A 57671-nucleotide genomic window follows, 5' to 3' on the forward strand; every position below is an offset into this window, starting at 1 on the left:
TAGGACCACAAGGCCCAGCGGGTTCAGTGCAAGGTATGGCATTTGTGAAATTCAAATGTGCAGCAAACAGTTCCCCCCTAATTCAGGGTAACAATCTACTTTGCTTAAACACCATTTCCCAACAGTCTCCACTTGCTAATACAGCGATACAACAGTCGGCATTAGTGCAAGATGGCATAGAATTGTTGAAGGTTGGAATTTACGAAATTACTACGACAGCAGCCATTATTGCAGGATTAGGAGGTACTGCATATATGGATATTCTAGCTGATAACATACCTGTCTCCAGAGTTCAGGCGTATTATAGTAACCAAGTATGGAAATCGCTTCATCAATCGACATATATATACGTAACAACGCCAGGCACTATAGTAACATCGATGATTACTATGAATGCCAGCACTGGTACTGTGTGGCATTTGTCTGAAAACACTTCTCTACAAGTCATGTATCTTGGTGCAGGAAACTAAGCTTTTTTTAGACAATATTTTTTTGCACTAGCGTGCATTATTTAGATTGCAAGTTCAGAAAATAAGAGCCGCATCAAAAAAGCGGCTCTTATTTTTTTAGTTCACAAAGGTAAACATATAGAAATCAACTAAAATCACGTCATTTGATTGCTGTCCGGATTAGTCAGAATAGGAAGCCAAACAGGACTTGAACTAGATAAATGTGAACGTCTAAAGCTGGCCCTGGCAAATGGGGCTACCCGGAAGCCATCACTTAAAACGGTGCTGGAATTTCAAACTCCATGCGTTCTCGGCTAGTCGGATGATTAAAGCAGAGGCGTTGAGCATGCAGCATTAAGCGCTCCGCATCTTCACCATAAAGGGCATCTCCAATGATAGCGGCATTCAGGCCATTTCTGTGTGAGGCGTGCATGCGCAGTTGATGGGTGCGGCCGGTGTGAGGATAAAACCAGATACGTGTTGATTCGCCTTCGTAGCCAATCACCTGCCAATGCGTTTGCGCAGTTTTGCCATATTCGTAACAGACCACCTGACGTGGACGATCATCAAAATCAACACGCAGGGGCAGATCAATATCACCCTCTTGCATATCCGGTGGCAAACGCCTGTTTAACAGAGCTTCATAACGCTTTTCCACACTGCGCTGGATAAATTGTTTCTGTAGTTGCTTATTCACACGCAAATTTTTCGCTACCAGCAGCAGGCCGGACGTAGCCATATCCAGCCTGTGCACCAGCTTTAACTCAGGACACTCCGGATAACGTTCCATCAGCCGTGTATAAACAGAGTCCTTCACATATTTACCCGGTGAGGACATCAATCCGGCCGGTTTATTGAGCACCAGCAGATCATCATCTTCAAACACAACCAGTGGCTCATCGGCACCAACCGTTGTAACGGCCAGACCAAAATCGGGCTCTGCTTCTACCTCTAAACCACGCAACATAAATGGTAAAATCGGATGACACTTCCCGCGACAAGCCGGATAAAACTGACCATGATGACGGATGCCACTGGCAGGTGATGCCCCCCACCAGAATTCAGCCAGCGCCAGCGGGTAGAGACCATGCAGATGGGCATATTGAATCAGTTTGGGCCCTGCACAATCACCTGCCCCTGCCGGCGGCATGCCTTCAAACAAGTCGGTCATAGGGTGCTTTTCACCAAGATGATTGGTCAGTACATAGGTTTCAAATACACGGCGATGCAGGATGCGTGATTTTTCTGTGCGGGTCTCTTTAATGCTTGTGATCTCAGTCTCAATCCCTGCCAACTGATCCTGCAACACTTGCAGTTGTTCACTCCAGATCAACATGGCATTGGTGGCTTCGCGTTTATGGTGCTGACTGGCCAGCGCCAGTGCTGCTATCGTTGGCTGCCGCTCAGCATCACTAAGATCCTGCCGTTGCTGTAATATCTGGCGCTGTTGTTTGCGCGCATCTTTTGCTGCTTTGTGTTTTTGTTTCAGTGCGTTCAATTCCTGATCGCGTGCAAGCATCAGTGCTGCAATCTGTTGTTTCAGACTTGCGCGCTGCTGCGATGTTTCAAGCTCTTGTAACTGTGCGGTGAGATCGGCTAACTGCTCATTACCCTCGGACAAGAATGCATCATGACCGGCCTGATCATACACCTGCGGCACAAAGCCCGGCATGATCCACTCACCATTCATCATGGCTGAAAAGCCACTCAAAAAACCCACACCACCGCCCTGATCGCGAACCACCAACACACCGAACATTTTGCCGCCATTGGCAGAGAAAAAGTCACGTGGCAGATCCGTTTGAGCAGCCAAACGTTCCTGCAGCATCAAACTGGCTTTTTCAGCCAATGGATGTGGTGCATTGGAAAATGGGCTGGGCATGATGGAGGGTATTTCATCTGCCGCCGGAGTTTCCGGGAAATAGGTTAGCAGATCATCTGAAATAGCCGCATTCATGAGGTGGCCATCACCACCTGAGTCTTATCATCGGATACAATCATTGAATCCTCATCGACACGTTGTTCGCTATCTGAAGGATCATTGACCGTACGATCATCTGAACGGTCTTTGGCCAACAGCATATAGACAGCAGGCACCACAAACAGGGTAAATATGGTACCGATAGACAGACCTGTAAAAATTACCAGGCCCATTGAATAACGCCCGGCAGCTCCTGCCCCACTGGCTATCACCAGCGGAATCACACCAAGTACCATCGCAGCTGTAGTCATCAAAATTGGACGCAGTCGCACACTGGACGCCTCAATAATCGCATCGAGTTTCGATCTGCCTGCCAATTGTAATTCATTGGCAAATTGCACCATCAAAATGCCATGTTTACTGATCAAGCCCATCAAGGTGACCAGCCCCACCTGGGTATAAATATTGATAGTGGCCAGCCCCAGATTGATGAACAGCAGTGCACCTAATAGTGCCAGCGGTACAGAGACTAAAATCACCAGCGGATCACGGAAGCTGTTGAATTGAATCGACAGTGCCAGAAAGACAATCACAATCGCAAACAGCATGGTATAAACAAAACCACCGGATTCCTGCATATACTGGCGTGACGGACCTGCATAATCGGCGCTATATCCACTCGGTGCTTCCTGATTGAGTGTATTGAGCATGAAATCGAGCACCTGCTGCTGCGATACACCCGGCGCATAAACACCCTGAATGGTGGCAGAATTGAGCTGCTGGAAGCGGTTGATCGATTCCGGTACCACTTCATACGTTATCGAAGCAACCGTAGATGCCTGAATCATCTTACCTGTTGGGGTACGAATATAATAATCGAGTACCTGCTCAGCATTCAAACGGTGCTCCTGCGCCACCTGCGGCATCACGCGATACGAACGCCCACCAATAGAGAAATAGTTCACATAACCGCCACCGAGAGCCGAGCCTAAAGCCGCACCTACATCCTGCTGACTTAAACCAAGATCAGTGACCATATCCCGATCCACCACCAGTGTGGACTGCGGTTTATCAATTTTCAGATCTGAATCGATGAAAAAGAACATACCGCTGGCCTTTGCCTTAGCCACCACGCGGGCAACAATCTCATTCAGGTTTTCAAATGATTCAGTGGTTTTAATAACAAACTGAAGTGGCAGACCACCTGAACCCGGCAGGGCAGGAAACTGGAAGGCGGCAACATGGGCACCTGCAATGGTATTCCACTTCTGCTGCAACTCCATCTGTAGCTGCGCAGCACTCTTGGTGCGCTCTTCCCACGGCTTAAAGATCACCCCGCCAATGCCCTGATTGATCGTTGGCATGCCGGTAAGCTGAAACATCTGATCATATTCAGGTAACTCTGCCGCCATCTTATATGCTTGATCGGCATACACGCCCATCTGTTGTGATGTGGCGTTGGGAGCGCCAGCCATATGCGCCATGACAATGCCCTGATCTTCCTGCGGTGCGAGCTCAGCTTTGGATGTGGCAAACAAATAAACCACACCAACAAGCAGCAACAAACCCATCACCACCATCACAGGCCAGGTTTCCAACGTGCCTGTTAAACGACGCTGATAAGCACCATGCAGGCGTGAAAACTGTCGATCAATAAACAAGACCAAACTGCCCTGTTGCTGAGATGGCTTGAACATCTTGGATGTCATCATTGGAGAGAGAGTCAATGCCACAATAGCCGAAATCGTTACAGCCCCCGCTAAAGTAAAGGCGAACTCACTAAACAGCGCACCGGTAAGCCCTCCCTGGAAACCAATCGGTACATACGCTGCGATCAATACCACGGTCATGGCAATAATCGGGCCACCAAGCTCGCGTGCAGCCAGAATTGCTGCTTCAAATGGAGATTTTCCTTCGTGATGCATATGGCGATCAACATTTTCCACCACAATAATTGCATCATCCACCACCAACCCAATGGCCAGCACCAGCGACAGCAGCGTCAGCAAATTAATCGTATAACCGAGTGACTCCATAATAAAAAAGGCACCGATCAATGACAAAGGAATCGCTATTAGCGGCACAACCACTGCACGCCAGTTACCAAGGAATATAAATACCACAAACGCAACAATAAGCAGGGCTTCGACCAGTGTTTTAATGACCTCATCAATCGAACTTTCGATAAACTTGGTTCCGTCATAGACCACCTTGCCGGTCAGGCCATTGGGCATTTGTGCAACAATGGCCGGGAATGCATTGCGCACACGCTCAACCACCTCCAACACATTGGCATCAGGGGCTACCTTCACTCCGATAAATACCGATTTTTCGCCATCGAAGGCGGTAGTCAGATTATAATCTTCAGCACCCAGCACCACGTTGGCAATATCTTCCAGCCGTACAATCGCACCGTTCTGCTCGCGGATCGCCAGCTGTTTAAATTCATCCACCGAGTGCAGGCTGGTTGCAGCATTCAACTCCACACTGACCATCTGTCCTTTACTGCTACCGAGTGCCGCCAGATAGTTGTTACGGGCAAGGGCTGCATGCACATCGGAAGCAGAGAGCCCATAAGCAGCCATGCGGGCAGGATCAAGCCATGCACGCAGCGCAAACTGGCGCGCACCAATAATTTCGGCGCGCTGCACACCTTCAATACCATCAAGCTGAGGTTTGACCACGCGCAGCAAATAATCGGTGACATTATTGGCCGGTAGCACTTTACTAAAAAAGCCCATATACATCGAATCAATCGTTTCACCGACCTGTACGGTAATCACCGGCTGTTGGGCTTCGGCTGGCAACTGATTGAGCACCGCATTCACCTTAGCACTGATATCGGTCAGGGCCCGATTGGAGTCATGATTCAGGCGCAATGTCGCTGTGATGGTTGAGGCTCCACTGACACTGACTGATGACAAATAATCAATGCCCTCTGTCTGCGCAATGGCCGTTTCCAGCGGTTGCGTGATAAAGCCGGAAATGGTTTCAGCATCAGCACCAAAATAGACCGTACTCACCGTCACCACTGCATTTTGTGTTTCAGGGTACTGGCGAATCGGCATATTCATGATCGCCTGAAACCCTAATACCAGCAGCAACAGGCTAATCGTTGTGGCCAGTACAGGCCGGCGTATAAATATATCGGTATAACGCATTATTAATGTTCCTGCGGTTTCGGAGCAGCGTTATTGGCCGGTTGCACACTGTTATTAATGATCAGCGGTGTACCGTTTTTCAATTTCAACTGACCACTGGTTACAACGCGATCACCTTCCTTCAATCCTTCAAGAACAGCCACCTGATCACCACGCTTTTCACCGGTTTTCACAAACACCTGTTGCGCCACAAGTGTCTCTTTTCCATCTGCACCCTTTTCAGATTTCGCAACAAATAACGTAGAGCCATAGGCATTAAAACTGATAGCTGTCTGAGGCAGTGTTAATAGCTGCAGCGCTGCTCCACTTTCAACCTTCACATGTGCAAACATACCGGGCAATAGAACCCCATCCGCATTATCGATCACACCTTCCAGCAACACATTGCGTGTACTGTTGTCCACTACGGCATTGATGGTATTGATGCGGCCTTTGAAAACCCCAACACTGTTTGTAGCTGTTGCGTTAAGCGCTCCGGATTGTTGTTGAACAGAGATAGAAATCTCCTGATCACGCTTGATCATACCGACAAACTTCTGCGGCAGATTAAAATCGACATATAGCTTGAGATTATTTTGCAGCGACACGATCTGTTGCGCCACATTAAGGAATTGACCGGGATTGATCTGACTCACACCAAGGCGGCCATCAAAAGGGGCGCGGATACGTTTCTTATCGATGATTGCCTGCTGTTGAGCGACCTGTGCCTGCCTGTTACTCAACTCAGCCTGTGAAATATCAAGCTGCGCTTTGCTGATCGCATGAATCTTATACTGCTGTTTATCCCGTTTGAACGTGATATCGGCGAGCTTACGACTTGCCCGCAAAGCCTGTAGCTGTGCTGTCTCTTCGGATACATTGAGCTCAATCAACAGATCACCCTGCTTAACCCAGTCACCCGATTTGAAATGCACCTTTTTCACCACGCCGGATGTTTCAGCACTGATATCCACACCTTGGATCGCACGCAGTGTACCGACGGCAGCAATTTGGGGTTGCCACGATTGGTTGGAAACCTGCATCGCTGTCACCGTGGCAGGGGGTTGGGTATTGGACGCTAAAAACTTGGCCATCATACTGGCAACAAACATTTGGTACCCGATAATGGCCGCAAACAGCACACCAACCATCAGCAACATGATGATCATGCGTTTCGTCATTCGTTTTGTCGTAGGTTTTTTCATTGCTGTTTCTCCACATTCACATTCTGATCTATAACGATTTGATACAAATCATCCTGTTCTAAATCGGTCTTTTCTAAATCTGGCTGTTCTAAATTGCTCTGATCTATCATATTCCGGTGTGCAGCCACATCACCATCCCACCAGCCACCACCGAGCGCATACATCAGTGCAGCGGTATCGGAATAGAGCATCGCTCTCGATTGAATCAAATTGATACGCGCCTGTTGATACTGCTTCTGTGCATTCAGCAGATCCAAATAGCTTACGGCGCCATGTTGATGCTGCAAAAGCACCAGCTCCAGACGTTCAGATGCCAATCCTTCCGCCCGCTTTTCCAATACCAGCCCCTGACCATCCATATCCAGTGCCATCAGTGCATCCGCAACATTCTGAAACGCAGTCAGAACACTTTGTCGATATTGTGCGGCAGCCTGCTCATAGAGGGCAATTGCAGCCCTTTTTTTGGCACGCAGTGCCCCGCCTCTGAACAACGGTTGCAGCACTCCCGCGCCTAAGCCCCACACAGCTGTGCCGGCATTGAACAAATCCGATATTTTAACGGCTTCTGTACCATAAGAACCGCTGAGCGTGAGGTTGGGATAAAGATTGGCTGTCGCCACTCCGATCTGGGCACTGGCCTGATGCAACAGTGCTTCAGATGCGCGTACATCCGGACGCTGACGTGTTAATGTAGATGGCAGTGTAAGCGGAATTTCCCGTGGCATGACCAGTTCACTCAAATTAAACGCTGGCAGCGCTTCCCCGCCCGGTGTGCGGCCGACTAACATGGAAAGCTGATGTTTGGCCTGAGCCTGCTGTTTTTGCAAAAGCGGCAGCTGTGTACGTGTCTGAGCCAGTGTGACACGTTGGCTTAACAACTCTACCTTGGCGACCACACCAATTTCATACTGTTTCTCGGTCACATTCAATTGTTCAGTTTCAGATGCGATAATCTCTTTAAGCGCTTCTACCTGCTCTCTCAACGAGGCTTCATTGATAGCAGCGGTGACTATATTGGAGACCAGCGTAATTTGGGCGGCATGCAACTGAAATGCATCATAATCCACTTGCGCCTGACTATATTCCAACGTACGCCGTTCACCACCAAACAGATCAAGACTATAACTTACATCCACCGATGCAGTATGTACGGTATACAGACTGCCAAAGGCTGTGCTACCAAAGGCAGCACCAGAAATTTTCTTTCGTGTACTATTCGCACTGGCATCAACAGATGGAAACAGAATTGACCCGCTCTGTGCACTGTATGTTTCCTGCGTTGCTTTCAACTTGGCTTTGGCAGCTATCAGGGTAGGACTATCCTTCAGTCCCAACGCAACCAATTGCTGCAAGGCTGGTGATTCAAACAGCTGCCACCATTGCGCAGGGATGTTCTCTCTCGTCACCAGCTTGCTTTGCTCCGCATCTGAAGAAGTTACATCGGAGCCCTTGTTGTAATAATGATCCACCTTGGGTGAAGCAGGCCGCTGAAAATCAGGCCCCACCACACAGGCTGTCAAAACCAGCGCCAACAACGACACAAGCAGTGCGTTTATGTTTCGGTACAAAACTCTCATATATGTTGCTCCGTCTGATGGTCTTTGAACCAGATTGTCTGATTCATCACCTTATGCGCATCTGCTTTGCAGCGCTCGAACAGTGCTTCAGGGTCTGTTTCGTGCCACCCATAACCTTTGAGAAAATTACTATAATTGGTGGTGAAATGGGTATATTTCCCTTCGCTGCTCTCAGGACACAGCGTGCTGGCATATCCGGACTGGGCAGTGCTCGATAGCCCCACACACAGCCCCCACATACCGTGAGTTAGATGATGCGCCAGTCGCTCAGTCTCATCCTTATCAAGCGCGGCATGACCGTCCAAACTCTCTTCAATCGCATCCAGTGCAATATCCAAAAACATATTGGCCAGTTCCACATGCAATTGATTCAACCTATCTGCGCGTGTCTCTGTAGCCCGGCGCCAAACCGATGGCATCATGGAAAGATTATCAATCTCGATCAAATCAGGGTGCTGCATCGACATATGCCAACTGCATTGCACCATGGTAATAATTTTCTCTATAGCAGGAATCGTTTGTTTCTGAATAGCTAACAGCAGATCTTTATGCTCGAGTACCAGGGTATGGGCGCAAGCAAGCAGCAGATCTTCTTTTGTCTCAAAGTGAGAATAAATAGTGCCCATTGAATACTGGGTTCCCTTGGCAATATCTGACATACGCACATCAAGAAACCCACGCTGCGATAGCAGCTCAATGGTATTCTTGATGATCTCTTGCTCTCGAAGTTCACGTTTCTCTCGACGCTGCATATCCACCCCGCTATAAAAACGAATAATATTCGAATATTAATCGAATACATCTGCATGAAGCAACCATTATCTTTTTGAACGTTTAATTTCTCACCGCAAAGGACGCAAAGTTCACCCCAGGGTGCCTTCTCTTGCGCAAACGCAATTCACCTTGGCGCAAAGAAGGTCAAAAACATTGTATTGCAGGACTCAATAAGCATGTCATGGAGCAGAAAGAACAATCATTCAAACATGAGAAATCATCAAACCAATGAGAGAGCACCAAAATAACATTTTGTTGTTTGTTTTTACTTTGCGTAACTCTGCGTCCTTTGCGGTGAATGCTTTTATGCATTTTAATGCGATAACCCTAGCCTTATCAGGAGGGTTCATTGCATTACGAATCTGTTTAATCCATGGTTGAACCTCACCAATATTCCACGCACGGAGCCGGCTTTTTTGAATACGTTAAAACGCTTCATTTATCTCATGCATAGCACCTGGTTGCTCCAAAAAATCCGTCGCAGTAAACACGCTGCAACGCGCCAGATCGCACAGCAGCGATTAACCCAACTCCTTGGCAGCAAACGTGGTATCGGCATGAAAATTGGTCAGGCGATGGCTGGCATGGATGACCAGAGCCATTTCACCGAACTCACACAGAGTGTTCAAGCATGGCCTCTCAAGGATATCCTCCCGGTGCTTGAGCATGCATGGCAGCAGCCTGTGAACAATATACTGGAATCAATTGAAGAGAGTGTGGCAGCCGCCTCGCTGGGGCAGGTGCATAAGGGCACACGCAACACAGATAGCGGCACGCCTGAGCATCTTGCGATCAAGGTACAATACCCTGATATTCGACAGGCTATTGAGAGTGAACTGAGTTTAGCTGCCCTTCTGCCCAAAGCAGGCCCGGTCAAACGCTGGGACTTTGACCTGAACAGCTACCAACAGACATTACAGAACACCTTGAATGATGAACTGGATTACAGCCATGAAATGAAACAACAACAGCGCTTTCAGCAACATATCCATGTACCAGGACTTAAAGTCGCAGAGGTCTGTCCCGAACTATCCTCCGCACAAGTGCTTACCCAGCAATGGATGCATGGGCAACGCCTCTCTGAAGCCTGCAACTGGCCTGATCAAGCGCGCCTGAAAGCTGGTAAAACCTTAATGCAAACCTTGTGGAAGAGCCTGTTTGAAATTGGCTTGGTACATGGCGACCCGCACCCGGGCAATCTGCTGTTTCAATATGATGAAGATCAACCGCAAGTATGCCTGCTCGATTTCGGATGCATGTTAAATATCCCCTTCACACGCCGCATGTCGTTATTAAATCTCATTTTAGGCCTGCGCGGCAAAACCACCCTTAATAGTTTCGATGCATTTGTTGGATTGGGTTTTGATGCTCAAAAACTGGAGCCTATCAAAGCCGAACTGGATGATCTGGCCAGGATTCTGTTTCGCCCCTTCTTACAGCCTGAACCTTTTGACACTGCCCAGTGGCAGCTATCAAAACAGGTTAATGATCTGCTCGGCGATCAACGCTGGCAATTTCGCTCGGCCAGTCCTGCTGATCTCTTTTTAGTACTGCGCACCTTTCAAGGCCTGGTACACCAACTGGAGAGCCTGAAGGTTCAACTCTCCTGGCCCGATATGCTCGATGCATCTGTAGGCGGGCAATATATTGAAACCGCCCTGCTCTGGAAATTCCCTAAAGCTGCGCACGAACCCGCCCCAACATACAAAGGCAGCGCCAAGAGCTTGCATGTTCACATCACACGTGCTGGAAAATCACCCATGAAAATTGAACTGACTGCAGCCAGCGCACTGGATCTGCACAACCTGATTCCGGAACATCTGTTACCGCAAATCATGGCCGCCAACATTGATATTTTTACCATAGAACAAGACCTGCACGAATCAGGTCTTGAGCCTCAAACACTTCTGGACATCACCCTTGAAGATAAACATTACCACCTTTAGTTGGAGTAATAGATCAGCTTCAAAAGTTTCTTACAGCCCCCCTAAAAAAGAGGATCTAAGCCCTTACAACACCAGTTATTTTGACATTACTCCTGAGTAATTAATACCTAAATCTGGTTCGAGCAGCCCCTTCCCCACAGCGTCATCGCATTGTCACAAACCTGTCTCCTTACTGTCATATCCCACCAATAGAATGCATAACGTAAGTCACTCAAAGGAGCGTTCATCATGGATAAGAATCAATTAGGGTTTTTGGTATTTATACTGCTTGCCTCAGCAGGCCTTTCATCCTGTGGTAATGGTGGAAATACGATTGTACCAGCGGTCACCGCTGCTACAGCGACAGTCACACCACAATTCAAAGTCTTCCAACCCCAAGATGTTGTTTTATTTTCTGGCGGAACAAAAAAAGTGCCGCTGGATATAGCATTCGGAAGTGCTGCATTTCATTTACAAACAGACCCTGCCAATATTGTGTATACCATGTCAGATCGTGGCCCAAACATTAAATGTAAAGATTCATTTAAGGTTTTTGGGGCAGCCGTCGGTTTTTGTCCTACTGGCAACAAAATATTCCCCGTCCCATCTTTTTCACCATCTATTTTTAAATGGCAAATAGATCATACTGGTGTGACATTGCTAGAAACAATCAAAATGAAAGATGCAGCAGGGAAGCCAATCACTGGCGTATCTAATCCTTCAAGCGTATTGCTACCTACAGAAGCCAATTATGACAAAAATGCTGTGGCATTTGCAGGAGATCCTAATGGTTTGGATCCAGAAGCATTTGTAAAAATGCAAGATGGGACGTTCTGGGTAGGCGAAGAATACGGCCCAAGCATATTACATCTATCAGCAACAGGTCGTGTGATCGAACGCCTTGTTCCTTCCGGTGTAGAAGTGCAATTGGCTGCAGCTACTTACCCAGTTGTTGGTTCCCTGCCTGCGATTTTAAGTAAACGAAAACTAAATCGTGGCATTGAAGACATTGCGATTTCACCTAACGAACAATTTCTATATTTTTTGATGCAAAGTCCATTGGCAAATCCAGCAGTTGCTGACTATAAAACATCACGCAATGCTCGTTTGTTCAAGTTTGATTTGGTAACGAAAACTGTAGTAGGTGAGTATGTCTATCAACTTGATTTACCAGCCACATTTAGTGCCGATGCAACAACGGTGCAGAGTAACGTGAAGTTGAGCGAAATGGTTGCAACAGGGTTGGATCAATTGATTGTGCTGGAACGCGTGAGTAATACGACCAAACTATATCGCATCAACCTAGCAGGCGCGACAAACATATTTGGAACCAATTGGGATGTAATTGGCACGCTTCCATCTTTAGAGCAATCGAATTTAATCACAGCTGGCATAGCCTCTATCTCTAAAACATTGGCTATGGATTCTTCGGTTGATTATCCCGGTCTTTTACCTCCCAAAGTTGAAGGCATTGGCTTGCTAAACAACAATGAACTCGTGTTGATTAATGATAATGATTTCGGAATTTTTGCTAGCCCTACTCAAATCACCATTATTCCACCACTGCCTTAATTCTTTTAGCCTGCTTGACGAAATCCTCGCCGAAAGGCGAGGATTTTTGTCTTTATTCAAAATAAAGGCTCAAACCAAAGAGGGCCAGGTCTATTATTGATGCATAAAAACACTCTTAATAACTTGATGTGACATGATCACCTCGTCAGTCTGCCCGCCATGTCTGCACTCTCATTTGAAATACTCGCAAAAGATAAAACCGGTTACGCCCGTCGCGGCCGCGTTACACTCCCCCACGGTACCGTAGAAACGCCTGTGTTTATGCCTGTCGGCACTCAGGCCACGGTTAAGAGCCTTACACCGGCTGATCTGACTGACGACATCGAAGCCAGCATTATTCTCGGTAACACATATCACCTCATGCTACGCCCGGGTGCAGATCTGGTGGAGAAAATGGGTGGCCTGCATAAGTTTATGGCCTGGGATCGTCCAATCTTAACGGACTCCGGTGGATTTCAAGTCTGGTCCTTAGGTGAACTGCGTAAGATTGAAGAGCACGGCGTGCGTTTTCGTTCTCATATTGATGGACGCGAAGTGTTCCTTGGCCCGAAAGAGAGCATGGAGATTCAGCGCCAACTGGGCAGTGATATTGTCATGGCCTTTGATGAATGCACGCCCTACCCCGCCACCTATGAAGAAGCCAATGACTCCATGCAGATGTCGATGCGCTGGGCTGGTGAATGCAGAGAAGCGCTGCCTGTAAACGACACTCAAGCGCTGTTCGGCATTGTACAGGGGGGTATGTATCCCGAATTACGACTGGAAAGTTTGAAAGCCGTAGCTGACATCGATTTTGAGGGCATTGCCATTGGTGGGCTCTCCGTTGGCGAACCCAAAGAAGAGATGATGGCCATGCTCGATGCCCTGGCTCCACATCTGCCTGAAGATAAACCGCACTATGTGATGGGGGTGGGCACACCTGCTGATTTGATCGAAGGTATTGATCGCGGCATTGATATGTTTGATTGCGTGATGCCAAGCCGCAACGCCCGCAACGGCACACTGTTTACCGATGATGGCAAAATCAACATCAAAAACCTCAAACATTTTGATGATAAACGCCCCATTATGGACGATTGCAGCTGCTATACCTGCAAAAACTTCTCCCGTGCCTATTTGCGTCATCTGTTCATGGCCAAAGAGATTTTAAGCTCAAGATTGAATACACTGCACAATCTTCACTACTATTGTGACCTTATGAAGCGCGCCAGAACTGCCCTTGAGCAAGGAAATTGGCCCGAATTTAAAAAACAGTTTTTACAACGCTACCATAGCAATGCATAATCGCCGCCTCTCAAAATTCAGGAGTTCCATTCATATGACATCCCCATCCATCTCTCTATCCCCAATCACTACCGTGATCGCATCAGCAGTTGCTGCCATGGCTATCATTAATCCGGCTTTCGCTGAAGCAGCGGCTGGTGGCAGTGGCGGTTTCGCCTCATTGATTCCATTGGTTCTGATCATGGTCATCTTCTATTTCCTGCTTATCCGCCCACAGCAGAAAAAATTGAAAGAGCATCGCAACCTTGTTGATGAACTGAAAAAGGGTGACAACATTCTTACCGGTGGCGGTTTGTACGGTAAAGTCATCGATGTGAAAGAAGATATCCTTAAAGTTGAAATTGCTGATGGCGTACGCATCAATGTAAAACGCGACACCATTGCTGGCCTGACTGATATCGGACCGGCTAAAGAAAAAGCAAGCAAAGGTAAACCTGCAAAAAAAGCCAAACCTGTAAAAGCTACCCCTGCAGCAGTAACTGAAGAAAAAGTTGCTGAAAGCAGCGACGCTGATTCAACTGACTCTAAAGACAAAGCATAAGGATTAGACCCATGCATAGCTTTCCTCGCTGGAAAATCTGGCTTATTTTAGCCGTATTGGTGGTCTCCACAATGGGAGCACTACCTAATGTAACATCAGTACCATCCTGGTGGCCTTCCTCATTGAGTCATCCCATGAGCCTTGGCCTGGATCTCAAGGGCGGTATTCATTTGGTACTTGACGTTGATGTCGATAAAGCCGTTAACCACAGTGTGGAAGAAGATGTTGATGCAGCCAGACAAGCCTTGCGTAAAGAGAAAATTCGCTATCGCAAATTATCTGCTGAGGGCATGAACCTTAACATTGAAATAAAAAACAGTGATGACCTTGCCAGCGCTGAAAAAATATTAGCTGATACATTCGACAGCTACGCAATGTCTTCAGCTGTAGATAACACCTTCACATTGACGCTGAAAGCGTCTGTGGCAGATGAAACACGCAAGTTTGCTGTTGAGCAGTCCATTGAAGTTATTCGTGGCCGTATTGATGCGCTTGGTACAACAGAGCCGGTGATTATCAAACAGGGCACGCATCGCATCCTGGTACAGATACCCGGTTATGAAGATTCAGCCCATGCCAAGCAGTTGATTGGCCGTACGGCTCAGCTGCAATTTAAACTGGTAGATGAAAAAGGTGATCTTGATAAAGCCATGAGTGGCAGCATTCCACCGGGTGATATCATCATGTATGGCCCTGAACAGACGGTTAATGGCAACACATCCCGCCAACCATACTTGCTGAAGAAACGCACCGAATTATCCGGTGATGAAATCTCCGATGCGCGTGTTTCTATTGACTCACGTTACAATGAATATGCCGTAACACTGAAATTCAACAGCAAAGGTTCACGTAAATTTGACAAACTGACTGCAGCACATGTCGGTGAACGCTTCGCTATTATTCTTGAAGGTGTGGTCAATTCGGCTCCGGTCATTCGTGAACGTATTGCCGGTGGTTCAGCTCAAATTACGGGCAGTTTCTCTCCAGCAGAAGCACATGATCTTGCCATCATTCTACGTGCCGGTGCCCTCCCCGCTCCTGTTAAGGTAGTGGAAGAACGCTCCATTGGTCCCAGCCTCGGACAAGACTCCATCGACCAGGGTATGAACTCCATCATCGTTGGCTGTATTCTGGTACTGATCTTCATGGCCGTGTATTACCGCATGTTCGGCGTTGTCGCCAATGTCGCACTGATCTTCAATATGCTGTTGATTCTGTCTATCATGAGCATTATCGGTGGTACATTAACGCTGCCGGGCATTGCCGGTATCGTACTGACCATTGGTATGGCTGTGGATGCAAACGTACTTATCTTTGAACGCATCCGTGAAGAGCTACGACTGGGTAAAACCCCATTGGCAGCTATTGATGGTGGTTATGACAAAGCATTTTCCACCATTGTGGATGCCAACATCACTACCCTGATTGCTGCTATCGTACTGTTCCAGTTCGGCTCAGGGCCGGTCAAAGGTTTCGCGATCACGCTTTCTGTCGGTATTCTGGCTTCCATGTTCACCGCGATCACTGTTACCCGTGCCATCGTTGCAGTTTCAACTGCCAAACGTGGCCGCATTGAAAAACTGAGCATTTAAGGCTTACAGGTAGATACTATGCAACTGATACGTTCCGACATTCATTATGATTTCATTGGCAAACGCAAATTCGCCCTACTGGTCTCCGGCATCATGATTCTTATTTCACTTGGTGCTCTGGCGGCAAAAGGGCTTAACTTCGGTATCGACTTTACCGGCGGTACGCTGGTTGAAGTCAAATTCACACCGGCACCAAGCATTGCCGATGTGCGTAGCGCCATTTCGCCTAAAGGCTATGGCAATGCAATGATTCAGGAATTCGGGACTCCCGAAGAGATACTGATCCGCGTTCAAAATAAAGAATCTGAAGAGTCATCCACGATTAGTAACGCGATTCTTGACGGTTTGAGTGAAAAGTTCGGTGCTGATGCCATTGAAATGCGTCGTGTTGAATTTGTGGGCCCCCAGGTGGGTGAAGAGCTTACCCGCGCGGGTATTATGGCTGTGCTGGTCGCCATGTTGGCTATCCTTGTCTATGTTACTTTCCGCTTCGAATTCCGCTTTGCGATCGGTGCCGATGCTGCTCTTTTACACGATATCACCATCGTTGTCGGGCTATTTGCATTGACCGGAAAAGAGTTCTCATTGCCTGTTATTGCAGCACTATTGACGGTTATTGGTTATTCATTAAATGATACAATCGTGGTCTTTGACCGCATTCGCGAAAACTTTGAAGCCAACAGAAAACGGAAAAAACCTGAAGAAGAAACCGCCGTAGTAAACAACTCCATCAACCAAACACTGGCACGCACCCTAATGACCTCTCTGACCACGCTTTTGGTGGTACTGGCACTATTTATTCTTGGTGGTGAAGTCATTCACGATTTCGCCTTTGCCCTGATTGCCGGTATTGTGGTCGGAACGTACTCTTCGATTTATGTTGCCAGCCCGGTAATGATTTCACTTGCGGGACGCTTCAAGAGCGATGAGGATGAAGTCAAAGCCATGGAAGCACGGCCGTAACTATCTCTTTTTACAAGGCTAAACATCCATGAAGGGAGATATCAGCGCCCAATTGCCAACCGGCACACTGCTGTTCAGTGCCTATGATGATGCCTATCTCAAGCTGAATGAGCAGATTCATCACAGTGGATTGATCATTCACGCTAACGTGATCACAGCTCCATGGAGCCCTACATGCCTGTCTGATGTCAGACTACAGGATCTGGCACCGATCATCGCCTCTCCCCCCGAAGTTATCTTGCTCGGTACAGGCCGAATGACAGCCTTTCCGAATCATGAAATATTGGATTATATGGCAGAACACCATATTGGATTTGAATGCATGGACACACGTGCTGCTGCTCGCACCTACAATATTCTCGTGGGTGAGGGGCGCACTGTATCAGCAGCGATGTTATTACCCGGAGCAAAACAATGAGCGCAACATTTGAGCTGTCTATCGAAACCCACTTCTCTGCTGCTCACAGCCTGCGCGATTACCCGGGTGATTGTGCCCGCCTGCATGGCCACAACTGGCATGTGAAGCTGTATGTGGTCTGTGAAGAGCTAGATGAGCTAGGCCTTGGCATTGACTACAAAATTATGAAAACCGAGTTGAAGGCCGCTTTAGAGCCTTGGGATCACTATAATCTGAACGATGTAGCACCATTTGATGCCATTAACCCATCGAGCGAAAATGTTGCCCGTGAATTGTATCATACCATGAGTAGTAAACTGGATGATGATCGCATTCATGTTTCCCGCATAGATATTTCAGAAACCTGCACTGCCAAAGTCACCTATAGACCCTAATTAGCGCTGCTGCGCAGCTCAAGCGCTTGAATCACAACACTCATTCAATTTAATCAAACAGATATTTATCGAAAACATTCATCTTAACTGAACGCTCCATAAAAATGGTCGGGACGAGAGGATTTGAACCTCCGACCACCACACCCCCAGTGTGGTGCGCTACCAGGCTGCGCTACGCCCCGATTATTTCAACAAAGGTAAGACCCGGAATTCAGGTCAATAGAGAATGAACTTCTTTTAGCTCTTGCTTCAACTGCTTCAGAATCGCCTGACTATCTTTTGTTTCCACAATGTCTTCAAGGTCACCATTAAGCAAACGCTTCTTGGCTCCGCGTATGGTGAAATTCAGATCATATAAAAGATGTTTAATTTGTAACACGGCATACACATCACGGTGGCGATAAAAACGGCGATTGCCACTCTTCTTAACCGGCTTGATATGCTTGAATTCGGTTTCCCAATAACGTAACACATGCGGTTCAACTCCACACACATCACTCACTTCGCGGATAGAGAAGAACAGTTTATCTGAAAGCTCCGGCACCTGAACACCGGCTTTCGTCAATGCCTGTTGAGCATTCATTCATGCGCTCCAATCAACTTTTGCTTCAGCAATGGACTAGCACGAAATGTTACAACCGAACGTGATGCAATAGTAATATCGCTACCTGTTTTAGGGTTACGACCGCGTCTGGCATGTTTCTGACGCACAATAAAATGACCAAAACCTGACAGTTTTACGTTTTCACCTTTTTCAAGTGAATTACGTACCACACTCAATACGGATTCAACAATTTGAGCTGACTCTTTTTTTGTCAGTCCAACTCGTTCATGAACAATTTTAGCAATTTCAGATTTGGTCACAGTCCCTCACCCTATAAAGAAACATTAAATCAGGCCATTAGACAGCCTTATTAGAATCAACATCTGGAGATTATCAGAACCTATTAATCTGTCAAAGAATTTTGTCATCCAAAAACAAGGTTCATCGCGGAAGTCTGGGAAGGCTGCTTTCCGCAGACGAGGAAAAGGGAGCTGTGACCTGATCGAAAATCTAGCCACGAATACACACGAATTTACACGAATTAAAAATCTATGATTATTGCCTTATTCGTGTTCATTCGTCCCCCAGTGGGGCAAGCAACGGCGCTCCCGTTGCACGACAGAGCTTTACGCCATTCACCTTCTGTTCATTCGTGTGTATTCGTGGCTATTTTTTTTATGATTGAGTAACGTCGAACAGTTGCTATTTATGAAACGGCCGCATCCACGACTTTGCCATCATGTAATTTTAAAACTCGGTCACAGTCCAGAGCCAATTGCTTACTATGGGTTACCATCACCACTGCAGCACGCTCTTCCCTGCACAATAGACGTAACAATTCAAACACCTCTTGAGCCGTGCGTTCATCCAGGTTACCTGTCGGTTCATCAGCCAATAAAAGACGTGGTTTGGTAGAGAGTGATCTGGCTACAGCTACCCGCTGCGCCTCGCCACCAGAAAGCTTTCCGGGCACATGGTCAGCCCGTTCGCTCATATTTAGCCGCGCTAGCAATGCGTGGGCCCGCTGCTCGGCTACAGATGTTTCCACGCCTTGAATCAACAGCGGCAGTGTTACATTTTCCAGTGCCGTCAACTCAGGAATGAGATGATGCGCCTGATACACAAAACCTATTTTCTCATTACGCAAACGTGCCTGCTTATTTGATGAGAGAGCATGAATAAATTCACCATCAAGGCTGATTGTTCCCTCATCAGGCTGCTCAAGTGTGCCAAGAAGCTGCAGCATGGTGGACTTACCAGAGCCTGATTCTCCTACCACAGCGAGAAATTCACCTTCATTCACTTCAAAATCAATACCCTGAAGAATATGTAATTTGCCCGCTGCCGCAGCAAAGTATTTATGCAGATTTGAAACCTTAAGCAGTGGTGCACCCATTACGCATTACTCCTTTAATAATTATCTGTGCCCAAACCGAGATCAATCAATTTTCCCGGATGATCAAACCAGTCTTCATCGACTTTCACCCAGATATTAAGACGCACTCGAGAGCCCAGAATCTCTTCAAGACCGAGTCTTGCTCTGGTACCGACTGCCTTCATACCGCCACCACCTTTACCAATCAACATCGGTTTATGCCGCTCACTACCAACCAGGATAGCCGCTTCAATTTCAATGATATCACCCATATCTTCAAAGCGTTCAATATCCACTGCCGTCTGGAATGGAATCTCCTGATGCATAGACATAAACACCTGCTCACGCACATATTCAGCGGCCAACTGACGCTGACTCTGGTCGGTAAACCAGTCAGGATCATGAATAGCAGGCTGCTCCGGCAGATATTTCGCAATCTCTTTAAGCAAACTGTCCAATTGCGTGCCTTTACGCGCGGATACAGGAATCAGAGCTTTCGCACCCGGATCCAATTGCTGCAACTGCTGTAGGCGTGGTAACAGACGGGCTTTATCAGCTCGATCCACCTTATTGAGTACATGAATACGAGGCTGTTTCAAACGTCCATCCGCAAAGCGTTCAATCAGTGTTTTGGTCATTTTATCCAATGGTTTGCTGGCATCCTGCATAATCGCCAACACATCGGCCTCTTCTGCCGCAGCATAAGCAATGCGCACCATATTACGGTTGAGTTGCTGCGCCCCTTTATGGATACCCGGTGTATCAACAAAAATCATCTGACACGTCTCATCTGTGTGAATACCCAGAATACGGTGCCGTGTGGTTTGTGGTTTCGGTGTCACAATAGCCACCTTGGCCCCAATCACCCGGTTCATGAGTGTTGATTTCCCCACATTGGGAATTCCCAATAACGCAACCGTTCCACAATGGAATGGTTTTTCTTTTATTTCTTCAGATGTTGCCATGCTTGCTCCGCCGCTTTTATTTCGGCAATTTTCTTGCGATCACCATGCCCTTCTCCGAGCATATCACTATTGACCCTACATATTGCACCGAAACGCGGCGAATGCCCCGCACCTCTGTCGGTCAACGTATATTCTGGTAAACCCCAGCCTTTAGATTGTGTGAATTCCTGCAAACGGCTTTTAGCATCACGGGCATCCAATGCATCCACGCCTATGAGCAACGGCTGCCACGCCTCTCTCACCAGCTTATGCGCTGCTGGCCAGCCACCATCCTGAAATACCGCTCCAATCACTGCTTCAACTGCATTGGCCGAGATAGACGGGGATTTAATACGCATGATGGATGATGCTTTGCCACCGCGACCCTTTTCAAGGCGCTCACTATCTCCTACATCCAAATAACTAACCAGACCCCAAAACCCGGCTACAACCAGCAGACTCTCCTTGCGCACCAATGCTGCGCGCATACGCGAAAGATCACCCTCCTGCTTATCTGGAAAGTGATGATGCAAATACTCAGAGATAACCAAACCCAACACCGCATCCCCAAGGAATTCCAATCGCTCCATATGATTGCCATCTCCGGACTGATTGGAAGATCGATGTCTCAACGCACGCAGCAACAGATTTTTATCCGAGAACAGATAACCAATTCGGGATTCTAAACGGCCTAAATGTTCAGACATTATTGATCGCCGACAGCTGAAATTGCATATGGGTTAAAAGACAAATCAATACGGAACTTATGCTTCAACACATCCAGCCCCTCCAGATCATCAGGATCATATGCTCCGACCTCATCTAACGCTTCAACCTGACCCAATGGCCAAATAGTCACATTATAAACAGTTGAAATTTCAACGCCAAAACCAGTCGCATTAATTACCAATTCATCATAAAAAGCAGGCGGAAAATCCTGTTTATCAATATACTGCACATGAAACAGAGTATCCATTTTAGCCAGAATGGCTGCTTCATCAGCCGTTGGCATTTTCTGACTCAAACTTTCAAAACAACCCTGCGCCTTACTGTTATTATAATAAGCCTGCGCGATCAGCGCACCATTAAGCGTCACAAAGCCCAGCAATGCCAACCAGAACAGCATTCTAAACACTGAAAAACCAGCCGCGTTCGGATGAGACCGCGCGGCAACCCTATACGCAGATTTATTCAATCACGTGCCCGATACGATCCCAGCGAACGGAATTCGTATTCTGATCCCAGGACCACCAGACGATAGCCGCGCGACCGACCATATAATTCTGCGGAACAAAACCCCAAAAACGCGAATCACGTGAATTATTGCGATTATCACCCATGGCAAAATAATGCCTTGCAGGTACTGTCCATTGACCATCACGCAAGGAGAACGGTTTTCGCAACACATCATGTTTAATGCCGTTAAAGTTTTCTTCAAACAGACCGGATACATCGGCATTGCCGCCCTGCATAAAATAGGTCCGGTCACCCTTGGACGTTAAAGGCATTTCTTTACCATTCACGCTCAATTTGTTGTCACGGTATTTCACCACATCACCAGGAATACCTACGATGCGTTTAATATAATCTTTGCTTTTATCTTCCGGGTAAACAAAAACAGCCACATCACCACGTGCAACCTCTTTCGACAGCAGTTGAATATCTGTCAAGGGAATTTTAAAACCATAGGGATAGCGCAATACAAACAGGTAGTCACCAATCTCCAGCGTTGGAATCATGCTGGATGAAGGAATCTTAAACGGAGCCACAATAAAACTGCGAATCACAATGGCCAGCACCGCTATAATAATCAAACTTTCAATCCATTCCTGCCAGACCGGTTTTTTATTTTCGCTCATATTCAATTCCTTCTCTTTTCAGATTCAATCTTTTCATCCACACAGAACAATCATTCGTTGAGTTTCAACACTGCCAAAAATGCCTCTTTCGGCACGTCCACGCTACCAATGGATTTCATGCGTTTCTTACCCTTCTTCTGCTTCTCAAGCAATTTACGCTTACGGCTAATATCACCACCATAACATTTTGCTGTCACGTTTTTACGAACTGCCTTGATGGTTTCTCTTGCAACAATACGGCCACCAATCGCCGCTTGAATAGGCACATCAAACTGTTGGCGCGGAATAAGTTCGCGTAATTTTTTCACCAGCTCACGCCCACGTGTTTCAGCAATCGATCGATGCACGATCAACGACAACGCATCGACAGGTTCCGCATGCACAAGCACATCCAGTTTCACCACATCATCTTCGGAGAAGTCGGACAACTCATAATCCATCGAAGCATAACCGCGCGATACCGATTTCAAACGATCATAAAAATCGATCACCATTTCAGCCAACGGCAAGCGGTAGGTCAACATCACCCTGCCCTGCCCGATAAATTTCATATCCTGCTGTATGCCACGGCGTTCCTGACACAGCTTCATCAATGCACCGACAAACTCTTCCGGCATAAAAATATTGGCGATCACCGTAGGCTCTTCTATTCGGCTAATCTCCGTTGGATCGGGGAATTCACTGGGATTAGAAATTTCAATCGTTTCATCATCGGATGTATGAATACGATAGACCACGCTAGGAGCAGTCGTAATCAAATCCAGATCATACTCACGCTCCAGACGCTCCTGCACAATTTCCATATGCAGCAAGCCCAGGAAACCACAGCGGAACCCCAGCCCCAAAGCCGATGAATTCTCCGCCTCAAAACTGAAGGCAGGATCATTCATATTAAGTTTTTCCAGCGAATCACGCAGATCGTTATAATCAGCAGAATCAACCGGATACAGACCGGAAAAGACCATTGCTTTTGGCTCACGATAACCCGGTAAGGGATCCGTTGAACCATGTTTCAGTGTGGTGACCGTGTCGCCAACCTTCAAGTCAGCTAGTTTTTTGATACCACCGGTAAGATATCCTACCGAACCAGAAGCCAACAGGGGGGACGAAAATGGTGCCGGTACGAAATACCCCACATCCTGCACTTCATAACTGGCAGCTGTCGGCATCGACATCAAACGGAAGCGATCACCCTTTTTAAGCACACCATCAACCACACGAATCAAGGCCATCGCACCCACATAAGCATCAAACCAGGAGTCCACCACCAGTGCCCTGAGCGGTTTATCGTCACGGTTTTCCGGTGGCGGCACATGTTTCACAATGGCCTCAAGCACATCATTAATACCTACGCCTGTTTTAGCTGATACTGGAATAGCATACGAAGCATCCAGACCAATCACATCTTCAATTTGTCGTTTGGCTTCATCAATATCAGCGCTCGGCAGGTCTATCTTGTTGATGATCGGAATAATTTCCAGATCGTTATCCATCGCCAAATATACATTGGCCAGCGTCTGCGCTTCCACCCCCTGGGCGGCATCAACAATCAACAGAGCACCTTCGCAAGCCTGTAAGGAGCGGGACACCTCATAAGTGAAATCCACATGGCCAGGGGTATCGATAAGATTCAACTGGTAAGTTTCACCATCCAGAGCAGTATAAATGAGTGTCGCAGTCTGCGACTTAATGGTAATGCCACGTTCCTGTTCCAGCTCCATGGAATCGAGCACCTGATTGGTTTTCATCTCGCGCTCGCTCAATGTACCGGTTACTTCAATAAGACGGTCAGCCAGCGTCGACTTACCATGGTCGATATGGGCAATAATAGAAAAGTTGCGTATATGGGTTTGTTTTATCTTGTTCATTGGGTCGGCAGTGTAGCGATGCCCTGTAAGCAGCGCCATAAGACAATATAAACAACATACGCCAATCGCATTAAATATTTAAAATATTTTACCGCAAAGGACGCAAAGTTACGCGAAGTAAAAACAAGAACAAATGCAAGCATCTATATCCGACTCTACATTTTGCATGGTTTTTTTGGTTATAGCATTGAACTTTTTGCACCCTTTACGACACACAAATTTAATGCGCTTACCCTGACCATGAAACTGTGCATTCGCTTTATAGATGCTGACTTGATAATGTTGTCCCATAGCATCAATATGTAAGAAGGAACCATGATGAACCATGTATTGTCGTCATTGAATCGATTACCGTTGTTAAGTGAACTTGCACTGGTCATTCTTTTGGCCTGGATGGTTGCAGGTTGGTTTCTCCCTCAATCCGATGCACCAATTTCAAACAACCTGGAAAGCATTGAAAAGACTACAACAGCATTACCAGAATTAAGTGCCATGCTTGCCGTGAAGCTATTTGGTCAGGCCCCTCAACAAGCCAAGCCAGTTGCCCCGGTTGTTGCTCAACCCAAGCCTGTTATCAAACGCCCACTGACCTTGAAGTTATTAGGTACGGTAGTTGCCGGAAAAAACTCAGCAGCCATTATCGCCATTCGCACTGGTGTGGAAGAACAAGTATTCTTTGTGAACGACACCATCCAGCCCGGTGTTATTCTGCAAACGGTTGAGGCTGATGCCATCATCGTCAATCAGGGTGGTAATCTGCAACGTATCTCTCTTGAACAGGGAAATAAATTGACCTCCACTACAATTGCAGATGCCATTCCATCAGCACCGATGCGCCTTGCCCCAACGCCCCCCGTGCATAAATTGATGGATCGCAATCAGTTACAAAGACAGCTGCAAGATTTTCCGACACTGTTATCCCAGGCGCGGGCTACCCCTCATTTTGCCAATGGCAAAGTCAATGGATTCAGTGTTAACGATATTGTTAAGGGATCGCTATATCAACAGGCAGGCCTACAAAATGGCGATATCATTCTCAGTATCAATGGCGAAAAAATCACCGGAACACAGCAGGCAATGGGCATCTACAGCAAACTAAAAAGCTCGCCTTCACTAGACCTCCAATTGATTCGTGCAGGTAGTTTGCAGAACATTCACTACGATATCCGCTAAAATCACACATGACCTCATCCCTCACGACAAGCCAGCAGTCACATGCATCATGGCGCATATTGCTTATCACTTTTGTCATCGCCCTATTGCTATTTGTGGCAATGCGCTGGCAACCTGAAGCATGGCTTCAAGCGCAAATAAATATACAATCGCAACAGTACGGCATTGATATCTCCTACAAAGCCTTACAAACGGATGGTTTTACCATACAGCTTGATCAAGTAGTTATTCAGACAATACAAATGCCTCAGCCGGTCAAACTGGACAGATTGAGTTTGAGTCCAGCCTGGTCTTCACTGTTTAGTGGTAACCCTGCTGTGCAAATGCATCTGATCTGGAATGGTCAACAGGCCAGTGCTATAGCTATTCAGCGCACCGATAATATAGAGCTACAGGCACTACATGCAGAACTTGATATTGCAGCACTACAGCCTTTATTGAGCAAAAGCCTTCCTCTGCCTTTAAATCTCGGGGGCATAGCCCAGATCAATGGCAACATCCTCTTAAACGCCCTCAACGGACAGCCACTGCTCGGCAAGATAGATGTCAACTGGAATACTGCCGTAGTAGATATGCCGCCAATGAAATTACCTCTTGGTGATTATGCACTCTCCCTACAAACCGATGATGCTAAAAAAGCCTGGAGTTGGGATCTTAGTGGCGGCACAGCACTAACACTCGATGGCAAAGGTAAGCTGAACACCTCCGCGCCTAATCCGACAGCCTGGACCATCGACGGCATGGTGCAGGCTCAGGCCGATCAAAAAGAGCCCACCCTTTCAGCCCTTCTGGGCAATAAAAACAGACAGTTCAGCTTATCAGGAAACATCACCCAGCCACGTCTGCAAGCCTTATAGCGTGCTACCAGAAAAAGGTTTTCTATACGTAAATATTGTTCCCAACACATTAGGATTGATCAACGCCACGCTGAATAGATATCAAAATAATGCGCATATTATTCATGCCCGGAAAGCGTCAAGAATATCAGGTACTTCCTTTCCTGACTGTGATACCTAGATTATCGCCATGCCTGTAATTTTCAGATGGATATTTTCCGGTTGCATGAGCCGTTCGCTCTTTACCATGACGGTACTTTTGTCCATTTACATCATCATTGAATCTTTCGATAAAGCCCGCCATCTTGGTAGCGGGCTTAGCAGCAACCTGATGATTGAATACATATTATTAAAAATCCCGTTCATGGTTTCCGAGTTTATGCCCATCATTATTCTGGTTGGCAGCAGCGTCTATCTCATAGAACTCTCGCGCCATCATGAAATGGTCGCCGTTCGTGCGGCAGGTCTGGGCATCAATAAAATACTCACGCCACTGTTAATGGTTGCCACACTGGCTGCGCTGCTCAGCTTTATTATTGGCGAATGGGTAACACCAACCACCAACAAACGACTGGATACCATCGAACGTATTCACATCCAGCACAAACAAGCGCAAAAACAAGGCGTTCAATGGTTAAAAGACGGCCATCGTTTTTTCCGCTTAACGCCACTGAGTAATAGCACATTCGCCCTGATCATGCTTGAAACAGATAAACAGGGAAGCTGGAAGAAGCGTATCGACAGCAGTAAAGCGCAATACAAGAATGGTGCATGGCTTCTGCATGATGTGCACATCAGCACCCCTTCAGCAGATCAGGGCATGCAGATGCAGCAGCATAAAACCTTCACCATCAGATCCACCGCAGGCCCTGAAGCAACAGAACTACCTAAACCTCGCTACATGCATGCGTCTCAATTGTATCATTACATTAAGGATCTTGAACATGCAGGCTTAAGTAACAGCGCCTATAGTTATGCCCTGCATAAAAAGTTCTCGGCTCCATTCTCCTGCTTGTTGATGGTGATTCTGGCAGCTGCACTATGCCTGCATTCCGGTGACCGGAACAACCGTGCATCATGGGGATTAATCCTCACCATTGCGCTCGGCCTGGCCTATTACATTTTGAGTAATGCCAGCTATCTGCTGGCCAATAGCGAACATATACCAGCCTCATACGCAGCCTGGCTTCCCAGTCTGGTATTTGGTGGTGTTGCTATATTTTTATTGCTGAAAAAAGAAGGCAACTAACTCTAAATACAGCATGCCTTTTTGTGCTGGCAGAAAACACCGTAGAAAACGCCACACCTTCTTCGCTTACAATCACCCATCACTTACCTGCTTGAGAGGCCTTAGACCTTCAACAAGCGCGTGACCGAGGAGTGCAAATGAGGATTTGCAGCCAGAATATCACCTTTTTTAAGATCAACCGTTGAACCATCCAGCCCGGTAGCCAACCCACCAGCTTCCTGCACCAACAAGTAACCAGCGGCAATATCCCATGAACGCAAGCCTGCTTCCCAATACACATCCAGACGGCCTGCCGCCACATAAGCCAGATCCAGCGCTGCTGAACCACCACGACGATATCCATCCATGCTACGCATACAGACATCCATACGCTTCTGAAACAGATCAATGGTATCACGTTGGTACGACGGCATACCGGATGCAAACAAGGCATGATCAAGTTTCTTTTCCTGACTCACACGCAATCTACGACGGTTTAAAAATGCTCCACCACCATTGCGAGCCTCAAAGGTTTCATCCCGAATAGGATCATGAATCACAGCCAGCAAAGGTTTGCCATTTTTCCATGCAGCAATGGATACCGCAAAATGCGGATAACCATGAATGAAGTTCGTTGTTCCATCCAGAGGATCAATATACCATTGAATATCCGCATCAGGACGCAGATGTTTATCCATCTCTTCAGCAACAATACCGTGATCAGGATAATGGTGTGCAATTTCTCTGACAATCAAATCTTCAGCACGCTGATCTACGTCTGTGACATAATCCCGATCACTTTTCTGAGTGATTTTCATTCCATCACGCTCATCATAAGCTCGGGCAATCATATCTCCGGCTCGTCTGGCAGCCCGGACAGCTACATATAACATTGGTGACTCCTGAAATTAACTTTGTGATTTTCATTGGAAAAGAACGTGAAAATGGCCGCGAACATTAGCACATCGGCAACCGGAAAAGCACCTTTGAGTTTAGCACCCCAAGACTATCGCATGATAACATACTCTATTTGCAATCATTACTTACTCTACTAGTGAATACTGGTTACAAGGTCATTCCCTTCAAATACTGCTATATCCATTTAAATACACTAAGCAACAGCAACTTTCGTCTGCCTGCTTGCAGCAAGCAAAAATAGCACTACACTTATTTACTGGAAACGCATGATGTCGGTTCCGTCTTTGCTATCATTAATCGTGAATGGAGTGTTCATGCTCAAGGTGAAAAACCTCAATCAATTGCTTCATAACCATACAGGTGACGCTTCACTTGCAGAAACACAACTTCAGCAAACCAAGGCCCGCATCCTGCTCACTTGTGCCAGCCTCTCTTACATCATACTTCACGGTGATTATTTCGATTATTTTATGGTCGAAGCACTTAGCTTCGCGTTCTTCTACTTTGCAACCAACTTCGTTGCACTCATCAAGCTGCGAAAAACAACATTCTCTGCATTTGAAAACCTGGCCTATCCGGTTCTGGATGTAATCATTGTCAGCTTCGGCATGCTCATTGATGGCGGTCACTCCAGTGGCGTTTATTTCATGCTGTTGGTCATCATCATTGGTAACGGTTTGCGTTTCGGCAATCCAATGCTCATTTACACTCAGGTTTTATGCCTCATCGGACTGGCAACCATCACCAGCTATGCCTATACCTTGATGCAAATCCCCGTAGATATTACGCTCCTATCGTGGCAAATATTCACACTTCTCGCAGTACCGTTTTATGTCTATTTAATTGTCCGGAAACTTGAAAAAGCCATCAAGGATAAAAACATTGCTGAAGAAACTTCATTTCACCTGCTCGATAAGGGGCCTCTGCCAGTATTCACTTACGATCTGGATCAGCGGGGCACACCGAGAGTGCGTTATGCCAACGATACGATCAATCACATGTTCCAGCACAATCACCAGGTATTGATTGGCGAGCCTGTCGATATTTTTGTGCTGGCAGAAGACAGTCAGGAGATATTGGAATTTTGCAGGCAAGCACTTGATCAGAAAAACAGGGAAACCAATGCGACAGCAAACAACTTTTATATTCGTGGTAGAGACAAATCTGGCAATATTTTAAAGCTCATGCTCTCTACTATCTGCATGCGCTGGCGAGATCACTGGATTGGTGTCTGTTTTATGATGGACATTACACAACGTGAAACCACTCAGGAAGAGATGGAATCCGTGCATCGTTATGCCTACATGTCCACCTTGGTAGCTGGTATTGTGCATGATTTTCGTAATGTACTGACCAATATGATTGGTTATGCTGAAGTCATGCAAATGAACAGCACCAAGGATTCAGATCGGGAACAGCTTGAAGCCATCATAGCAGCCGGTGAACGTGGTTCTGAACTCACCTCCCACTTGTTAAAACTCGGACATATGCCCAATGATAGTGAGCCTGCAATGAGCTTCACCCAGGGCCACACCCTAGCGCAACCACTTGAGCATATTATTGGCCTCACCCGCTTGCAGTTACCATCTTATATTCAATTACAATCTCATATCGAAGAACCGCTGCATGATGTCAGCATCAGCACCACTGAAATTGAACAGATCCTGTTGAATCTCATCAATAACTCCACTCAAGCCATCTCAGAGAATGGGCAGATTGCTATAGATATTCGTAATGAACCCAATAACAAATTGGCCAAACCCGGACACCCATGTCTATGTATTCGGGTGACTGATAATGGAGCTGGTATTACGGCGGATCATATCGACAGCATCTTCAAACCATTCTGGACATCCAAAAGCACTGAAGGCGGTTCAGGGCTTGGGTTAACGATGGTTGAACGCATCATCAAACGAAACCACGGCAGTATTGATGTCACATCGACACCCTATCAAGCAACCAGCTTCACTGTTCATTTACCACCTTATATTCCCCCTTCTAAGGAAGAGGAAAGTCATACTCATCAACAAGAATCGCCCGCCCTCAAACAACAATCAGCGCCTAAACAGACTACCTATGAAGGTGGCGACCATGCTCTCGTGGTAGATGATGTAGCTGATATTGTAAAAATCCATCAGGCCATGCTCACCCATTTAAAGATCACATCCGATACAGCAGAAAACGGCCAGGAGGCCCTTGCAATGCTGCAACAACCAGATCATCCATTTGATCTGGTGATCACTGACTATAAAATGCCTGTCATGGATGGTTTGCAGTTAATTCAGCATATTCGACAGTTTGATGAGAAACTGCCTATTGTGATGATTACAGCCTTCGGTGAAGACCATCAATTATTACAAGCTATTGATTATAATGTCACACTACTGAATAAACCAATCAACATGGATAAGTTGAAAGATGCCGTTATCAACACCTTAGCCAAATAGCTTAGAAGGAACCAATCAAAGCCTGACTGGAAAAATCATCGTATTGGGCATCAACAAAATAGAGGCCATGAGCCGGTGCTGTAGCTGCCCCTAAACTTCTGTCTTTGCCTGCTAATAACGCAGCAAAAGCATCTGGCGTTGATCTTCCACAGCCCACATCCACAAGATTACCAACCAGATTACGCACCATATGGTAAAGGAATGCATCAGCCGACACTGAGATAGTGATACAATGACCTGATTGTTCGACGGTTAATGTGTGAATACAGCGCGTGGCGCTCGATGCCTGACAACCAGATGCTCTGATCGCACTGAAGTCCTGCCGGCCCATACAGTGTTGAGCAGCCTCCCGCATGGCTTCCACATCCAGTGTTTTTGGCATCCACCAGTGCTGCCATCGATGCAGGGCAGATGCAGTGCTTCGGTTCCAAATCTGATAACGATAAGAACGACCTCGACAATCAAAACGAGCATGGAAATTGGCATCCACGGCTCTCACACCAATGACCCTGATCTGAAGTGGTAAAAAACTGTTGATGCCATGCACATATGCCAGATGTGACCTTTGCCAGCGGCTTGCGCTCACATCCGCATGTACCATCATTGCCTCAGCATGCACACCAGCATCTGTACGCCCGGCAGCGGTTACCACGACACTACCCCCTTCAATTCTCTGTAATGCTTCCTGCATGGTTGCCTGAACCGAACATGCATTATTTTGCTGCTGCCAACCGTGAAAAGGCTGACCATCAAATTCCACAACCATGGCAATACGTTGCTTTTCCGGCAAATCACTGTTGGCTGTATTCATATCCGTCTCATTCAATTGCATAGCGTTATATTATCCAGGGGTATAGAAATGCCAACAATCCGATACCTGCCAATAATAGCGACGCAGGCATTACAGCAGTGCGCTGCTGAATGGATGGATGTGTCTGGCACATCATATGATCAGGCCAACGCAACCACAGTGCACAGGCATGATCCGTGGCATCAGCCAGCGATTGCCTGAAAGCGGCCATCAACAACAGCGGCATTTTTTTAATATCTTTTCGTAATGTAAATTGCAAACGCAAATCCCCAAGCAATGCCATATTACCCATTTTCATACAGCTCAACATCCACACATACATCGCCAAGCGTTTGCCTACATAAGGTATTGCCAGCATGTATCGTATCCATTCAAACCGTTTCAACAGACGAAACATCACCATAGCAATAAAGAACATTGTTCCTAGATGAAGGCTTAATATGCCACCATGCAGCAAACCTTCCCGACTTATAGCAATAAAAAAATCAGGCCATAGTAACTGTCCTGGAGTGAACAGAGCGTGCAACACGATAATGGGCACGACAAACCAGCGTAGTAATCGCAATAATCGGATAATGGTCAATGGATGCCCATCCAGTATACGAATGATCACAATTGATAAGATAAGCAGTACAAGTGATATACCCATGGATTGGGTAAATATAGCCATGAACAGCAACCCGGAGCCAAGCAACAGTCTGGAAGCCGGGTAGCAATCATACATTGTAAACAATTTCATTTATTGGAACCAAACAACAACACGCTCTGCCCGATCGAACACCGTAGTTGAAAGAGGCGATGGGTCAGCTTTTCTTGTCATCCCCGTCATCATCGAAGTTAAACTCATCCAACAGGTGACCCAATACTTGCGTAGCACTATGATTATCGTCTGACTTACTCACATTGCTCTCCTCTTTATTAGAGAACTCACCAAGTAGTGAATCAAGTTCCTGTGTAGAACCAAACGCTACATCATTATCAGGAGAATCTGACTGGCTTGTTTCAGGAGTCTCAGTCGGATCGATGAAACTGACGCCAAGATCATCCTCGTCATCTGTGAACTCAGACAGCAGACCATCAAGTTCCTGCGTAGCACAGTGATCTATATCAAGGCCAAGCTCAACGCCCGAGGCTGGAGCAGCTTTTCCTTCTTCTATCACTGCAGCCATATCGAAATCATCTTCTAAGCTGGAAAAGCTGAGGTCTTCATCGTCATCAGAAAACTCACCCAGCAATGAATCCAGATGCTGGGTAGCGCTATGGTCTGTTTCCCCTTTTTCTGCATCCGCTCCAAGCTTGGTTGATGCGGTCTCATCCTGTTCTGTAAATTCGGATAACAGGTTACCTAGCTCTTGCGTATCGCTAAGGCCTATCTCTTCAGCGGCTTCAACCAGAGGTTTTTTATCTGCATCTGATGAGGCAGCGACCACACTATCCGGCTCATTAAATTCAGAAAATAAGTGACCTAATTCCTGCGTTGCTCCCAACACAATCGTATCGGATGATAAGTCAGTGCTATCATCAGGATTAACTGGAGACATATTTTCAGACTCGAGATCGCTTGTATCACTGACATCAGCGCCCTGCTCATCCACTGTTTCAAAAGCAAAATCCTGCGCTTCTTCTTTCGCATCACCATCTGTTTCAAAGCCCATGGAAAGATCAGGTTCGCCTTCAATATCTTTCTCATCATCAAAAGCAGGATCGCTCAACCAGTTCAGTTCATTCGTAGCCTCAAGATTCGCATCTGCATGGTTATCGACATCCGCCTTCACTTGCTCAGCGCCAGCCATCTCTAAACCACCCAAATCGAAGTCCAGACCATCAATTTCAGTATCATCAATCGCAATAGTAAGTGCAGACTCTATTTCAGTGGTTTCAACCATAGGTTCAGTCACTGCTTCGGGAACAGCCTCAGAAGCTGCAGATGGCGCTTCCAAAGCCCCTCCAAACGATTCAACCGCCGCTTTATATTGTTGCAACGCTACGCCAGCCAACGCCACTGAAGCGGCAGTTACAGCTGCAGCAAAACCACTTTGATCATGTTTGCCATGCAATATTTCAGATTTCTTCACATGCGCTTCGGTATTTGCAGGGTTTACACGCAACGCCAGATCCAACTGCTGTAGAGCTTCGTCATCCATACCATAACGAATATAAACATCAGCTTCAGATAAATAATCCACATTCGGATCTACTTCCGGGCTGGCATTTACATCAAACGCTTCGAGCTCAGCCGTATCGGTATCGCTTAACTCATCTGAGAAAGAAGCCATCGAAGCCGTTGTGTTGGCATCCATACCCTTACTTTCATCCGTTTCAATACTATCAACGGCTTCTTCAACCACTTCCTCGAATGATTCATCATGCGCTGTTTGTTCTGCTATAGTTTCAGATAAGTGCTGATCAGAGGCAGGGTGCACAGGTTCTTTGCGCATGCGCATGGCAATGATACCAAGCATAACAATCACCAAAGAGAGTAATAGCCATGTGACCCACTCGGATGTAGAACTTGTTTGCGTTACAGCAGCAGGCTTCACCTGGTTTTCCAGCTGAGCCTGTAGTCGCGTTAATAAAATCTCCAGCTTCGCAATACGCGCATCCGACGCTGCCGAAGAACCTTCATCCACTTTCGTTTTAAGTCCGTCAACACTAGCTTTGTTGGCAAGCAATTGCGTTTGAAGCTCTTCATTCTTCTGTTGCAAGGCTAACAAAAGCTGGTTTGTTTCTGACTGCACCTGCAAAAACTGTTCAATATTGGGGGTGCTCGCACCTTTACTCTGAGCAGGCACTGCTGTTTTGATAGCGGATGGACTTGCAATAGCAGCTGCATCTTTTTTCTGAGATTTAAGCAGATCCTGTGTCGCTTCAACAGGTTTTACAGCTAATGCTTCTCCTTCGGCTTGCTCACCGAAGCTTACACGATTGGTATAACGGTTACGCTGCGCTTCTGCTTCAGCAGGGTATTTCGGTTGCACCTTCCATGCGGCCTCTTGATCAGCTACAACACGACTTGCTTCTGAGCGATCCAGTTTTTCAACTTCCTGCTCGCTTGGCGTCAATAAATATGAACCGGCCTTAATCAGATTTATATTATCTTTTTCAAAACTACTTCTATTTCTTTCAAACAGAGCAACCATCACCTGGTTATTGCTGTAGCGAGCATCTGTGCGCAGGCGTTTGGCTATAATTGAAAGGCTATCACCGCGAACAATCGGCCCATATTTATCAGTTCTTGCCCATGAAGCAGCTTTTACAGGAGCGTTCTGTATCACTTCAGTCTGTAGTTCAGCTTGCTGCTTCGCATAGTCTTTAGTCTGTTTGGTAATCAGTGCATTGCCAGCGGATTCAGTCAATTTTGACTTGACCGGAGGAGTGTTGACACCTTCACCTGTTTCAAGTGCTATAGCTTTGGCAGCGTGAACTTCCGGTAAAGGATCTTTGGCAACAATACGCTCTATGGATTTTGCAGAATCGAGGAAAACCGAATATTTCTTAAAGTGAGACACACGACCATAACGTACCTTCAACACCAGATTAAAGAATGGGGTCTTAATGCCAGTCCGCGAAGTAAGTTTCACCCGTGCACCACGTTCATCACTGGCTACATCGGCACGAATACTGTTTAGAATAGGGTCACGATATACTTCGAAAATTTTGTAATCAGCCGCCGAAGCGATTTCAATAAACACCTTGGAAGCCAGTTCATTGCCCTCAAGCAAAAGAGGAACTTCAGCATATAATGGCTGGCCGATCGCACTAGCAACTTCAATTTTCTCTAAGGAAGCTGCCTGGGCGTTGCTTGAAAACAGTAGAAAAGCCGTGCTAAGACAAGCAACAGCAGCGTTACGCCAACTGCGCCACCCTCCGTTATGCCTTATCTGACCCTTCATAATGCCCCCTTCTCGAGTTACTGCGCTTTTATGGATACTATCGAATCAAAATTTCCGCTATTTGTACAGCGTTTAGAGCCGCACCTTTACGCACATTATCGGCAACAACCCATAAATGCAAAGAATTAGGGCACGAATGATCATCCCGAATACGCCCTACCCAAACAGGATCCGTACCAGCCGCTTCAGTCGCCATTGGATAATCTTCACAGGCAGGATCATCCACCACACAGACACCATCAAAGTTCGCCAATAGCTCACGCGCTTTTTCGGCATTCATAGGGCCGTCAAATGTGATATTGATGGATTCAGAATGACCATAAAATACTGGCACACGAACAGCCGTTGCTGTAAGCGCTATATCCGAGCCCATGATTTTACATGTCTCATCCATCATTTTACGTTCTTCTTTGGTGTATCCGTCATCCATGAATACATCGATATGCGGAATGACATTGAACGCAATACGAGCAGGGAACACATTCACATCCACACTCTGTGCATTGAGTAACTGAGCAGTCTGCTTGGCCAACTCATCCATCGCCTTACCACCGGCACCACTTACCGCCTGATAAGTTGAAACGACCACACGCTCAATCGGCACAGCATCATGCAATGGTTTTAAGGCCACCACCATCTGAATCGTTGAACAGTTCGGGTTGGCTATAATTTTGTTCTCGCGCGCCATCTCCAACGCCTCAGGGTTCACTTCCGGCACCACCAGCGCAATCGCTTCGTCCATACGCCAGGCACTGGAGTTATCCACTACATAACAGCCCGCTTCAGCAAAACGCGGAGCGTGGGTTTTAGACGTGTCTCCACCGGCAGAAAATAGTGCAATATCGACACCTTTCGGATCAAATGTCTCCAGATCCTGAACTACATAGTCTTTGCCTTTATAAGCAACTACAGAACCTGCACTACGGCTTGATGCCACAAGTATCAACTCTGCTATGGGAAACTTTCGTTCTGCCAGTATCTCCAGCATGGTTTGTCCGACGGCACCGGTAGCACCAACGACAGCAACCTTATATCCCTCTTTTTTTTCAATGAAGCGCTCACTCATGAAGCTAATTCCTCCAATGCAGCACACACCGCATCACCCATCGCTGAACAGCTCACCGATGCTTCCCCACCAAAGGCGAGATCCACTGTGCGCACACCTGCATCCAAGGTGTTTTCCACTGCCTTTTCTACTATTTCAGCCAGATCATTTCGATCCAGTGAAAAACGTAACATCATCGCAACCGACAAAATTGTCGCTAACGGATTAGCTTTATTTTCTCCGGCGATATCTGGCGCAGAGCCATGAATCGGCTCATACATACCGAATTTTTCACCTAGCGAAGCCGATGGCAACATACCAATCGAACCCGTCAGCATGGATGCCTCATCCGACAAAATATCACCAAACAGGTTACCTGTAACAATCACATCAAACTGACGCGGATTACGGATCAACTGCATGGCGGCATTGTCCACATACATATGTGATAACTCCACATCAGCGTACTCGCTCTCATGCAGCTCTATGATCACATTGCGCCACAACTCTGATACATCCAGCACATTGGCTTTTTCGACACTGCAAACGCGATTTGAACGCAGGCGCGCCGCTTCAAAAGCAGTGCGACCAATACGGCGAATTTCACTCTCGCTGTAAACCATCGTATTATAACCACGACGCTCACCATCAACTGTTTCTATGCCACGCGGCTGACCAAAATAGATACCGCCAACCAGTTCACGCACAACAAGGATATCCACACCATCAATCACTTCAGGTTTCAAGGTTGAAGCATCCAGCAACTGCGAGTGCACCTTGGTCGGCCGATAATTCGCAAACAGCCCCAGATCTTCACGGATACGCAACAAGCCTGCTTCCGGACGCAGCGGTTTATCCAGTTTTTCCCATTTCGGACCACCAACAGCACCAAGCAGCACTGCATCAGATGCATGTACCAGTTTACGTGTCGCTTCAGAATATGGAGCACCGTCAACGTCGTAACCGACACCACCAATCGTGCCCTCCTGCCAACTGGCATTCAGACCAAAAGAGCGATTCAACACGCCCAGTACTTTGACAGCCTCATTGACAATTTCCGGGCCTATACCGTCACCCGGTAACACTGCAATTTTGATAGTCATCCCCTACTCCTTTTGTCCTACTGCAGTTTTCACCGCAGAAAGGAACTCATCCACATCTGTAAATTCACGATACACCGAAGCAAAACGCACATAAGCCACACCATCAAGACGACGCAACTGCTCCATAACAAACTCGCCCAGACTGCCGGCCACAATTTCCGATTGGCCTGTTTCCTGCACAGCTCTGAGCACATCATTCAAACCTTTCTCCAGCTGTTCTGCCGAGACTGGTCTTTTTTCCAGCGCCTTTTGCATACCCGCCCTGATTTTTTCAATATCAAATGATTGGCGTGCTCCATCTTTTTTAATGACCAGAGGCAATCGCAATTCAGCCCGCTCATAGGATGAAAAGCGTTTACCGCAGGCCTCGCACTCGCGTCTGCGGCGCACAGCGCGCCCTTCTTCTACAACACGAGAGTCCACCACACGGGTGTCATCATTGGCACAAAATGGACAGAACATATGCTATTGCAACTATTTACGTTCAACCTTCGTAAACAGGAAAGCGATCGGTCAACGCACGTACTTCTTTGGCAACAGCCTGATGTACAGCCGCATCTTCGGGCGCCTTCAACACACGCAAAATCATGTCACCAACCTGGCGAGATTCCGCTTCTTTCATGCCACGCGCAGTAATCACAGAAGCACCGATACGAATACCGGAGGTAACAAACGGCGATTCAGGATCAAACGGAATAGTATTTTTATTGGTTGTGATATCAGCAGCTTCCAAGGCTTCTTCAGCCTGTTTGCCATTAATACCCTGCGGGCGCACATCAAGCCTGAACATATGACAATCGGTACCACCGGAAACAATACGGAAACCACCTTTTGTTAAGGTTTCTGCCATAGCGCGGGCATTGACGATCACCTGTTTCTGATCTGCTTTAAAGTCATCACCCAGCGCTTCACCAAACGCCACTGCTTTTGCAGCAATCACATGCATCAAGGGGCCACCCTGAATACCAGGGAAAATACGCGAATTAATCTTTTTAGCCAGATCATCATCGTCAGTCATAATCATGCCACCACGCGGGCCACGCAATGTTTTATGGGTGGTTGTGGTAATCACATGTGCATGGCCTACAGGACTTGGATACACACCCGCCGCAATCAAACCGGCATAATGCGCCATATCCACCATCAGAATTGCACCTACAGAATCAGCAATTTGACGCATACGGGCAAAATCAATACCACGCTCATAGGCTGAGGCGCCACCAATAATCATTTTGGGACGCTGCACTTCCGCAATCTTCTGCATCACATCATAATCAATAAGTTCATTATCTTTGCGTACGCCATAGGCGACAATCTCATACAAGCGACCTGAAAAGTTCACCGATGAACCGTGTGTCAAATGACCACCATGGGCGAGATCCATACCCATCACCGTGTCGCCGGTATTCAACGCGGCCATATACACAGCCATATTCGCCTGCGAACCGGAATGCGGTTGCACATTGACATGCTTCACACCGAACAATTCACGCGCACGATCCTGAGCCAACCGTTCCACGGCATCGACATGTTCACAGCCACCATAATAACGACGTCCGGGATAACCTTCGGCATATTTGTTGGTCATAATGGAACCTTGTGCTTCCATGACCGCTTTTGAGACGATATTTTCACTGGCGATGAGCTCCAGTGTATGTTGCTGGCGACCAAGCTCCGCTGCTATGGCCTCCTGAACGGCTGTATCCGCCAGAGGGGCGTTAAAAAACTGCTTGCGATCAGACATGTAAACTCCTGAGATAATTAAAAAGTACGATCAAATGACCTGTACACCTTGCATCAAAATCAACCGATACAAATCAAGGACGCGCATTATGTCGAATCATGTAGCTTTCGTCATCCATACAATGTGACCCAACTTGCATAAGATGCATTATTCAACCCTGACACACCATTTTCAACGCAAATTATGCCAATGCGTGTTAATGCAATAATCTCACATTCATCAAACCAGACAAGCTGCCATCCGGCTTGGCTTCAAACCCCGAAACATGTGGGCCTGAAACGGCAATAACAGGATCATACCACAGGGGAATATAGACCATATCATCCTGCATTTTATGCTGAATCAATGCATACAAGCGCTTGCGCTCCTCCTGAGAAGAGAGTGATGCAGCCTCATCCAGCCACGCATCCATCTGCGCACTGCTATAGCGCCCACGGTTCGCGCCCTTGGGCGGCCACATCTCGGAATGCAAAATCCAACGGTAAATATCCGGATCCGTAATACCCACCCATGCCAATGAAAAGACTTGAAAATCACCACGCTTGATGCGCGCATAAAACCCGCCCCACTCCAGTGATTCAATCGACACTTTCACACCGACCTCTTGCCACATTGCAGCTATAGCTGTGGCTAGCCTCAAACGGGTTGGATCGGTACTGGTACGGTAGTTGATGGTAAAACGCGTGCCATCAGCATCCCGAGGGAAACCTGCCGCATCCAACAAGGATTCAGCTTGCTTAGGATCAAAGGCTATATGTGGCAATGCTGAGGAGGCCCAGTGATCAGGCGTTAAAACCGACTCTGCCAATTCAGGCAGATCAGCGAACAACGCCTGTTTCAATGTATTGCGATCCAACGCCAAAAATAGCGCACGCCGCACCCGCACATCTTTCAGTGTTTCATCCTGCATATTCAAACCGATATAAGAGAACGTAGTCGATGGTCGGGTCTGAATCTGCAAATCTTGCGCTTTGATATAGGCGAGCAAATGTGGAGGCAGATCATTTTGTACAAAATCAAGTTCACCACGGGTCAGCTTGAGGATACGCGTCACCGGATCTTTTACGCCAGAAAAACGAATCGTCTCGGCTTTTCCTTCAACATTCTCTTTCAAATCGGCAACGCGATGCAATGTAAGCGCGCTTTCCGTCCATGACCGCAGTTGAAACGCTCCACAACCAATCGTGAAATGGGCCTGATGCGGCGCATGCGCTATTGATTCAGGCAACACTCCCAGATTCAAGCGGGTCAACAATGAGGCATCAGCTTTATGTAAGCGGATCAACACGACATCATCTCCTTCCGCCTGCACCGATGCGATGGCTGCGAAACTCGCTTTCAGAGGGCTGCTCAGAGCAGGGTCCAACACTGCCTCAAGTGTTGCCACGACATCGGCCGCATCTACGCTGGAACCATCTGAAAAACGCACCCCTTTCTGCAAATGAAAGCGCCATAACAAGGGTTCAGGATGATCCCAGGACTCCGCCAGATCAGCCTGCACATTAAAATGATCATCCAACTTCAACAGACCGCGATGTACAAAATCCTGCACCCGCGTGGATGCGGCATCGGTAGCAAAACGGGGATCTAAGGTAATCGGCATTTGCGCCAAGCCAACACGCAGCACGCCCTTCTCCTGCTCTACTGCCTGACAACCGAGCAACAAAGTGCAGCAGATAAGCATCCATCCGGCACGCATCATCGATTCACTACCTCTTTTCCCATAAGCTCATCGCCTCAACATGCCCTGCAAAAGGGAACAGATCAAGGCCACGCAACACCTTTAAACAATACCCCTGTTGCTTCAATATTGCTGCGTCACGAGCTCCGGCAGCCACATCACACGACACCATAATGATCTTCTTCGGCAGTAATCTACCCATCTGATTACACAATCGTTTTGCACCGCGACGTGGTGGATCAAGGATCAACACATCCGCACCAATGTAAGGCTCCTGATCAAAGGTTTCAAACAGATTCGCCACCACAAATTTAGCTTTTACACCAATTACCCCGGCATTGCTTGAAGCTGCCCGCACACTGGCTGCATTCAGCTCAGCACCAAACACCTCTGCACCGGTCGCAGCAGCCAATGGCAATGACAGATTCCCGATACCACAAAACAGATCTGCAATCCTGTGTACAGGCCCGGCCCATGCCTGAATCTGGCCAATCAATGCCCGGTTCCCCTCGCGCTGACCCTGCACAAAATCATCAGGCCCGACAGTCAACTGAACTGCCTTGCCGGCCGCAGGCAATATATCGTGAAAATAACACACCGGCTTTTGCAATGGCCGGGTAATATGATGCTCATCCCGCCACCACCATTGTACGGATAGCGTACCCATGACATCCATGTAATCTGCCGGGATTGCTTCCGGGCGATGATCAGCCTCTACAATCACATGCATGCCATCATCAAGCTGCACAGCCTGCACACTGACTACACCATCCAGATCGACATGCTCCTCCAACAACAATCGCATGGCATTCAATTCAGCCGTAACCACCATACAGTGTTGATGGCGCACCGCCTGATGACTGGCTGGCGCATAAAAACCTAAAAATTTCCCCTGTTCATCCTCGCCGACAAACCAGCGCACCCGTCTGCGATAATGTTGTTCAATCGAATCAACAGCCATCCATACTGTATGTTCATCCATCACCCGATTGAATGCATCACGAACCCAGTTCGATTTCTCAAGCGCCTGCTGCTCTCTGGATATACACTGCAACGCACAACCACCACAGGCTCCTGCCACAGCACAAGGCGACTGCACCCGCTGCGCAGATGGTTTAGTCACAGATTTAATTTCCGCCCGCAATACACCACGCCGCTTACCCTGCATTTCGAGCTGCAACAGATCTCCGGGCACACCATTGCTCACCAATACAGACAGACCATCGACCCGCACCAAGGCTTCACCACCGGGTAACAGCTTCTCCACCATTCCTTCACATGTTTCCAATCCACTCATCCCTGCTTCAATCCCAGCACTTCGTATAATAAATAGTCACCACTTTTTCCTTTCAACTGCGTGTTCACCGTTTGTCCAATTTCAACCTGGGCATGGATATGCGCATATATACACTGCGAAACCAGAATGGACGAATCAATCATTTTTGTCTCACTTTCAACCCGGGAAGCCATATTGACGGCATCACCAATCGCCGTGAAATGGGCTTTATCGCGATGACCAATATTGCCAAGCACTACCTCACCAATATGAACACCTACACCAATCTCAAACTGCTCATTAAAATTTTGTTTCAAATAACCATTTACGCGTTTTAACGCCTCATCCATTTGCAATGCAGCAGTCACAGCCTGCATACAGATAGCTGAATTATCCTGTTCATCCACGCCAAACAGTGCCATCAAACCATCACCCATATATTTATCAATATATCCATGATTGGCCAACACGACTTCCCCCATTTCCTGAAAATAGCGATTGAGAATATGGATGATGTCGTAGGATAGATGGCGTTCAGAAAATTGCGTGAATCCACGAATATCACTAAACAGAATGGCCACATTCTGCTCGCGCCCTGTAGTTGCCTGTCGCTCAAACATGGCCGTTTCAGCATCCTCATCATCCAGTACGAGACGACGCACACTGACATCACCCTTCACACGTGCCTGACAGGCCAGGCGGATATTGGATTCCAACCCCTTTTTCTCGGCCAATGTTTGTTCTGCCACATTCATAGGTAATAGGTTTTCCGCCCCCTCACACACCAAAACCCGGCAGGTTGAACAACGCGCCTTGCCACCACACACATGCATATGGGGTATCGCATGCTTAAGCGAGATATCCAGCAGCGACTGCTTTAAATCATCTTCCAGAATATCCCGTTCGTTCTCAAAACATATCTTTGCCATCAGAGCACATCCAAATGATCAAATTGATTGAGGTAGGCCGGTTTTCTGGCTTCTATACCTTTCGACTGTACCAATAACTTAAACACCTCTCCCATACCATACGGCATCAACATACGCTTGGCATGGGCCAGTAGATGCATGCTCACCGCATCATTCTGTGCTGCCAGCGATTGAATCAAGGATTGCACCGAAGGTGATTGCGCCAACCAGCCACCTTGCGACATCCATAACAACGCTCTTAAATCACATTCACTACCGGCTTTAACCAGTGCACTAAAATCCACATGGGCTGTAATATCACTGCTACCGGGTAGCGTTAGCACCTCGTCAGTCGCTGTCTGACCAATATGCGCCAACAATGTACCCTCCACGCGTGCCTGCCTATAATATTCCTGATGTGAATAACCGTAATCCACGGTAAATATGAATCCGCTTTTTATAACGCGCGATAGTTGCTTCTGCCATCCATTCAGGGCGGGATTCCACTCACTTTTGTAACTATCCGGCCAGTTCTCAATCAGTTCAGGTGCAATGTCGGGCGCTTGTTGCATAGGCTCATCAGCATCAGACCAACAAAATTCATTCCCCTGCATGGCAACAGAACGCTCAAAAAAATTACCATTCTTATAATGAAAACACGACACAGGAAAAGCATCCGGCAACTCATTACTATAATAGATCACATGTTCAGCAGCATCGATCTCATCCAGTGATGGCACCAGCCGCACATCCAGCCCGCGTTCTGCAAACAATTGCGATTGACGTTCTCTAAGCTGGCTACAATGTTCGACTGAAATAACCGCTACAGCCTGGTGCATGGAAAATTGCGAAAGAATATCCAGTAGTGCAGCCATCTGCTGTCCTGAACCGGAACCCTGCTCAATCAGCGTCCACTGCTTCGGCTCACCCATCTGCTGCCATGCATCAAAAACCAGATCCGCCATCGCCAGTGACAGCCATGGTCCTAATTCGGATGCAGTAACAAAGTCGCCCTGCTCTCCAAACACGGTCTTGGTATCATAATAACCCAGACCCGGCTCATACAGTGCTGCCTGCATAAACTGCGCAAAAGGAAGTGATCCACCAGCACTGTCTATGCGTTGGTGGATGATATCTGTTAATCTATTTTCTTCTGACATGGTTGACGCTTTTCTCCCCTCGAACTAACGTATCGACTATTCCAACCAACAAACGAGGAAAACATATGTCTTCAGATTTAATTATTCATGTTAGCGACGAAAGCTTTGATGCCGATGTCTTAAAAGCTTCCGGTCCTGTTGTTGTTGATTTTTGGGCTCCTTGGTGTGGCCCTTGCAAACAAATCGCGCCAATTCTGGACGAAGTAGCAGGCGAGAAGCAAGGCAAAGTCACTATCGCTAAAATCAACATCGATGATAATCCAAACACTCCGGGTAAATATGGCGTGCGTGGCATTCCTACACTGATGCTGTTTAACGATGGTAATGTCCAAGGTACCAAGGTTGGTGCTGTTAACAAGGCCAAACTTTCCGAGTTCATCGACGAACATCTAGACTAAAAAATCATAAGATTCTTTAAAAAGGCAGGGCTCATCCCCTGCCTTTTTTTATGGCATTAACTGAGTTTCTCTAAGCCGGGATACTCTTCCACTTCAATATATACCGATTCCGGGTAAACCGGGCCAACATCTACCATCACCCAGCTGTCGCCTCTTAAACCCAGCTCAATATCAAATACATCGCCCTCTTCAATCAAATCAAGCACTACCTGAGGCAATACTACAGGGCCGATCTCTTCCTCTTGATTTTCAAAATTAAAATGCAAGGCACCGTTCTCAATCGCTGATGCCCGCGCATGACCTTCTATAAACCGGGAAAACCGCTGCGCACGCAATCGCGGTGACACCCCTGTACCTGAGCGTACAAAATGGAACAGCACCTGCGATACGCGGGCCGTTCTCTCGGAAGCAGGACCTACATCAGCAAGAATTTCACTAAATCCAAGATACTCACTCTGATTCAACGAACCGCGCTGATGCATAAACTCAACCCAATCTATTAATACCTTTGCGTAAGCATGCAACACGTCCGCATCACTGGTTTCACGCAACACAAACCAACCAAGAAAATCACGTAAATGTTCCGGATCCAGCTTCTCAAGCGCCAACTGACCCAGATCGCAAGCAGGCTCCACATCACCATCAAGCAGCTTACTCATATGCTCTTCCAACCCCTGTTCCCATTCAGCATATTCCTCATTATCGGAAAAATCCTGGTCTTTAAAAAGGTCAGAGAAATGGATTAAATATTGAGCCAGCGCCTCAAAACACTGTTCAGTATGGGTCAACATCTGAGAGTCTGTCTCACGATCAACCGTGAGACTTTGAATAAAAGCATCCATGCTTTCCTGTAGAATAGGTAAACGGCTCATAGCGACATCGGTAAAAGGTTTGAATAGTTACACATGCGCCAATTGTTGCCGGAAAAGCATCAAATGGCTATGTTCCGCGTCCGCTGCATATCTTATTCATGCTTTTCTGGAGATTCATATGATAATCAATGTTACCGCTGTTCGTGTTGGAAACATCCTCGAATGGAACAATGCCTTATGGCGTATCATGAAAACTCAGCATGTTACTCCGGGTAAAGGTGTGGCCTGCATGCAGCTGGAAATGCGTAATATCGAAGCTGGTACCAAAACCAATAAACGCTTCAACTCGACTGAAAAGGTTGAGCGTGTTGTCTTAAGCCAGCGTGAAATGCAGTACCTATACTCCGATGGTGAAGATTTTCACTTCATGGATACTGAAACGTATGACCAGATTACCTTGCCTGAAGATATGTTGGAAAACGCACTACCTTACATGCTTCCAGAAACCATGGTAACGGTGGAGTTCCATGAAGAGCGCCCGCTAAATGTAAAATTACCCATGGTTGTTGCACTGGTAGTGGTTGAATGTGATGCATCTATCAAAGGCCAAACCGCGACAGGATCTTATAAACCGGGTACGTTGGAGACTGGTGCATCCATCCAGGTTCCACCTTATTTGGAAGCAGGTACTAAAGTAAAAGTAAACACTGAAACCGGCGAATATATGGAACGCGCCTAATTCCACGTCACCATACCCCGTATCACAGCACTATCACGCCATCTTTACGGGGTAGACACTGGCTATTCATCCAGTAATTGGCGTATCGTTTCACCAAGTTCATCAATATTTACAGGCTTGGAAATCACAACATCTCCACTGAACGCCTGATCATGGCTCAGCACTTCACTCTTATCATAACCTGTTGAAAAAATAATTTTCACATCAGGCTGAATCTCTCTGATTCGCTTAACTGCATCAATACCACCAAGCTTTGGCATCACCACATCAACAATCGCAAGAGCGATATCATGCTTATTGTTCTTAAACACATCGATCGCTTCCAAACCGTCAGATGCCTCACAGATTTGATAATTCATGCTCTCAAGAATCTCTCTACTGCTTGCACGCACCATCTCATCATCATCAACGATGAGGATTACCTCTCCATTTCCTGTCATGACTGGGCTGTCAGACGCATCGGCAACAATCTCTTTTAACTGCTGCATCGGCATATAAATATGAAAAGCTGTACCAATATCCAGGCTACTCTCTACTTCAATATAACCCTCATGCATTTTAATTGCCCCGAACACCATGGCCAAGCCAAGTCCTGTACCTCTACCCTGTTCTTTAGTCGTAAAAAACGGATCGAAAATATGATCAAGCTGATCTTTGCCAATGCCACAACCATTATCTTCAACATTAAGCAGTGCATAATCTCCCACCTTAAAATACGGATTACTTTCTACAAAGCGATCGTCGGCATGAAAGACGTTCAATTTAATAGTAATCGACGGGTTCTCTGCACCCTCTACTGCATCACGGGCATTATTGATCAAGTTCATCAACACCTGATGCAACTGGGTGACATCGCCAATCACCTGCATATCGTCAGAACAAAGCTCCTGATGCACCACAATATTCTCAGGAATTGATGATCTCATAAATTTCACCATCTCTTTCACAAATGGTGTCAATGCTATTGGTTTCATCACCACCTCACCCTTGCGGGCAAACGTGAGTAGCTGCTGAATCATGTTGGCGGCTCTGAATGAGAGCGCTTCAACATCACTTAATTTTTGTGTTACATCGGGCATATCCTGAGTGCGCTTTTTCACCAGATAGAGATTCCCGGTGATACCGGCCAGCATATTATTGAAATCATGCGCAATACCGCCCACCAGCGTGCCTACTGCTTCCATTTTTTGCGCCTGATAAAACTGTTCCTGACTCTTTGCCAACGCCTCTTCCATCTTGTTGCGCTCTGTAAGGTCATGAAAAATAACAAGGCTGGAGTTATCATCTATCTTTGCCATGCTAAAAAGAATATCGCGTATGGTTCCATCTTTGCAGGTAACGTTGAATTCCAAGGGTCCAAATGCATCGGCACTATGCCGCGCCTTTTCAATAGCATCATCCCACCCCTGCATAACTTGTTGCCGATACTCCGGGTCCGGATATGCACGTGGCCACCACGCTTCCAGGGTTGGAATATCAGCCAGTGTATAACCGAACATCTCTACAAATTTCTCATTAAGCAGGGTGATGTTCTGGCCATTATCATTTACCGCCATGGGCAGTGGTGCAGAGTTGATCATTAAACGAAAACGTTCTTCTGTCTTTCTAAGCTCGGCAGTACGCTCAGCCACACGCAGTTCCAGATCATCATGCGCTTTCTGCAAGGCTTTCTCGTATCGTTTACGCTCTGCTTTCTCCTTCATCAAATCCAGGGTGCGCGATGAGAGCGTATCGTACATATTCATTACGGTATCAATCAGCAGCTTCATAGAGCCGCTCATTTCGCGATCCGCCTGCTGCACTGCCTGCTCCAGTGTCAAACCGGAATCTACAGCCAGAATAGTCTTGGCCATGCGCTTATCGCTATCGAGAATATGATAGGCCAACCAGTGGGTCAGAAACTTCAGCACATCTTCAATCACCTCATCGAGTGATTTTGTACCCTCTTCTTCCTTTAATCTAAGTACCTGTGTGATAAAAGAGTCATGGGTATGCTGGTGACTGATAAATCTACTATCTGCTTTGAAATAGGGTTGCCAGATAGCCTCTTCTGCTTTGAAGTGATAGTCAGCGTATGCTGCCAGTTCATCAAAGACCTGATTTAATTTAACCGGCGCAGATTGATGCGCTAAATGTGCAGCGAGCAAATTTAACAGATGAACCAGCTGCTTATGCTGCTCATCAATGAGCGCAACACCGGTTTCAAAGTTCGCATTCCAGGGAAACACTTCGAAAAATTCAACTGCATCATTCTTCATCAAGATTCCCTCACTTATTTGCATGGCATAGTTCTTCTTCAAGACAACACATAAACATAAAAAAGTGTTTTGAAATATCCAGTTAAACAGATCTTGTGTCAATACGACGAGCACATATATGATGGACACAAATGAATAATATAAATCACTTTTGCGTCTGGCACTTCAATAACCTGGTGTAATAACACACCATTACTGAATCCCATCTCCCACGCTATTGTTTTGAATGGCATCTCCCGACAGAACAGCTACTTTCTTCCGCCCTCAAAATGCAGCACCCATTCACCGATATCGCGGTACACGCGCATGGGATTGTAAGGTTTTCTGACTCGAAATGGATTCAACCACAGATTCTTAGAAATCAATTCAAAGTGATCGCAGGGCAGTGTCTTTATATGCTCTCCCCATTCGGCGGAGACAATGGATACTTGTGAATCATTATCTCCCTCCTGACTTTGAATATAACGGGCATACCTGCGTACAACCCACGGTTGCTCATCAAGCTTACGCGTGGCGCTATAACTTCTATAGACAACGCCCGGCAAATCAGCGGTGCGCGCGTTGAACCTTTGCATGTTTTTTGTAGTCAGGGAGCGCACACCAGCCAACAATTTAAAGGGTGATCTGCAAGCACATACATAATCAGCCACGGAGGAGCCTCGGTGTGGCGTTACCAACGTGGTAAGCGTTGCTACTTTTTCCGCGCCATGCAAATGATTGATATAATAGCGCGCATCAAGCCCGCCCATCGAGTGCCCCACCAGATGCAGGGGGCCGGCTTCATCTTCAAGCTGAAGTGCCAGTGATTTGGCACGCTGTTCCAGACTACCGACAGGCGGGAGCCTTGGCACAATCACTCTCAAGCCCATGCTTTCATATAGCGACCGTACACCCTGAAAATATTCAATCCACAGCAGCTTACGAAACCCGAATAGCCCGTGGATCAATACGATTGTCGGCTGGTCATGCATTGGGCACTACAAATAGATTGAAGCACAAAAAGATAGTCATAAATATCATGATTCTTCCCATAGTGAATCTCCCCTCTGTGGTTTATACGCAAGTGCTATACATCCATGCTCTTATACCAATAAAAACTGCGCAATAAAAAAGTCGGATGATCAAACACCCGACTTTTTCAAACCTACTGCATGGCTCAAATGGCTCTTACCAGAATTGCCACCACTCGCGTGCCTGGTCAATTTTTCGTCCAGCTTGATCCAGCGTGTTACCCACGTGATTAAGGCTATTGCTTACCGGGCCATGTGCAGAGCTACCTGCGGTATTCGACCGATTATCATTCTGCTCATGACGAAAGTCCCGACCGTCGTGTTCATCTTTATCACCGTATCTATCATGATCTTTCTCAGAACCATCATCTTTATTCTCATATTTATCATGTTGTTTACTATTAGAATCAGCGTAACTACTACCTGCAAAAGTCACGCTCATAAATGTTAATGCAATCAACACTGTGAATATTCGTAGCATCAGAACCTCCAGATTTAAATAATGAAACAATAACTCAGTCAGCGAGTAACAACCAGAACGAGCTGGTATCAACATCATTCAAACAAGTAATTTATCCGCATTAAGGGCTAAAGTTTCTATTCATGGCCTTTATTCAAACAGGGCCATACATTGTTGGCACTAAGGAATTCAAGCCAGGGCTCATCGGGCCGTCGATATTGGCTAAGTTGTAGGGTAAGCACACGCAGGTCTGCATCAGAGATATCATTGGCAGCGCTCTGGCGTTGTTTGACCCGTTGTTCCAATACAGATCTTTCAACATCGAGCCAAAAGAAGTGCATCTGCACACCACATGTCTGCGCCAATTCATTCACCTGCTGACGGGATTCCGAATCCAAAAAGGTAGCATCAAGAATCACAGAGAATCCTGCCTCCAGTGCTGTCCGGGCATCAGCAAACATGCGTTGATATGTATGGACATGCATCTCAAAGCTATACAAATCCAGATCAGGATAATCACTGGCGATGCGTTTGCGGGTAGCATCCGAGCGAATGATAATGGCGCGCTCCACACCACAGCCCTGCAATGCCAGATGGCTTTTACCACTGCCAGAAAGACCACCAACAGCAAACAGTATCGCTGGTGATGATCGGCTATAACGCGCTGCAAGATCAAAATATTTCCGGGCCTCTTCATATTGCTGCTGACGTTCGGTTTCATCTGCCAGCTCCCTAGCCAATAAAATGAATACTTTGCCACGTACTGTGGCGCGATAGAACAGGTAGAGATTGAGCAGGCTGAGCCCGGCATAATCACCGGAATGTTCCAGATATCGTGATAAAAATCTGAAGCCCAGATCAGGATGGCCATGTGCATCGCAATCCATCACCAGAAAGGCGACATCATTCATGGTATCGATGATGCGGAAATCATCACTGAATTCGATACAGTCAAAGATCCACGGCGCATGATTGATCAGGGTGATATTTTTCAGATGCAAATCACCATGGCATGGCCGAATAAACCCATCGGATTGTCGTTGCATCAACCTCTCTTTCTGATTATCCAGTACTTCTGTCGCAAAGCGCCTCAGCTCAAGCATGATCTTTGCATCCAGTGCATCACCAATATGCTGTGCAGCAATATCGAGATTGGTTTGAATATGATCAGCTAACATCTGCGGATTACCGAATTCCGCTCTGCTTTGCTGTCCAGCATGAAAAGCCGCCGTATCCCGGGCCAGCACATCCATCCATGCCGGATCGAATTGATTATCTTTCAAACGCTGATCCAGCAAGCCTGATTGATCGAACTGGTGCATTTTCACAGCATAGTCGAGTACCTTTCCCGAGCCATCCAGTTCTATACGTTCACCCTTTTTGGTCAGTGCCACTACGTCCAGATAAATATCCGCTGACAGCCGACGGTTAAGTATTAACTCCTGCGCACAGTAAAACTTGCGTTTGGCCAGTGTAGAAAAATCGAGGAAATCGAGGTTTAACGGTTTCTTTAACTTATAAACATAAACACCTGTTAAAAAGACCCATGAAATATGGGTCTGAATCATCTCAATATCATCAACTTCATGCGGGTATGTTTCAGGGCAAAACATAGCCTGAATATGTGCGGGTAGAGGTGACTTGTTCATTATACTGCAGGGGCATACATCATTGTTTATCCCCTCCTTCAAATCGGTTGACTGATGAGATAATAATTTAGTTACACATCATCGGCAACGGCAAGCTGATGAGTAAAGCGCATAACATATGATGCAGTTGTCTTGTGCAGTGCCATCTTTTACAATCTCATCCATGGCAATTGAACGTATCTATTATCGCGAACATAATTTCGTACTAACCCTTATTTATGGCAAGTTAAGCAATGCTGAACTTGCTGAACACGTCATTAAAATGCATCAGGAAAATGAGAAGGAATCAGCGTTAACTGAACTGGCTGATTGCAGGTATCTAACGGATGTCTCTGAATTGAATGTAAATGGCATTGTACTTTCTGCCAGCATGGAAAAAGACCACCCACGCACATTTAATGGTCTGGGTGCAATTGTTGTAGCCCATGATGCAGATCATATCTATGGGCTAGCGCGTGCCTACGCAGCCATCGCATCACAAGCCCGTATTGATTCCCATGTATATCGCAGCCTGGATGAAGCTATTGATTGGCTTGCAGTGAATCATTTAAAAGATGAGATTGTACATGCTTGTGAAAGGGTCGCCTGAGATTATAAGCATCCCTGCTATTTACGCACCTTCATTGAATAAACAGATCACTATACCTTTAAACCTTCGGAGGTTCATGCGATGAACATTGGTTTACCCAAAGAGATTAAAAATGGTGAATTTCGTGTCGCACTAACCCCTCTCCGTGTTGCAGCACTGGTAGGAGATGGACACCGCGTTGTCGTGCAGACATTGGCAGGAGCAGGCAGTGGCTTTACCGATCAAGCCTATATCGATGCAGGGGCTGAACTGGTTGATGATGCAGCCTATGCATGGAATGTGGATCTGGTTGTGAAGGTCAAAGAACCACTACCTCAGGAATTTCAGTATCTACGTCCCGAATTAGGACTATTCACCTTTCTGCACCTTGCCGGAGAGCCGGATCTGGCCACCGAACTGCTAAATAAAAATGTACGTGCCATAGCCTATGAAACGGTATGTCTGGCTGATGGAAGTCTGCCGTTACTGGCTCCCATGAGTCAGATCGCAGGTCGGGTGGCGATGCTATTTGCAGCGCATTTTTTGCAAAAAAACTGTATGGGATCATTCAAAGGAAAAGGGAAACTGTTCGGAGGTATTGCAGGCATCCCAGCAGCCCGCGTTGTGATTCTTGGCGGTGGTAATGTTGGCCAACATGCCGCGCGCGTGGCGCTCGGGCTTGCGGCAGATGTCATTGTATTTGATCAAAATGAACATTGCCTGCAACACCTGGACCTTCTGTTTCAAGGCCAGCTGCAAACCCAGCTTTACAGCAAGAAAGCATTGCAGGAAAAGCTGGCAGGATGCGATGTACTCATTGGTGCAGCCCTGGTGCAGGGAGAACATGCACCTGAATTGTTAACGCGTGAGATGATAGCGATGATGGATAAGGGCAGCGTATTTGTTGATGTAGCGATTGACCAGGGTGGTATGAGTGAAACCAGCCGTGCCACCTCGTATGATGACCCCACCTATGAAGAAGAAGGAGTCATCCATTGTTGCCTGCCCAACCTGCCTGCATCGGTTGCACAGAGCAGCAGTGAAGCATTGGGGGCAGCTTCGTTTCCCTATCTGAAAGAACTGGCGACTCTGGGTTTAGAAAAAGCCATCGCCGCTAACCCCGCATTGGCCCAAGGCGTAAACACATGGGATGGAGAACTACGCCATGCAGGTGTAATCAAAGCCCTGGCTTTGTAAATTCGTATCTATCCGTAGTTGTTACCCTTGCTCATCAGCCATACCTCGAACTTTCCACAGCATTTTTCATCATTTCATGCATATAGCTTTATCGACTGCTTTTACACATTGCAAAAAGCGTACTGACGGCTGTGAGCACGCCACCTCACTGATTCTTCAACCCTCAAGCGTCATGTTTTTCGACGCATCGTTCAGAGATATCCATTACTCTGAATTCAGTGACCCGGTAGAACGAACAAAAAATATTTTGATGGGACACGACCTCTACCTGCTTCCCGAATATGCAAGCCGCACTATTCAATAAAGCTTCAATATCTTCATGCCAATAACTATTCAGAAAGGGCTCTAATCGCGTAATAAGCCAACGCGTCAATGGAAAACGATATAACAAATGTGTTTCAGGCAACACACCATATTCTGTTATGATTAATGAACCACCTGCGCGCAATGTACGCATAGTTTCAGATAATGTATGAGCACGCGCTTCATGCGGCATTTCGTGCAATAAAAAAAACAATACAATGGCAGAAAAACTGTCGGATTTATAAGCTAAAGACTCAGTATTCATGCGTGTAGCCAGCAAGTCATGTTGATCGGCAGCCTTACTTTTAGCTAACGCCAGCTGCACTGGTGCCACGTCTGTGATATGCAAGGATAAAGGTTTCATCCGCTGGATTAAGTTCGGAGTAAGAGAGCCGTAAACACAGGTAAGTTGCAAGACACTTTCCAGTGGAGCTTGCTCTAATCGCAGCAAGGTAGCATCCATCAGCTTTTTATATTGCCCAAATAAAATAGCATTAATGATCATCTGATGATCAAAAAACCACACTGCTTTGGGCCAGAGATATGCCCACCAATAATGACGTACCAGATAGCCCGGCATGCCACCTTTAACATCACGATATAATTTAAACATACGTTTCACCTCTCAATCAGGCGCATTATATCTTCAACCTCAATATCACTTGTATGCATTTCTAAAGACTTTTTCACTAAACCAGATCATGTATCAAAAGCGCTTTCCCAGACAATATTGACCTGATTAGCATCACCCCTATTTAAAGCTGCGTGATCATTATTCGCTCATTTCGCGAGCCTTTCTCCAGTATTCATCATCTAAAGTATCATTCATCAACAGTCAGGACACGCTTCAAATCACATCCCTCTGTTGTGAAGCATATCATAGCCTGTTCTAACTTTTCGTAATCAGGATTAAATGTCCCTCTGCGAAGATATAGATAACCGGGCTTCCCCTGATCAGTTAAGTATCTGGTATTTGTCTCTCCGAAAAAACTATGCTGCGACTCATTCTGGCACTTTTTAAAGGAGCCATCTTCCTTACCCTCGTAATATTTACAGCTTCGGTATTTGCCATTCACACCATAATGTTTATCTCCCGGCCCCATTGAAATACCTGTGTGGGCAAAGTTCGTAAACCTGTAGCTGGTACCATTATAATTCTGATCAAGATCCTTCATCTGCCGTGTTACAATATCTTTCTCACATGAAGCAGATGGCAATGCTTGCTTTTCAGTAAAGCGGGATTGATACCAGATAAGCGTGCGCTCAGAAACCATTCTATCGCAAAAAAAGTCGCGCGCCGCATACGGGTCAATGGTTTCATCATCGGCACTGACAGCCATCAAGACAGGTACATCCAGTGTATAGATACTGGATGTGAGATTTTTAGTGAGTTCATAAAATTCAGCGCCGGCATTGAGAGAGAACGACTCATATCGCGCGCCATCTCGCTCGCCTTTTTTATCCACCCAATCCATCACTCCTCTCAAATATGGTGATAGAAAAGCAAACTTACTTTTGGCTTTAACTGCCGCCGATAATAAAATAAGTCCTTTAATTTTTTCTGTGTTGCTCCCCTCTTTCATATAGTTCAGGGCCAATGTTGTGCCGGTAGAAAAACCAGCCAGATAGAGTTCCTTAATCTTATCCATCTTCTGAAAACTATGAACACCATAGCTTGTAATACGCACCCAATCTTTATATGTCATGTCCAAGGTATCGCCTGAGACCGTGCCATGACCAGGCAGCAACACCGCCCGGATTAATGCGCACGGATAGGCTTTATGCAAAGAGTCACTGATATTTCTCATCAGATAAGGTGAATCCGTTAAACCATGAATCAGCAGAAAACCTTTTCCACCACCCAAAGCTGAATCCCAACACATGTTATTATCTTCTGCCGGCACCTGAAAAGGGCCACGCATTTTTGCAATTTCTTTACTACTATATCCTCCAAGATAAGGAGAAGTAGCCGCGCCATTCTGAAATCGAAGATCATCCAAAACCGATTGAATGTTTTCACGGCTCTCTTCAGCATAGGTTGAAAACGCAACCGAATCGTCAGGTACAGAAGCAGCCTTTCCAGTTGGCTTCATCCATGCCGGGTTGGAACTGCATGATGCCAGCAATACCAAACCGATGGTCATCAGGATGAATTTAATCCTTGCGTTCGCCATGCTCATTTTCCTCCATAATATTGAGGCCAACTGACGCTGGAACTCAGATGAGTGGGTCTATTGAACTTCATCATCGCGCAACAAGCCATCTGCCTTTAATTGTTCTCTACATGCCTCATAGTGTGATTTCCATGTTTTTTCTACCCAACTATTTCTCTGACTTTCCTTTGCCAAAAACCTGCACGACACCAAACTGCAGGCGATTTATTTTGTTGCGATAATTGATATTGTAATAATCATATCCATAGTCCCATCGGGCATATAGTCCCAAATCACTCCACCCGACAGGTACAAATTCACATTCAAGACCAAACTGAACATTATCTTTTGTCTTTGCTCTTACATTGGGTGATATAAAATGTCTGCCAAACTTGTAGCCCAAATGCGCGGTAGCGGAAATATCATATCTTCCCAGCGCTGGCAGTCTGATCCTCTGTTTTTTTGTTTTTCCGGTTACCGTCACCACATTTGTCTGATAATAATCACTTTGCCCCTGTTCCCAGGTTAAGCCGGTCAGATATTGTCTGACATTCAACTTAGCCCACTTCAGAAGAGGCAGATCAGTAACATGATAGTAAGCGAATTCAACATAATCGGTAGAAAAACTGCCATCGATGGTGTTAATAGCACCGGTAACCGGATCGGTATGCAACCCACTTTGCCCATTGGAATAGTGATGAAACCCCAGTGATAAATAGCGCATAGCTTCTCTGTTTTCACTATTCAGCCAAGCACTGTTCGTGTAAAAAAGGCGAATACCGGGATTATAGCTCGGAGTTCTCACTGGCGAAGAGTTCGATTGTAGCTGCCGCATCTGAATGCGGATTGGAAAATAGACACTAAAGATATGCTGGTTAAAAAAGCTGGAACTATTGCCCGAATCATCGTTAAACCAACGGTGAAAGGAATCTCCATTCAACAAGTTAAGATGCATGTAAATCTGACCTTCATAAAAGAGATCATTTTGATTGATATTTCCAGTCTGATCAATGCCTCCAAGTGCCGTGACATAACTGGCTTCAAAGTACTGTTCCATACTCTTCGAAATCGCCTCAAAACGATCTGTCTCTTTATGACTCACCTCTTGCGTCAATCCACTCACCGGCAACATCGCAAACATCATCAATAGAAGAGAGATCTTCACTACTTTCATGCGCTCACTCCACAGCATAGACACGCAGTTCTAAGCATTCTCAAAAGTAAGTTCCTGCTTCCTGAACCAATCATCACCTTGTTGCTCTCCTCGATTACAAACTTATTATTAAACGGAAAAGCGACCTTATTCTCCGCCACTTAGAACATCAAATAAAACACAGCACCAAGATAAACTCCCCCCACCATCATACAAAAACATTCATATATCATATATAGTTTAATATCTCACATTTTGCACGATTATTCATAGCCTCCATGAAACACGCACAATGATAAACGCCCCTGGAAACCGTCTGTATCTCGCCAGTGAACAAGAGCTTTCAGCATGATATTCTTGACTTGCAGCCAGCCATTCACAGTCTCATTCTGTTTTGAATCCAATCACGTCTTCCATACCTAC

The 57671-nt window shown here is 46.6% G+C and carries 51 protein-coding genes and 1 tRNA gene (1 of these 52 running past the window's edge); 18 read left to right on the forward strand and 34 right to left on the reverse strand.

What is annotated here, in order from left to right:
- Nucleotides 1-470 (forward strand): hypothetical protein (locus D8Y20_RS05250; protein ID WP_236075265.1); only part of this gene is annotated, 470 nt, incomplete at its 5' end.
- Between the two features lie 253 nt (nt 471-723).
- Here the strand turns inward: D8Y20_RS05250 and D8Y20_RS05255 are convergent.
- The 5 genes from D8Y20_RS05255 to D8Y20_RS05275 are packed head-to-tail and all read right to left on the reverse strand — an operon-like array spanning nt 724 to nt 9044.
- Nucleotides 724-2406, reverse strand: a complete 1683-nt coding sequence (locus D8Y20_RS05255) for an RluA family pseudouridine synthase (RefSeq protein WP_121541998.1) — start codon at nt 2404-2406, stop codon at nt 724-726.
- Nucleotides 2403-5531 (reverse strand): efflux RND transporter permease subunit, encoded by a 3129-nt coding sequence (locus D8Y20_RS05260; RefSeq protein WP_121541999.1) that lies wholly within the window; start codon nt 5529-5531, stop codon nt 2403-2405. Before D8Y20_RS05260 ends, D8Y20_RS05255 begins: the two co-directional genes overlap by 4 nt.
- Before the next feature lie 2 nt (nt 5532-5533).
- Complete coding sequence (locus D8Y20_RS05265; RefSeq protein WP_201265541.1) at nt 5534-6715, reverse strand: efflux RND transporter periplasmic adaptor subunit; 1182 nt, start codon at nt 6713-6715, stop codon at nt 5534-5536.
- Nucleotides 6712-8292: an efflux transporter outer membrane subunit gene (locus D8Y20_RS05270; protein ID WP_121542000.1), complete on the reverse strand. Its 1581-nt coding sequence runs from the start codon at nt 8290-8292 to the stop codon at nt 6712-6714. The genes D8Y20_RS05265 and D8Y20_RS05270 overlap by 4 nt, the downstream gene beginning before the upstream one ends.
- A complete protein-coding gene (locus D8Y20_RS05275) occupies nt 8289-9044 on the reverse strand; it encodes a TetR/AcrR family transcriptional regulator (protein WP_121542001.1) in 756 nt (251 codons plus the stop codon). Before D8Y20_RS05275 ends, D8Y20_RS05270 begins: the two co-directional genes overlap by 4 nt.
- 468 nt (nt 9045-9512) lie before the next feature.
- Between D8Y20_RS05275 and D8Y20_RS05280 the strand changes: the two genes are divergently transcribed.
- The 8 genes from D8Y20_RS05280 (at nt 9513) to D8Y20_RS05315 (ending at nt 17735) form a co-directional block, all read left to right on the forward strand.
- Complete coding sequence (locus D8Y20_RS05280; RefSeq protein WP_147434019.1) at nt 9513-11012, forward strand: AarF/UbiB family protein; 1500 nt, start codon at nt 9513-9515, stop codon at nt 11010-11012.
- Between the two features lie 228 nt (nt 11013-11240).
- Nucleotides 11241-12563 (forward strand): esterase-like activity of phytase family protein, encoded by a 1323-nt coding sequence (locus D8Y20_RS05285; RefSeq protein ID WP_121542003.1) that lies wholly within the window; start codon nt 11241-11243, stop codon nt 12561-12563.
- Between the two features lie 159 nt (nt 12564-12722).
- Entirely contained in the window at nt 12723-13847 is a 1125-nt protein-coding gene (gene tgt, locus D8Y20_RS05290; RefSeq protein ID WP_121542004.1) for a tRNA guanosine(34) transglycosylase Tgt, read from the forward strand.
- Between the two features lie 34 nt (nt 13848-13881).
- Nucleotides 13882-14388 (forward strand): preprotein translocase subunit YajC, encoded by a 507-nt coding sequence (gene yajC / locus D8Y20_RS05295; RefSeq protein ID WP_201265542.1) that lies wholly within the window; start codon nt 13882-13884, stop codon nt 14386-14388.
- 11 nt (nt 14389-14399) lie between these two features.
- Entirely contained in the window at nt 14400-15980 is a 1581-nt protein-coding gene (gene secD / locus D8Y20_RS05300; protein WP_121542005.1) for a protein translocase subunit SecD, read from the forward strand.
- A gap of 18 nt (nt 15981-15998) precedes the next feature.
- A complete protein-coding gene (gene secF / locus D8Y20_RS05305; protein WP_121542006.1) occupies nt 15999-16943 on the forward strand; it encodes a protein translocase subunit SecF in 945 nt (314 codons plus the stop codon).
- Between the two features lie 28 nt (nt 16944-16971).
- Nucleotides 16972-17361 carry an Mth938-like domain-containing protein gene (locus D8Y20_RS05310; protein ID WP_121542007.1) on the forward strand — a complete coding sequence of 130 codons (390 nt, stop codon included), beginning with the start codon at nt 16972-16974 and terminating at the stop codon, nt 17359-17361.
- Nucleotides 17358-17735, forward strand: a complete 378-nt coding sequence (locus D8Y20_RS05315) for a 6-carboxytetrahydropterin synthase (RefSeq protein WP_121542008.1) — start codon at nt 17358-17360, stop codon at nt 17733-17735. Before D8Y20_RS05310 ends, D8Y20_RS05315 begins: the two co-directional genes overlap by 4 nt.
- 105 nt (nt 17736-17840) lie before the next feature.
- On the opposite strand, the gene D8Y20_RS05320 is transcribed toward D8Y20_RS05315, so the two are convergent.
- From D8Y20_RS05320 to lepA, 9 genes are all read right to left on the reverse strand, one after another.
- Nucleotides 17841-17917: transfer RNA gene (locus D8Y20_RS05320), tRNA-Pro, on the reverse strand.
- 29 nt (nt 17918-17946) lie between these two features.
- Nucleotides 17947-18318 carry a MerR family transcriptional regulator gene (locus D8Y20_RS05325; protein ID WP_121542009.1) on the reverse strand — a complete coding sequence of 124 codons (372 nt, stop codon included), beginning with the start codon at nt 18316-18318 and terminating at the stop codon, nt 17947-17949.
- Nucleotides 18315-18599, reverse strand: coding sequence for an integration host factor subunit alpha (locus D8Y20_RS05330; RefSeq protein ID WP_121542010.1), 285 nt, complete (start codon nt 18597-18599; stop codon nt 18315-18317). The genes D8Y20_RS05325 and D8Y20_RS05330 overlap by 4 nt, the downstream gene beginning before the upstream one ends.
- Nucleotides 18600-18985: 386 nt before the next feature.
- Nucleotides 18986-19675: an ABC transporter ATP-binding protein gene (locus D8Y20_RS05335; RefSeq protein WP_121542011.1), complete on the reverse strand. Its 690-nt coding sequence runs from the start codon at nt 19673-19675 to the stop codon at nt 18986-18988.
- A 14-nt stretch (nt 19676-19689) separates the two neighbouring features.
- The gene (era, locus tag D8Y20_RS05340; RefSeq protein WP_236075266.1) at nt 19690-20619 is read right to left on the reverse strand and encodes a GTPase Era; all 930 of its coding nucleotides are present in this window, start codon (nt 20617-20619) and stop codon (nt 19690-19692) included.
- Nucleotides 20598-21305 carry a ribonuclease III gene (gene rnc / locus D8Y20_RS05345; RefSeq protein WP_121542012.1) on the reverse strand — a complete coding sequence of 236 codons (708 nt, stop codon included), beginning with the start codon at nt 21303-21305 and terminating at the stop codon, nt 20598-20600. Before rnc ends, era begins: the two co-directional genes overlap by 22 nt.
- Nucleotides 21305-21724: a hypothetical protein gene (locus D8Y20_RS05350; protein WP_121542013.1), complete on the reverse strand. Its 420-nt coding sequence runs from the start codon at nt 21722-21724 to the stop codon at nt 21305-21307. Before D8Y20_RS05350 ends, rnc begins: the two co-directional genes overlap by 1 nt.
- A gap of 61 nt (nt 21725-21785) precedes the next feature.
- Complete coding sequence (lepB, locus tag D8Y20_RS05355) at nt 21786-22457, reverse strand: signal peptidase I (protein WP_121542014.1); 672 nt, start codon at nt 22455-22457, stop codon at nt 21786-21788.
- A 50-nt stretch (nt 22458-22507) separates the two neighbouring features.
- Nucleotides 22508-24325: a translation elongation factor 4 gene (gene lepA / locus D8Y20_RS05360; RefSeq protein ID WP_121542015.1), complete on the reverse strand. Its 1818-nt coding sequence runs from the start codon at nt 24323-24325 to the stop codon at nt 22508-22510.
- Between the two features lie 315 nt (nt 24326-24640).
- Between lepA and D8Y20_RS05370 the strand changes: the two genes are divergently transcribed.
- The 3 genes from D8Y20_RS05370 to lptG all read left to right on the forward strand — a co-directional run bounded on the left by D8Y20_RS05370 (nt 24641) and on the right by lptG (nt 27583).
- Nucleotides 24641-25498, forward strand: coding sequence for a type II secretion system protein N (locus D8Y20_RS05370; protein WP_121542017.1), 858 nt, complete (start codon nt 24641-24643; stop codon nt 25496-25498).
- Between the two features lie 8 nt (nt 25499-25506).
- A complete protein-coding gene (locus D8Y20_RS05375) occupies nt 25507-26355 on the forward strand; it encodes a hypothetical protein (RefSeq protein ID WP_121542018.1) in 849 nt (282 codons plus the stop codon).
- 169 nt (nt 26356-26524) lie between these two features.
- Nucleotides 26525-27583, forward strand: coding sequence for an LPS export ABC transporter permease LptG (lptG, locus tag D8Y20_RS05380; RefSeq protein ID WP_121542019.1), 1059 nt, complete (start codon nt 26525-26527; stop codon nt 27581-27583).
- Between the two features lie 101 nt (nt 27584-27684).
- On the opposite strand, the gene D8Y20_RS05385 is transcribed toward lptG, so the two are convergent.
- Nucleotides 27685-28455, reverse strand: a complete 771-nt coding sequence (locus tag D8Y20_RS05385) for an inositol monophosphatase family protein (protein WP_121542020.1) — start codon at nt 28453-28455, stop codon at nt 27685-27687.
- Between the two features lie 339 nt (nt 28456-28794).
- Here D8Y20_RS05385 and D8Y20_RS05390 point away from each other — a divergent pair, with 339 nt between their 5' ends.
- A complete protein-coding gene (locus tag D8Y20_RS05390) occupies nt 28795-30927 on the forward strand; it encodes a response regulator (RefSeq protein WP_121542021.1) in 2133 nt (710 codons plus the stop codon).
- Between the two features lies 1 nt (nt 30928).
- On the opposite strand, the gene truA is transcribed toward D8Y20_RS05390, so the two are convergent.
- The 11 genes from truA to D8Y20_RS05445 all read right to left on the reverse strand — a co-directional run bounded on the left by truA (nt 30929) and on the right by D8Y20_RS05445 (nt 44548).
- Complete coding sequence (truA, locus tag D8Y20_RS05395; RefSeq protein WP_121542073.1) at nt 30929-31738, reverse strand: tRNA pseudouridine(38-40) synthase TruA; 810 nt, start codon at nt 31736-31738, stop codon at nt 30929-30931.
- Between the two features lie 25 nt (nt 31739-31763).
- On the reverse strand, nt 31764-32477 hold the full coding sequence (locus D8Y20_RS05400; RefSeq protein WP_121542022.1) for a hypothetical protein: 714 nt from the start codon (nt 32475-32477) through the stop codon (nt 31764-31766).
- 64 nt (nt 32478-32541) lie between these two features.
- Complete coding sequence (locus D8Y20_RS05405) at nt 32542-35631, reverse strand: FimV family protein (RefSeq protein ID WP_121542023.1); 3090 nt, start codon at nt 35629-35631, stop codon at nt 32542-32544.
- A 37-nt stretch (nt 35632-35668) separates the two neighbouring features.
- Nucleotides 35669-36697, reverse strand: coding sequence for an aspartate-semialdehyde dehydrogenase (locus D8Y20_RS05410; protein ID WP_121542024.1), 1029 nt, complete (start codon nt 36695-36697; stop codon nt 35669-35671).
- A complete protein-coding gene (gene leuB / locus D8Y20_RS05415) occupies nt 36694-37779 on the reverse strand; it encodes a 3-isopropylmalate dehydrogenase (protein ID WP_121542025.1) in 1086 nt (361 codons plus the stop codon). The genes D8Y20_RS05410 and leuB overlap by 4 nt, the downstream gene beginning before the upstream one ends.
- Nucleotides 37780-37782: 3 nt before the next feature.
- Nucleotides 37783-38241, reverse strand: a complete 459-nt coding sequence (gene nrdR, locus D8Y20_RS05420) for a transcriptional regulator NrdR (protein ID WP_121542026.1) — start codon at nt 38239-38241, stop codon at nt 37783-37785.
- 22 nt (nt 38242-38263) lie between these two features.
- Nucleotides 38264-39523, reverse strand: a complete 1260-nt coding sequence (glyA, locus tag D8Y20_RS05425; RefSeq protein WP_121542027.1) for a serine hydroxymethyltransferase — start codon at nt 39521-39523, stop codon at nt 38264-38266.
- Nucleotides 39524-39719: 196 nt separating this feature from the next.
- Nucleotides 39720-41225, reverse strand: coding sequence for an ABC transporter substrate-binding protein (locus D8Y20_RS05430; RefSeq protein WP_201265543.1), 1506 nt, complete (start codon nt 41223-41225; stop codon nt 39720-39722).
- A 7-nt stretch (nt 41226-41232) separates the two neighbouring features.
- A complete protein-coding gene (locus D8Y20_RS05435) occupies nt 41233-42501 on the reverse strand; it encodes a class I SAM-dependent RNA methyltransferase (RefSeq protein ID WP_121542028.1) in 1269 nt (422 codons plus the stop codon).
- Entirely contained in the window at nt 42498-43409 is a 912-nt protein-coding gene (locus D8Y20_RS05440) for an adenylate/guanylate cyclase domain-containing protein (protein WP_121542029.1), read from the reverse strand. The genes D8Y20_RS05435 and D8Y20_RS05440 overlap by 4 nt, the downstream gene beginning before the upstream one ends.
- The gene (locus D8Y20_RS05445; RefSeq protein ID WP_121542030.1) at nt 43409-44548 is read right to left on the reverse strand and encodes a class I SAM-dependent methyltransferase; all 1140 of its coding nucleotides are present in this window, start codon (nt 44546-44548) and stop codon (nt 43409-43411) included. Before D8Y20_RS05445 ends, D8Y20_RS05440 begins: the two co-directional genes overlap by 1 nt.
- Before the next feature lie 65 nt (nt 44549-44613).
- Here D8Y20_RS05445 and trxA point away from each other — a divergent pair, with 65 nt between their 5' ends.
- Complete coding sequence (gene trxA, locus D8Y20_RS05450; protein ID WP_121542031.1) at nt 44614-44946, forward strand: thioredoxin TrxA; 333 nt, start codon at nt 44614-44616, stop codon at nt 44944-44946.
- A 56-nt stretch (nt 44947-45002) separates the two neighbouring features.
- On the opposite strand, the gene D8Y20_RS05455 is transcribed toward trxA, so the two are convergent.
- Nucleotides 45003-45818: a hypothetical protein gene (locus tag D8Y20_RS05455; RefSeq protein ID WP_121542032.1), complete on the reverse strand. Its 816-nt coding sequence runs from the start codon at nt 45816-45818 to the stop codon at nt 45003-45005.
- Nucleotides 45819-45936: 118 nt separating this feature from the next.
- On the opposite strand from D8Y20_RS05455, the gene efp reads away from it, so the two are divergent.
- Nucleotides 45937-46497 carry an elongation factor P gene (efp, locus tag D8Y20_RS05460; protein WP_121542033.1) on the forward strand — a complete coding sequence of 187 codons (561 nt, stop codon included), beginning with the start codon at nt 45937-45939 and terminating at the stop codon, nt 46495-46497.
- Nucleotides 46498-46559: 62 nt separating this feature from the next.
- Here efp and D8Y20_RS05465 read toward each other — a convergent pair whose 3' ends face one another.
- From D8Y20_RS05465 to D8Y20_RS05480, 4 genes are all read right to left on the reverse strand, one after another.
- Complete coding sequence (locus D8Y20_RS05465) at nt 46560-48755, reverse strand: bacteriohemerythrin (protein WP_161957583.1); 2196 nt, start codon at nt 48753-48755, stop codon at nt 46560-46562.
- A 248-nt stretch (nt 48756-49003) separates the two neighbouring features.
- On the reverse strand, nt 49004-49726 hold the full coding sequence (locus D8Y20_RS05470) for a triacylglycerol lipase (protein ID WP_121542035.1): 723 nt from the start codon (nt 49724-49726) through the stop codon (nt 49004-49006).
- Between the two features lie 196 nt (nt 49727-49922).
- On the reverse strand, nt 49923-50246 hold the full coding sequence (locus D8Y20_RS05475) for a hypothetical protein (RefSeq protein ID WP_121542036.1): 324 nt from the start codon (nt 50244-50246) through the stop codon (nt 49923-49925).
- 116 nt (nt 50247-50362) lie between these two features.
- The gene (locus D8Y20_RS05480; protein ID WP_121542037.1) at nt 50363-51874 is read right to left on the reverse strand and encodes a bifunctional aminoglycoside phosphotransferase/ATP-binding protein; all 1512 of its coding nucleotides are present in this window, start codon (nt 51872-51874) and stop codon (nt 50363-50365) included.
- A gap of 163 nt (nt 51875-52037) precedes the next feature.
- Here D8Y20_RS05480 and D8Y20_RS05485 point away from each other — a divergent pair, with 163 nt between their 5' ends.
- Nucleotides 52038-52463 (forward strand): hypothetical protein, encoded by a 426-nt coding sequence (locus D8Y20_RS05485; RefSeq protein ID WP_236075268.1) that lies wholly within the window; start codon nt 52038-52040, stop codon nt 52461-52463.
- 81 nt (nt 52464-52544) lie between these two features.
- Entirely contained in the window at nt 52545-53639 is a 1095-nt protein-coding gene (ald, locus tag D8Y20_RS05490; protein WP_121542038.1) for an alanine dehydrogenase, read from the forward strand.
- Between the two features lie 163 nt (nt 53640-53802).
- On the opposite strand, the gene rquA is transcribed toward ald, so the two are convergent.
- From rquA to D8Y20_RS05505, 3 genes are all read right to left on the reverse strand, one after another.
- The gene (gene rquA / locus D8Y20_RS05495; protein WP_121542039.1) at nt 53803-54555 is read right to left on the reverse strand and encodes a rhodoquinone biosynthesis methyltransferase RquA; all 753 of its coding nucleotides are present in this window, start codon (nt 54553-54555) and stop codon (nt 53803-53805) included.
- A 208-nt stretch (nt 54556-54763) separates the two neighbouring features.
- Nucleotides 54764-56116 (reverse strand): carboxylesterase, encoded by a 1353-nt coding sequence (locus tag D8Y20_RS05500; protein WP_121542076.1) that lies wholly within the window; start codon nt 56114-56116, stop codon nt 54764-54766.
- A 148-nt stretch (nt 56117-56264) separates the two neighbouring features.
- The gene (locus D8Y20_RS05505; protein WP_161957584.1) at nt 56265-57269 is read right to left on the reverse strand and encodes a phospholipase A; all 1005 of its coding nucleotides are present in this window, start codon (nt 57267-57269) and stop codon (nt 56265-56267) included.
- Nucleotides 57270-57642: 373 nt separating this feature from the next.
- On the opposite strand from D8Y20_RS05505, the gene feoB reads away from it, so the two are divergent.
- Nucleotides 57643-57671: the beginning of a ferrous iron transport protein B gene (gene feoB / locus D8Y20_RS05510; protein ID WP_236075269.1), read on the forward strand. 2029 nt of this gene lie beyond the right edge of the window; 29 of the gene's 2058 nt are visible here — the first part of the coding sequence; it begins with the start codon at nt 57643-57645; the stop codon falls past the right edge of the window.

This window comes from Mariprofundus sp. EBB-1 (assembly GCF_003665155.1).
GTDB lineage: Bacteria > Pseudomonadota > Zetaproteobacteria > Mariprofundales > Mariprofundaceae > Mariprofundus.

What these genes read in the sequence shown, in the direction of transcription:
- D8Y20_RS05505 (WP_161957584.1), bottom strand. Translation starts at nt 57,269, where the DNA reads ATGAAAGTAGTGAAGATCTCTCTTCTATTGATGATGTTTGCGATGTTG.
- D8Y20_RS05315 (WP_121542008.1), top strand. Translation starts at nt 17,358, where the DNA reads ATGAGCGCAACATTTGAGCTGTCTATCGAAACCCACTTCTCTGCTGCT.
- D8Y20_RS05255 (WP_121541998.1), bottom strand. Translation starts at nt 2,406, where the DNA reads ATGAATGCGGCTATTTCAGATGATCTGCTAACCTATTTCCCGGAAACT.
- D8Y20_RS05385 (WP_121542020.1), bottom strand. Translation starts at nt 28,455, where the DNA reads ATGTTATATGTAGCTGTCCGGGCTGCCAGACGAGCCGGAGATATGATT.
- D8Y20_RS05375 (WP_121542018.1), top strand. Translation starts at nt 25,507, where the DNA reads ATGACCTCATCCCTCACGACAAGCCAGCAGTCACATGCATCATGGCGC.
- trxA (WP_121542031.1), top strand. Translation starts at nt 44,614, where the DNA reads ATGTCTTCAGATTTAATTATTCATGTTAGCGACGAAAGCTTTGATGCC.
- D8Y20_RS05310 (WP_121542007.1), top strand. Translation starts at nt 16,972, where the DNA reads ATGAAGGGAGATATCAGCGCCCAATTGCCAACCGGCACACTGCTGTTC.
- ald (WP_121542038.1), top strand. Translation starts at nt 52,545, where the DNA reads ATGAACATTGGTTTACCCAAAGAGATTAAAAATGGTGAATTTCGTGTC.
- D8Y20_RS05500 (WP_121542076.1), bottom strand. Translation starts at nt 56,116, where the DNA reads ATGGCGAACGCAAGGATTAAATTCATCCTGATGACCATCGGTTTGGTA.
- D8Y20_RS05475 (WP_121542036.1), bottom strand. Translation starts at nt 50,246, where the DNA reads ATGCTACGAATATTCACAGTGTTGATTGCATTAACATTTATGAGCGTG.
- D8Y20_RS05325 (WP_121542009.1), bottom strand. Translation starts at nt 18,318, where the DNA reads ATGAATGCTCAACAGGCATTGACGAAAGCCGGTGTTCAGGTGCCGGAG.
- D8Y20_RS05285 (WP_121542003.1), top strand. Translation starts at nt 11,241, where the DNA reads ATGGATAAGAATCAATTAGGGTTTTTGGTATTTATACTGCTTGCCTCA.
- tgt (WP_121542004.1), top strand. Translation starts at nt 12,723, where the DNA reads ATGTCTGCACTCTCATTTGAAATACTCGCAAAAGATAAAACCGGTTAC.
- secD (WP_121542005.1), top strand. Translation starts at nt 14,400, where the DNA reads ATGCATAGCTTTCCTCGCTGGAAAATCTGGCTTATTTTAGCCGTATTG.
- D8Y20_RS05410 (WP_121542024.1), bottom strand. Translation starts at nt 36,697, where the DNA reads ATGAGTGAGCGCTTCATTGAAAAAAAAGAGGGATATAAGGTTGCTGTC.
- D8Y20_RS05440 (WP_121542029.1), bottom strand. Translation starts at nt 43,409, where the DNA reads ATGGCAAAGATATGTTTTGAGAACGAACGGGATATTCTGGAAGATGAT.
- D8Y20_RS05470 (WP_121542035.1), bottom strand. Translation starts at nt 49,726, where the DNA reads ATGCATGACCAGCCGACAATCGTATTGATCCACGGGCTATTCGGGTTT.
- nrdR (WP_121542026.1), bottom strand. Translation starts at nt 38,241, where the DNA reads ATGTTCTGTCCATTTTGTGCCAATGATGACACCCGTGTGGTGGACTCT.
- truA (WP_121542073.1), bottom strand. Translation starts at nt 31,738, where the DNA reads ATGAATACAGCCAACAGTGATTTGCCGGAAAAGCAACGTATTGCCATG.
- D8Y20_RS05260 (WP_121541999.1), bottom strand. Translation starts at nt 5,531, where the DNA reads ATGCGTTATACCGATATATTTATACGCCGGCCTGTACTGGCCACAACG.
- lepB (WP_121542014.1), bottom strand. Translation starts at nt 22,457, where the DNA reads ATGAGCGAAAATAAAAAACCGGTCTGGCAGGAATGGATTGAAAGTTTG.
- lptG (WP_121542019.1), top strand. Translation starts at nt 26,525, where the DNA reads ATGCCTGTAATTTTCAGATGGATATTTTCCGGTTGCATGAGCCGTTCG.
- D8Y20_RS05480 (WP_121542037.1), bottom strand. Translation starts at nt 51,874, where the DNA reads ATGAACAAGTCACCTCTACCCGCACATATTCAGGCTATGTTTTGCCCT.
- D8Y20_RS05435 (WP_121542028.1), bottom strand. Translation starts at nt 42,501, where the DNA reads ATGAGTGGATTGGAAACATGTGAAGGAATGGTGGAGAAGCTGTTACCC.
- D8Y20_RS05335 (WP_121542011.1), bottom strand. Translation starts at nt 19,675, where the DNA reads ATGGGTGCACCACTGCTTAAGGTTTCAAATCTGCATAAATACTTTGCT.
- rnc (WP_121542012.1), bottom strand. Translation starts at nt 21,305, where the DNA reads ATGTCTGAACATTTAGGCCGTTTAGAATCCCGAATTGGTTATCTGTTC.
- leuB (WP_121542025.1), bottom strand. Translation starts at nt 37,779, where the DNA reads ATGACTATCAAAATTGCAGTGTTACCGGGTGACGGTATAGGCCCGGAA.
- yajC (WP_201265542.1), top strand. Translation starts at nt 13,882, where the DNA reads ATGACATCCCCATCCATCTCTCTATCCCCAATCACTACCGTGATCGCA.
- efp (WP_121542033.1), top strand. Translation starts at nt 45,937, where the DNA reads ATGATAATCAATGTTACCGCTGTTCGTGTTGGAAACATCCTCGAATGG.
- D8Y20_RS05390 (WP_121542021.1), top strand. Translation starts at nt 28,795, where the DNA reads ATGCTCAAGGTGAAAAACCTCAATCAATTGCTTCATAACCATACAGGT.
- D8Y20_RS05265 (WP_201265541.1), bottom strand. Translation starts at nt 6,715, where the DNA reads ATGAAAAAACCTACGACAAAACGAATGACGAAACGCATGATCATCATG.
- D8Y20_RS05350 (WP_121542013.1), bottom strand. Translation starts at nt 21,724, where the DNA reads ATGCTGTTCTGGTTGGCATTGCTGGGCTTTGTGACGCTTAATGGTGCG.
- D8Y20_RS05465 (WP_161957583.1), bottom strand. Translation starts at nt 48,755, where the DNA reads ATGAAGAATGATGCAGTTGAATTTTTCGAAGTGTTTCCCTGGAATGCG.
- era (WP_236075266.1), bottom strand. Translation starts at nt 20,619, where the DNA reads ATGGCAACATCTGAAGAAATAAAAGAAAAACCATTCCATTGTGGAACG.
- D8Y20_RS05455 (WP_121542032.1), bottom strand. Translation starts at nt 45,818, where the DNA reads ATGAGCCGTTTACCTATTCTACAGGAAAGCATGGATGCTTTTATTCAA.
- secF (WP_121542006.1), top strand. Translation starts at nt 15,999, where the DNA reads ATGCAACTGATACGTTCCGACATTCATTATGATTTCATTGGCAAACGC.
- D8Y20_RS05275 (WP_121542001.1), bottom strand. Translation starts at nt 9,044, where the DNA reads ATGCAGCGTCGAGAGAAACGTGAACTTCGAGAGCAAGAGATCATCAAG.
- rquA (WP_121542039.1), bottom strand. Translation starts at nt 54,555, where the DNA reads ATGTTTAAATTATATCGTGATGTTAAAGGTGGCATGCCGGGCTATCTG.
- D8Y20_RS05405 (WP_121542023.1), bottom strand. Translation starts at nt 35,631, where the DNA reads ATGAAGGGTCAGATAAGGCATAACGGAGGGTGGCGCAGTTGGCGTAAC.
- lepA (WP_121542015.1), bottom strand. Translation starts at nt 24,325, where the DNA reads ATGAACAAGATAAAACAAACCCATATACGCAACTTTTCTATTATTGCC.
- D8Y20_RS05270 (WP_121542000.1), bottom strand. Translation starts at nt 8,292, where the DNA reads ATGAGAGTTTTGTACCGAAACATAAACGCACTGCTTGTGTCGTTGTTG.
- D8Y20_RS05400 (WP_121542022.1), bottom strand. Translation starts at nt 32,477, where the DNA reads ATGAAATTGTTTACAATGTATGATTGCTACCCGGCTTCCAGACTGTTG.
- D8Y20_RS05430 (WP_201265543.1), bottom strand. Translation starts at nt 41,225, where the DNA reads ATGATGCGTGCCGGATGGATGCTTATCTGCTGCACTTTGTTGCTCGGT.
- D8Y20_RS05485 (WP_236075268.1), top strand. Translation starts at nt 52,038, where the DNA reads ATGGCAATTGAACGTATCTATTATCGCGAACATAATTTCGTACTAACC.
- D8Y20_RS05280 (WP_147434019.1), top strand. Translation starts at nt 9,513, where the DNA reads ATGCATAGCACCTGGTTGCTCCAAAAAATCCGTCGCAGTAAACACGCT.
- D8Y20_RS05370 (WP_121542017.1), top strand. Translation starts at nt 24,641, where the DNA reads ATGATGAACCATGTATTGTCGTCATTGAATCGATTACCGTTGTTAAGT.
- glyA (WP_121542027.1), bottom strand. Translation starts at nt 39,523, where the DNA reads ATGTCTGATCGCAAGCAGTTTTTTAACGCCCCTCTGGCGGATACAGCC.
- D8Y20_RS05445 (WP_121542030.1), bottom strand. Translation starts at nt 44,548, where the DNA reads ATGTCAGAAGAAAATAGATTAACAGATATCATCCACCAACGCATAGAC.